Source organism: Cohnella pontilimi, assembly GCF_005049045.1.
GTDB lineage: Bacteria > Bacillota > Bacilli > Paenibacillales > Paenibacillaceae > Cohnella > Cohnella pontilimi.
In genome coordinates this window covers 690,406-748,076 of the sequence record NZ_SUPK01000001.1, presented here as the reverse complement: position 1 = coordinate 748,076, position 57,671 = coordinate 690,406, and the positions used below count along the sequence as shown (strand labels likewise).

Annotated in this window: 59 protein-coding genes (2 of these 59 only partly in view); 49 read left to right on the top strand and 10 right to left on the bottom strand. The window is 55.0% G+C overall.

Features of this window, described 5'->3' with window-relative positions:
• The 9 genes from E5161_RS03755 to E5161_RS03715 form a co-directional block, all read left to right on the top strand.
• Positions 1–6, top strand: the 3' end of a protein-coding gene (locus E5161_RS03755; RefSeq protein ID WP_136776313.1) for a class I SAM-dependent methyltransferase. 597 nt of this gene lie to the left of the window's left edge; the window shows 6 of its 603 coding nt (coding positions 598–603); the start codon falls outside the window, past its left edge; its stop codon occupies positions 4–6.
• 107 nt (positions 7–113) lie between these two features.
• Entirely contained in the window at positions 114–815 is a 702-nt protein-coding gene (locus E5161_RS03750) for an aspartate/glutamate racemase family protein (RefSeq protein ID WP_136776312.1), read from the top strand.
• 135 nt (positions 816–950) lie between these two features.
• The gene (locus tag E5161_RS03745; RefSeq protein WP_136776311.1) at positions 951–1,904 is read left to right on the top strand and encodes an RluA family pseudouridine synthase; all 954 of its coding nucleotides are present in this window, start codon (positions 951–953) and stop codon (positions 1,902–1,904) included.
• 148 nt (positions 1,905–2,052) lie between these two features.
• Positions 2,053–3,489 carry a sensor histidine kinase gene (locus E5161_RS03740; protein ID WP_136776310.1) on the top strand — a complete coding sequence of 479 codons (1,437 nt, stop codon included), beginning with the start codon at positions 2,053–2,055 and terminating at the stop codon, positions 3,487–3,489.
• Positions 3,455–4,147, top strand: coding sequence for a response regulator transcription factor (locus E5161_RS03735; RefSeq protein WP_246042082.1), 693 nt, complete (start codon positions 3,455–3,457; stop codon positions 4,145–4,147). Before E5161_RS03740 ends, E5161_RS03735 begins: the two co-directional genes overlap by 35 nt.
• 92 nt (positions 4,148–4,239) lie before the next feature.
• Positions 4,240–4,968 (top strand): YwaF family protein, encoded by a 729-nt coding sequence (locus tag E5161_RS03730; protein ID WP_136776308.1) that lies wholly within the window; start codon positions 4,240–4,242, stop codon positions 4,966–4,968.
• Entirely contained in the window at positions 4,965–6,584 is a 1,620-nt protein-coding gene (locus E5161_RS03725) for a DUF2339 domain-containing protein (RefSeq protein ID WP_136776307.1), read from the top strand. The genes E5161_RS03730 and E5161_RS03725 overlap by 4 nt, the downstream gene beginning before the upstream one ends.
• 198 nt (positions 6,585–6,782) lie before the next feature.
• On the top strand, positions 6,783–7,415 hold the full coding sequence (locus tag E5161_RS03720; protein ID WP_136776306.1) for a TetR/AcrR family transcriptional regulator: 633 nt from the start codon (positions 6,783–6,785) through the stop codon (positions 7,413–7,415).
• 58 nt (positions 7,416–7,473) lie between these two features.
• A complete protein-coding gene (locus tag E5161_RS03715; RefSeq protein ID WP_136776305.1) occupies positions 7,474–7,980 on the top strand; it encodes a DUF2306 domain-containing protein in 507 nt (168 codons plus the stop codon).
• 588 nt (positions 7,981–8,568) lie between these two features.
• On the opposite strand, the gene wrbA is transcribed toward E5161_RS03715, so the two are convergent.
• On the bottom strand, positions 8,569–9,183 hold the full coding sequence (gene wrbA / locus E5161_RS03710) for an NAD(P)H:quinone oxidoreductase type IV (RefSeq protein WP_136776304.1): 615 nt from the start codon (positions 9,181–9,183) through the stop codon (positions 8,569–8,571).
• 163 nt (positions 9,184–9,346) lie between these two features.
• Here wrbA and glpX point away from each other — a divergent pair, with 163 nt between their 5' ends.
• The 4 genes from glpX to E5161_RS03690 all read left to right on the top strand — a co-directional run bounded on the left by glpX (position 9,347) and on the right by E5161_RS03690 (position 12,573).
• The gene (glpX, locus tag E5161_RS03705; RefSeq protein ID WP_136776303.1) at positions 9,347–10,327 is read left to right on the top strand and encodes a class II fructose-bisphosphatase; all 981 of its coding nucleotides are present in this window, start codon (positions 9,347–9,349) and stop codon (positions 10,325–10,327) included.
• 66 nt (positions 10,328–10,393) lie between these two features.
• The gene (fsa, locus tag E5161_RS03700; protein ID WP_136776302.1) at positions 10,394–11,041 is read left to right on the top strand and encodes a fructose-6-phosphate aldolase; all 648 of its coding nucleotides are present in this window, start codon (positions 10,394–10,396) and stop codon (positions 11,039–11,041) included.
• A complete protein-coding gene (locus E5161_RS03695) occupies positions 11,017–11,742 on the top strand; it encodes a helix-turn-helix transcriptional regulator (protein WP_342773808.1) in 726 nt (241 codons plus the stop codon). The genes fsa and E5161_RS03695 overlap by 25 nt, the downstream gene beginning before the upstream one ends.
• Positions 11,743–11,760: 18 nt before the next feature.
• On the top strand, positions 11,761–12,573 hold the full coding sequence (locus E5161_RS03690; RefSeq protein WP_136776300.1) for a pyruvate, water dikinase regulatory protein: 813 nt from the start codon (positions 11,761–11,763) through the stop codon (positions 12,571–12,573).
• 65 nt (positions 12,574–12,638) lie between these two features.
• Here the strand turns inward: E5161_RS03690 and E5161_RS03685 are convergent, their stop codons facing one another.
• Complete coding sequence (locus E5161_RS03685) at positions 12,639–12,968, bottom strand: hypothetical protein (RefSeq protein ID WP_246042081.1); 330 nt, start codon at positions 12,966–12,968, stop codon at positions 12,639–12,641.
• A gap of 406 nt (positions 12,969–13,374) precedes the next feature.
• Between E5161_RS03685 and glgB the strand changes: the two genes are divergently transcribed.
• From glgB to E5161_RS03660, 5 genes are read left to right on the top strand one after another with little or no spacing between them, the layout of a single operon-like run.
• The gene (gene glgB / locus E5161_RS03680) at positions 13,375–15,312 is read left to right on the top strand and encodes a 1,4-alpha-glucan branching protein GlgB (RefSeq protein ID WP_136776299.1); all 1,938 of its coding nucleotides are present in this window, start codon (positions 13,375–13,377) and stop codon (positions 15,310–15,312) included.
• Positions 15,313–15,330: 18 nt separating this feature from the next.
• The gene (locus E5161_RS03675; protein ID WP_136776298.1) at positions 15,331–16,497 is read left to right on the top strand and encodes a glucose-1-phosphate adenylyltransferase; all 1,167 of its coding nucleotides are present in this window, start codon (positions 15,331–15,333) and stop codon (positions 16,495–16,497) included.
• A complete protein-coding gene (gene glgD / locus E5161_RS03670) occupies positions 16,494–17,609 on the top strand; it encodes a glucose-1-phosphate adenylyltransferase subunit GlgD (RefSeq protein ID WP_211246674.1) in 1,116 nt (371 codons plus the stop codon). The genes E5161_RS03675 and glgD overlap by 4 nt, the downstream gene beginning before the upstream one ends.
• Positions 17,610–17,634: 25 nt before the next feature.
• Positions 17,635–19,062, top strand: a complete 1,428-nt coding sequence (gene glgA / locus E5161_RS03665) for a glycogen synthase GlgA (RefSeq protein WP_136776297.1) — start codon at positions 17,635–17,637, stop codon at positions 19,060–19,062.
• A 19-nt stretch (positions 19,063–19,081) separates the two neighbouring features.
• Positions 19,082–21,085 carry a glycoside hydrolase family 15 protein gene (locus tag E5161_RS03660; protein ID WP_136776296.1) on the top strand — a complete coding sequence of 668 codons (2,004 nt, stop codon included), beginning with the start codon at positions 19,082–19,084 and terminating at the stop codon, positions 21,083–21,085.
• Between the two features lie 295 nt (positions 21,086–21,380).
• Here E5161_RS03660 and E5161_RS03655 read toward each other — a convergent pair whose 3' ends face one another.
• A complete protein-coding gene (locus E5161_RS03655; protein ID WP_136776295.1) occupies positions 21,381–22,058 on the bottom strand; it encodes a DNA-binding response regulator in 678 nt (225 codons plus the stop codon).
• Positions 22,059–22,170: 112 nt separating this feature from the next.
• On the opposite strand from E5161_RS03655, the gene E5161_RS03650 reads away from it, so the two are divergent.
• Complete coding sequence (locus tag E5161_RS03650; RefSeq protein WP_136776294.1) at positions 22,171–23,145, top strand: hypothetical protein; 975 nt, start codon at positions 22,171–22,173, stop codon at positions 23,143–23,145.
• Positions 23,146–23,199: 54 nt separating this feature from the next.
• On the opposite strand, the gene melA is transcribed toward E5161_RS03650, so the two are convergent.
• A complete protein-coding gene (melA, locus tag E5161_RS03645; protein WP_136776293.1) occupies positions 23,200–24,501 on the bottom strand; it encodes an alpha-glucosidase/alpha-galactosidase in 1,302 nt (433 codons plus the stop codon).
• A gap of 136 nt (positions 24,502–24,637) precedes the next feature.
• Here melA and E5161_RS03640 point away from each other — a divergent pair, with 136 nt between their 5' ends.
• From E5161_RS03640 to yidD, 6 genes are all read left to right on the top strand, one after another.
• On the top strand, positions 24,638–25,477 hold the full coding sequence (locus E5161_RS03640; protein WP_136776292.1) for an AraC family transcriptional regulator: 840 nt from the start codon (positions 24,638–24,640) through the stop codon (positions 25,475–25,477).
• 75 nt (positions 25,478–25,552) lie between these two features.
• Positions 25,553–26,194 (top strand): zinc ribbon domain-containing protein, encoded by a 642-nt coding sequence (locus E5161_RS03635; protein ID WP_169306565.1) that lies wholly within the window; start codon positions 25,553–25,555, stop codon positions 26,192–26,194.
• 108 nt (positions 26,195–26,302) lie between these two features.
• Positions 26,303–26,818 carry a hypothetical protein gene (locus E5161_RS03630; protein WP_136776290.1) on the top strand — a complete coding sequence of 172 codons (516 nt, stop codon included), beginning with the start codon at positions 26,303–26,305 and terminating at the stop codon, positions 26,816–26,818.
• Positions 26,819–26,866: 48 nt separating this feature from the next.
• The gene (locus tag E5161_RS03625; protein WP_136776289.1) at positions 26,867–27,067 is read left to right on the top strand and encodes a hypothetical protein; all 201 of its coding nucleotides are present in this window, start codon (positions 26,867–26,869) and stop codon (positions 27,065–27,067) included.
• Between the two features lie 132 nt (positions 27,068–27,199).
• Positions 27,200–27,652 carry a Fur family transcriptional regulator gene (locus E5161_RS03620; protein WP_136776288.1) on the top strand — a complete coding sequence of 151 codons (453 nt, stop codon included), beginning with the start codon at positions 27,200–27,202 and terminating at the stop codon, positions 27,650–27,652.
• Positions 27,649–27,900 carry a membrane protein insertion efficiency factor YidD gene (yidD, locus tag E5161_RS03615; RefSeq protein WP_136776287.1) on the top strand — a complete coding sequence of 84 codons (252 nt, stop codon included), beginning with the start codon at positions 27,649–27,651 and terminating at the stop codon, positions 27,898–27,900. Before E5161_RS03620 ends, yidD begins: the two co-directional genes overlap by 4 nt.
• 82 nt (positions 27,901–27,982) lie before the next feature.
• On the opposite strand, the gene E5161_RS03610 is transcribed toward yidD, so the two are convergent.
• A complete protein-coding gene (locus E5161_RS03610) occupies positions 27,983–28,264 on the bottom strand; it encodes a hypothetical protein (RefSeq protein WP_136776286.1) in 282 nt (93 codons plus the stop codon).
• Between E5161_RS03610 and metG the strand changes: the two genes are divergently transcribed.
• From metG to E5161_RS03580, 6 genes are all read left to right on the top strand, one after another.
• Complete coding sequence (gene metG / locus E5161_RS03605; protein WP_136776285.1) at positions 28,263–30,245, top strand: methionine--tRNA ligase; 1,983 nt, start codon at positions 28,263–28,265, stop codon at positions 30,243–30,245. The two genes, E5161_RS03610 and metG, sit on opposite strands and share 2 nt — an antisense overlap.
• A 356-nt stretch (positions 30,246–30,601) precedes the next feature.
• Positions 30,602–36,511 carry an alpha-amylase family glycosyl hydrolase gene (locus E5161_RS03600; RefSeq protein WP_136776284.1) on the top strand — a complete coding sequence of 1,970 codons (5,910 nt, stop codon included), beginning with the start codon at positions 30,602–30,604 and terminating at the stop codon, positions 36,509–36,511.
• Positions 36,512–36,681: 170 nt separating this feature from the next.
• Positions 36,682–37,653, top strand: a complete 972-nt coding sequence (locus E5161_RS03595; RefSeq protein ID WP_136776283.1) for a metal ABC transporter substrate-binding protein — start codon at positions 36,682–36,684, stop codon at positions 37,651–37,653.
• Positions 37,654–37,679: 26 nt separating this feature from the next.
• Positions 37,680–38,447 (top strand): metal ABC transporter ATP-binding protein, encoded by a 768-nt coding sequence (locus E5161_RS03590; protein WP_136776282.1) that lies wholly within the window; start codon positions 37,680–37,682, stop codon positions 38,445–38,447.
• Between the two features lie 6 nt (positions 38,448–38,453).
• A complete protein-coding gene (locus E5161_RS03585; protein WP_136776281.1) occupies positions 38,454–39,260 on the top strand; it encodes a metal ABC transporter permease in 807 nt (268 codons plus the stop codon).
• Between the two features lie 24 nt (positions 39,261–39,284).
• Positions 39,285–39,995, top strand: coding sequence for a cytochrome c biogenesis CcdA family protein (locus tag E5161_RS03580; protein ID WP_136776280.1), 711 nt, complete (start codon positions 39,285–39,287; stop codon positions 39,993–39,995).
• On the opposite strand, the gene splB is transcribed toward E5161_RS03580, so the two are convergent.
• Positions 39,992–41,047, bottom strand: coding sequence for a spore photoproduct lyase (gene splB / locus E5161_RS03575; protein WP_136776279.1), 1,056 nt, complete (start codon positions 41,045–41,047; stop codon positions 39,992–39,994). The genes E5161_RS03580 and splB overlap by 4 nt on opposite strands.
• 148 nt (positions 41,048–41,195) lie before the next feature.
• Between splB and mntR the strand changes: the two genes are divergently transcribed.
• Positions 41,196–41,618 (top strand): transcriptional regulator MntR, encoded by a 423-nt coding sequence (gene mntR, locus E5161_RS03570; RefSeq protein WP_136776278.1) that lies wholly within the window; start codon positions 41,196–41,198, stop codon positions 41,616–41,618.
• 118 nt (positions 41,619–41,736) lie between these two features.
• A complete protein-coding gene (locus tag E5161_RS03565; RefSeq protein ID WP_246042080.1) occupies positions 41,737–42,723 on the top strand; it encodes a patatin-like phospholipase family protein in 987 nt (328 codons plus the stop codon).
• A gap of 52 nt (positions 42,724–42,775) precedes the next feature.
• Here E5161_RS03565 and E5161_RS03560 read toward each other — a convergent pair whose 3' ends face one another.
• The gene (locus E5161_RS03560) at positions 42,776–43,066 is read right to left on the bottom strand and encodes a G protein-coupled receptor family protein (protein ID WP_136776277.1); all 291 of its coding nucleotides are present in this window, start codon (positions 43,064–43,066) and stop codon (positions 42,776–42,778) included.
• A gap of 81 nt (positions 43,067–43,147) precedes the next feature.
• Positions 43,148–44,083 (bottom strand): DUF1385 domain-containing protein, encoded by a 936-nt coding sequence (locus E5161_RS03555; RefSeq protein WP_136776276.1) that lies wholly within the window; start codon positions 44,081–44,083, stop codon positions 43,148–43,150.
• Positions 44,084–44,364: 281 nt separating this feature from the next.
• On the opposite strand from E5161_RS03555, the gene aroQ reads away from it, so the two are divergent.
• The 5 genes from aroQ (at position 44,365) to E5161_RS03530 (ending at position 48,378) form a co-directional block, all read left to right on the top strand.
• A complete protein-coding gene (gene aroQ / locus E5161_RS03550; RefSeq protein ID WP_136776275.1) occupies positions 44,365–44,802 on the top strand; it encodes a type II 3-dehydroquinate dehydratase in 438 nt (145 codons plus the stop codon).
• Between the two features lie 18 nt (positions 44,803–44,820).
• On the top strand, positions 44,821–45,897 hold the full coding sequence (locus tag E5161_RS03545; RefSeq protein WP_136776274.1) for a M24 family metallopeptidase: 1,077 nt from the start codon (positions 44,821–44,823) through the stop codon (positions 45,895–45,897).
• Between the two features lie 31 nt (positions 45,898–45,928).
• Entirely contained in the window at positions 45,929–46,486 is a 558-nt protein-coding gene (gene efp / locus E5161_RS03540) for an elongation factor P (RefSeq protein ID WP_136776273.1), read from the top strand.
• A gap of 206 nt (positions 46,487–46,692) precedes the next feature.
• Positions 46,693–47,946, top strand: a complete 1,254-nt coding sequence (locus E5161_RS03535) for an aspartate kinase (protein ID WP_136776272.1) — start codon at positions 46,693–46,695, stop codon at positions 47,944–47,946.
• A 243-nt stretch (positions 47,947–48,189) separates the two neighbouring features.
• Positions 48,190–48,378 carry a hypothetical protein gene (locus E5161_RS03530; RefSeq protein ID WP_136776271.1) on the top strand — a complete coding sequence of 63 codons (189 nt, stop codon included), beginning with the start codon at positions 48,190–48,192 and terminating at the stop codon, positions 48,376–48,378.
• Positions 48,379–48,389: 11 nt separating this feature from the next.
• On the opposite strand, the gene E5161_RS03525 is transcribed toward E5161_RS03530, so the two are convergent.
• Both E5161_RS03525 and comA read right to left on the bottom strand, forming a co-directional pair.
• Entirely contained in the window at positions 48,390–48,848 is a 459-nt protein-coding gene (locus E5161_RS03525) for a DUF441 domain-containing protein (protein WP_136776270.1), read from the bottom strand.
• A gap of 140 nt (positions 48,849–48,988) precedes the next feature.
• Positions 48,989–49,810: a phosphosulfolactate synthase gene (gene comA / locus E5161_RS03520; protein WP_136776269.1), complete on the bottom strand. Its 822-nt coding sequence runs from the start codon at positions 49,808–49,810 to the stop codon at positions 48,989–48,991.
• Positions 49,811–49,986: 176 nt separating this feature from the next.
• Here comA and E5161_RS03515 point away from each other — a divergent pair, with 176 nt between their 5' ends.
• The 11 genes from E5161_RS03515 to accC form a co-directional block, all read left to right on the top strand.
• Positions 49,987–50,250, top strand: coding sequence for a YqhV family protein (locus tag E5161_RS03515; protein ID WP_136776268.1), 264 nt, complete (start codon positions 49,987–49,989; stop codon positions 50,248–50,250).
• 99 nt (positions 50,251–50,349) lie between these two features.
• Positions 50,350–51,375 (top strand): stage III sporulation protein AA, encoded by a 1,026-nt coding sequence (gene spoIIIAA / locus E5161_RS03510; protein WP_136776267.1) that lies wholly within the window; start codon positions 50,350–50,352, stop codon positions 51,373–51,375.
• Entirely contained in the window at positions 51,372–51,890 is a 519-nt protein-coding gene (gene spoIIIAB / locus E5161_RS03505; protein WP_136776266.1) for a stage III sporulation protein SpoIIIAB, read from the top strand. Before spoIIIAA ends, spoIIIAB begins: the two co-directional genes overlap by 4 nt.
• 87 nt (positions 51,891–51,977) lie before the next feature.
• Positions 51,978–52,181, top strand: coding sequence for a stage III sporulation protein AC (gene spoIIIAC, locus E5161_RS03500; protein ID WP_136776265.1), 204 nt, complete (start codon positions 51,978–51,980; stop codon positions 52,179–52,181).
• 10 nt (positions 52,182–52,191) lie between these two features.
• Positions 52,192–52,581 (top strand): stage III sporulation protein AD, encoded by a 390-nt coding sequence (gene spoIIIAD / locus E5161_RS03495; protein ID WP_136776264.1) that lies wholly within the window; start codon positions 52,192–52,194, stop codon positions 52,579–52,581.
• Between the two features lie 28 nt (positions 52,582–52,609).
• Entirely contained in the window at positions 52,610–53,839 is a 1,230-nt protein-coding gene (gene spoIIIAE, locus E5161_RS03490) for a stage III sporulation protein AE (RefSeq protein ID WP_136776263.1), read from the top strand.
• A 24-nt stretch (positions 53,840–53,863) separates the two neighbouring features.
• Positions 53,864–54,580: a stage III sporulation protein AF gene (locus E5161_RS03485; protein ID WP_136776262.1), complete on the top strand. Its 717-nt coding sequence runs from the start codon at positions 53,864–53,866 to the stop codon at positions 54,578–54,580.
• 5 nt (positions 54,581–54,585) lie between these two features.
• A complete protein-coding gene (gene spoIIIAG, locus E5161_RS03480) occupies positions 54,586–55,233 on the top strand; it encodes a stage III sporulation protein AG (RefSeq protein WP_136776261.1) in 648 nt (215 codons plus the stop codon).
• Positions 55,234–55,260: 27 nt separating this feature from the next.
• A complete protein-coding gene (locus E5161_RS03475) occupies positions 55,261–56,007 on the top strand; it encodes a SpoIIIAH-like family protein (RefSeq protein WP_136776260.1) in 747 nt (248 codons plus the stop codon).
• A gap of 148 nt (positions 56,008–56,155) precedes the next feature.
• The gene (gene accB / locus E5161_RS03470; RefSeq protein ID WP_136776259.1) at positions 56,156–56,641 is read left to right on the top strand and encodes an acetyl-CoA carboxylase biotin carboxyl carrier protein; all 486 of its coding nucleotides are present in this window, start codon (positions 56,156–56,158) and stop codon (positions 56,639–56,641) included.
• Between the two features lie 112 nt (positions 56,642–56,753).
• On the top strand, positions 56,754–57,671 hold the 5' portion of the coding sequence (gene accC / locus E5161_RS03465; protein ID WP_136776258.1) for an acetyl-CoA carboxylase biotin carboxylase subunit. 450 nt of this gene lie beyond the right edge of the window; 918 of the gene's 1,368 nt are visible here — the first part of the coding sequence; its start codon is at positions 56,754–56,756; its stop codon lies off the right edge, out of view.

The following is a 57,671-nucleotide window of genomic DNA, read 5'->3' as shown; positions in this document are numbered from 1 at the left end:
AAATAATAGTAAAAAATACAATAATGGAAATCCAAGCCGGAAGATATCACGTATTTGAAGTTGGAATTTGCATATGAACGGATGAAACAAACGGGGATGGGTGTGAGTGGATTGTGAAAACAATAGGACTTATAGGCGGCATGAGCTGGGAATCATCCGTACTCTATTACCGGATCATCAATGTGAGGGTAAAAGAAAGGAAAGGTGGACACCACTCAGCAAAAAGTCTGCTGTATTCCGTAGATTTTCAAGAAATCAAAGATCTCCAGCATCAAGGGAATTGGACAGAGTCTACAAAGATCATGATTGAAGCAGCACAAAAACTTGAAGCAGGCGGAGCGGATGTCATCATCATATGCACGAATACGATGCACAAGATGGCGTTGGAAGTGATGAACGCGGTATCGATTCCTTTACTCCATATTGCAGATGCAACAGCAAATAAAATTATTAGCGATAAAATAAAGAAGGTGGCTTTGTTAGGGACTGCTTTTACGATGGAGCAAGATTTTTACAAGGGTAGACTTATTAATCAGTTTGGACTTGAGGTTATTGTTCCGGATGAAGCAGATAGAGGGGTCATTCACGAAATCATTTATCACGAGCTTTGTCTTGGCATTATAAATGAACATTCAAAGAAAAGATATCTAGACATAATTGACAGTCTTATCCGTAAGGGAGCGGAGGCTGTTATTCTTGGATGTACAGAAATCACAATGCTCATCTCACAAGAAGACTGTAATATTCCGATTTATGATACAACACGACTTCATGCTGAGGCTGCTGTTGATTTTGCGTTAGGTGACGAGGAGTAAAAATAAAAACTCGCCGTTACAGACAGCGCGGAGAACCGATGAAACGTCTTAACCGCACGCCTTGACTTTTGCGCCCGGAACGTTACGCTTTGAAGTAGCGAAATAGAAGTTACAGGACAACGGGAGCGAAGTCGGATGATTACACGCAAGGTCACCCCGTCGGAAAGCGGCAAACGGCTGCATCGATACCTCCGCACATTAATGCCGAATATTCCTCTCGGCCAAATTTACAAAATGATCGACCAAGGCCGGGTGCGCGTCAACGGCAAACGCAAAAACCAAAATTACGAGCTGAGCGCAGGGGACGAGCTCGTACTCCATATTGAAGAGACGGCCTACGAAGAAGCCAGCGCCGGTCAGAAGAAGCCGAAGTTCGTCGGCGTCAGCGCGGACATCGACGTCGTATTCGAGGATGATGAGCTGCTGGTGGTGAACAAGCCGGCCGGTATGCTCACGCACCCCGATCAAGCGCAACAGAAAGATACCCTGATCGGCCGCGTTCACGCTTATTTGTACCGCAAAGGCCAGCTCGACAGCGCGTTGTTCCAGCCGGCGACGGCGAATCGGCTTGACCGTAACACCAGCGGACTTGTCCTCGTCGGCAAAACCGCGGGCATGCTGCATCAGTTGAACCAATGGATTCAAAAACGGGAGCTGGAAAAGTTCTATGTTACGTTGGTGGAAGGACGTCTCAGCGGCGAAGGCTTGATCGAAGGATCGCTGATCCGGGATGAGAAAAGCAACCGCACCTTGGTCGTGAAAGAACGAAAGACGACCGACCCAACAGAAGAACGTCCCGGCGAGAAAGAAGCGAAAACCCGATACCGCGTGCTCCAGACCGGGCGCGCCCATTCGCTGGTCGAGGTCGAGCTGATCAGCGGCCGCACCCATCAAATCCGCACCCATTTTCAGAGCATCGGTCACCCGCTGCTCGGCGATATCAAATACGGAGGCCGCCCGTTCGCCGGAATCAATCATCAACTGCTTCACGCCTGGCGGATCACACTGCCCGACGGCCGCGAGTTCCGTGCGCCGATGCCGTCCGCAATGAGAATAATGCTGGACAAACTCGGGTTACAACTGAACTGAAGTCACCTTCCAGCGATGCGCGACACCTTAATAAGCCCGATTCTTCCAAAGCTGGAGGGACCGGGCTTTATTAGAGGGGAATCGGCTTTTTTGTCGAATAGAAAGGGAATGTAACCGTACTACAATCCCCTTGGAGGAAGCGCGCCGCATGATCTTCGTTCTCATTGCGTTATGGACGGTGGCGGGATTTTTGCTGGCGTCCGATCCCCGCTCGGCCGCATCCCGCCGGCTCGCGGCGGTTTCTTTTTTCGGAGGCGCCGGAGCGCTGGCCGCGGTCATCGACGAGCAAATCATTCCGGGGCTCCTATCCGCCTATCCAAATCGACACGAAACCGCAGAAAAAGTGCTGTATGCCATCCAAGCGGTCTCGTCCGTCTCTTCTTATTACGGCGTGCCTTATACTTTCGCACTTTTCGCGGCCGCATACCGGCCTGTTCGGCTACCTAACCGACTGAACCGGTGGCTTCCGTTCATTTTGTTTGTTCCGATCGCCGCCTGTTTGCTGTTTACGCCTTGGTATACGGAGATGTATCCGATCTCGTTCCGTATCGTCGTGTGGTGGGCAGTTCCTTATTTGCTGGCAAGCAGCCTGCTGATCGTGACGAAGAAATCGGCTTATCGCCGATTCGAGCGCACGCATGCGATCGTCTGTCTCGCGGTATTGCCGCCCGTGTTGTTTTTCATGGTGATGAATTATGTGCTGCCCAGTTTGGGCCAACTCCGCATGTGGGTGTACAACACCGCTTTCGTCGGCGTAGGCTTCGGCGTTTTCCTGATCGGCCTGTTCACTTACGGCTTCATGGGCGTCCGGCTTGCGGTCGACAGGAGGAGAATGGATTCCACGCTGCGGGCGGTCACCTCAGGTACGGCGATTCTGAACCATGCGATCAAGAACGATATCGGAAAAATGAGGCTGTTCGGCGAAAAAATCAAAACGTTTGCGAAATCTACCGACCAACTGGAGCTCGAGCAAGATATCCAAACGATGCTTTCATCGGCCGCTCATATTCAAGAAATGATTTCCCGCGTCCATCAGCGAACGGAAGATTTGGCGCTTCGGCCGGAGACCGCCGATTTGGGGGGCGTGATTCAGGAGACGCTGCGCTCGTTCGGCCCCCGTCTCGGCGATGTCCAACTCCGCACGTTCGTGCCGGAGGACTGGCGCTGCAGGATTGACGCGGTGCAGCTGGGAGAAGCGATTCACAATATTGTATCCAACGCGCTGGAAGCGATGGGAGAGAAAGGCGAGCTCATCGTCCGCTTATCGGAGAACAAGCGGGAATTCCGTATCGAAATCGAAGACAACGGACCCGGGATGGACAAGAAGCAAATCGCCGGCGCGCTTGAGCCCTTTTACAGCACGAAAGCCGGTACCGGAACCAATTTCGGGCTCGGTCTGCCCTACGCTTATCATGTCATGCGGAAGCATAGAGGGACGCTTATGATCCGAAGCGCCAAAGGGGTCGGAACGACCGTGTGTCTCGTTTTGCCGAAGCGCGCTGTTCTTGCGGATCGAAAGCAACGGACCACAGCGAGAGGAGGGGATGCAGATGTCGGAAATACGGGTGTGGATCGTGGAGGATGATCCGGATTGGCAGCGGGGTTTGACCTCCTACTTGAACAGTCAGCCGGATATCACCGTTACGTTAACGGCCGACAACGCGACCCGCTTACGGGAAGCGCTGCAAGCGTCGGAAGCCGGCCCCGATGTCGTATTGATGGACATCATGCTGCACGGTGAACCCGCGGGCATCGGGCTCGCGGAAGAAACCGCCGCGTCGACGGGCGCCCGGGTGATCATGCTGACCTCGATGGAGGAAAAGGAATTCATTTTCCGTTCCTTCCAAGCCGGAGCGATCGACTATCAGATCAAGTCCGATTTTGAGGCTTTGCCCGGAGCCATCCGTTCGGCTTATGCTAGGCGGTCGGCGATCAGCCCGGAAGCTGCGGAACAGATGCGCCAAGAGTTTCAAAGGCTGAAGCGGCTGGAGCGGGAATTCGAGGTGCGCAAAATGAGGGATCTGGTGACGCCGTCGGAGTTGCAGCTGCTGGAGTTGGTGGACGAAGGATATTCGCAGTCGCAGATTGCGGAGCGGCTGTTCATCTCCATCCGAACCGTCAAGAACCATATCAATCACGTGTTGAAAAAGCTGAACCTCCCCGGCTCCAAAGAGGCGGCACGGAAGGCGAGAGAGATGGGGCTCATCGGCGATAAACACGAAGACACGAATGGTACCATGTGAAGATGGTACTATTTTTTTTATGCCGTTTTTCTACAATGAAGCTGTGATAACCGGAATCACAAATCGACTTCAGCACGGAAGGGGAGAGTCGGATGGCGTTCGTACCGTTTACCGCCGCCCATTGGGCAGGCATCGTTTTTGCGATCGCGGCGGCCGCGCTCATCATCGGCTTCCGGAACCTAATTCGCGTCGAAGCGAGAGACCGGAAGCTGAGACTTTCATTGGCGGCCATCCTGATCGGAACCGAGTTGTCGCTCTACACGTGGTACGGAGTTACGGATAATTGGGGGCTTCATGCGCTTCCTTTCCAGCTGTGCACGATCACCTTATGGGTTTCCGCCATCACACTGATCACGCGCTGCCGCAAGCTTTACGACATCGCATTCTTTCTCGGCATTTTGGGAGCGACGCAAGCGTTGTTAACACCAAACCTGGACGAGACGTTTCCGAACTTCCGCTATTTTCACTTTTTCATCGCACATGCGGCGATTGTGGGAGCAGGCGTCTACATGGCGGTGATCGATGGCTATCGGCCCAACCTGCGCTCGGTGTGGCGTGCCTGGGGATGGCTGAATGGGTTTGCGCTTGCAGCCGGCATCGCGAATAAGGCGACGGGTGAGAACTTCATGTTTGTCGCCCGCAAGCCGGATACCGCCTCGCTGCTCGATTTGCTGCCTCCGTGGCCTTGGTATTTGCTTGAGCTCGAAATCATCGCATTGGCTCTCTGTATGCTGCTGCTCGGTATCGCAAGGTTTTCGGGACGGGTATTTGGAAAACGCAACACACAAATTGAGGTTTACGGGGAGGATGTCGTGAAATGAACGCGACGTTTCGGAAACATTGGACTTCATTGCTGGGTGTGCTGCTGATTTTGACGGCTTTCGTCACCTTGTTCAAATATTCGATCGATCAGGGCTGGATTACGGATCCGATGAAAATCGGGCTGGGACTGCTGTGCGGTGCGGGTTTGTGCGTTGGTGGTCTGGCGCTGGCGCTGCATAAGCGTCAGACGGTAACGGGTGAAATTATCATCGGGCTGGGAACCAGCCTGCTCTACGCCACGTTCTCGTTTGCGGGCATTTATTACGAACTCTGGAGCTCCGGATCCGTCTTCATCGGCATGATCGGCATCACGGCCTCGCTGACCGCGTATGCGTACCGTTTCGACTCGCGCCTGCTCATGAACATTTCCTTTGCGGGCGGACTGTTGTCCCCGCTGTTGATGCAGCCGGCCACGGACCAAGTTTTCGCGCTGTTTCTATATTTGCTGGTGCTGAACGCCGCATTTTTCTTCCTCAGCATCGCCAAAGGCTGGTCGGAGCTCAGAATCGCGCCTTTCTTCGGTTCCTGGCTGCTATATGTCGTTTATTTCTTCCACTTCGACCCGCCAACGGAAGGTTTGTGGAGCCTGCCGCTGCGATATGCGCTCGCCGCTTTCGTGTTTTATATTGCCGGTTTTATGATCTCTTCCTGGAAAAACAACCGCTGCTTCGATGGATGGAATCTATATCTAAGTCTCGCGAACGGCATGCTGTTCGGTTTTTGGGCGATGCTCATCCTGGATGGAGATCTGCACTACGGGTACGTTTTAGCGTTCTTGGGTGTCATCTATGGCATTGTGGGCGTGCTGACTTATCGCTTCACGGGTAAAATCGGATTGGCTTCCGCCGTCCCAATGCTCGCTGGATTGATGCTGCTTCTGATCGCAGCGACGCATTTGGGCAGCGGAATGGAAACGAAGCCGATCGTCAGCGTGTTCCTGTGGGGCGGAATCGCCGTCCTTCTCGCTTGGGGCGCGCGTCGATATCCAGGCGGTTTATTGCTGAATGTTGGCGCAGTAGGGATTTGGCTGATCGTGGGGATTTACTGGTACATCGTGACATGGGATACGCCGCGCGGGGAATGGTTCGGCACGTACATCCCGTTCCTCAACTCCGGCGCAGCCGCGTGGATGCTGCTTTCCGCGCTCGGATTTTACTTCTCGCTGAACCGTGTCGTCCCGTTCGGAAACGACAAGACGCAAGAGCTGCTGTCGCAAATATTCGCGCTGTTCGCCCACTTAATTGTAGGTGGCTTGCTCACTCTTCAAATCGAAAATGCATTTGAGGAATACGCACCGGACTCGGCAGAGATGTCCTTGAGCCTGACGCTTTCGGTCGTGTGGGGAGTCTATGCGCTGCTGCTCTTCCTCTGGGGAGCTTACCGCCGGCAAATGACGTTCCGCTGGTTCGGATCTGCAGTTCTGTTGTTCGTCGCCTTTAAAGCGATCTTCCTGGACTTGAGCGGGGAACAAGTGCTGTATAAAGTGCTGGTGCTGCTCATTCTCGGAGGAATGTCCTTCCTGGCGACTTGGATTAACGGGAAGTGGCGGACGGAGAATCAACCGGCTGCTGAAAGTGAAAACCTTAGGAATGACGTTTTTGATCGTCATTCCTAAGTGAGGAGTCCATATGCCGGAATGATCTTTGCGTTATTAAGCGATCAGGTACGATACCACATGGATGATGAAGGCTGCCGTTCAATTGAACGGCAGCCTGTTGCCGTAATTATGACTTGATTCCATAATCTGCTTGCAGGGATCGGCAATTTCATTTACACTTTAATTGAACTGTGTTCACTTAAAGGAGACTTCATAATGGACCGTCCCAGAACCGACAAGAGAACCATCATTCGGCGGCGCCAGAAAGAACAAAAAGAAGAACTCCGTGCCCACATCCTCCGGACAGCAGGCCAATTATTCGTTGAGCTCGGTTACAGCAACTTCTCAATGCGTAAACTGGCGGAGCGAATCGGTTATTCACCAGCGACGCTGTATGTGTATTTTCGCGATAAGGATGACCTGCTCTTTCTTGTTGTTGACGATGCATTCATGCGGTTCACGGAGAGGCTGGAGGCGGCGGCGTCCGGTGGTACCGATATGTGGGAGCGGCTGGGACGTTTAGGTGAAGCCTACGTCACTTTTGGTCTGGAGCATCCCGCTTATTATCAACTCATGTTCATGTGGCGTATTGATTATTTAATGGAGCCGCAAGGTATCCAGAAGATTCCTCGCGTGCAAGCGTTCGACGTCTTGTTACGCACAGTTCGCGATGCGATGGAGCAGGGAGTGTTACGGGCGGAGAGCCCGGAGACGGCTAGTGACTTGCTTTGGGCTGCGATGCATGGTATCGTCTCGCTCTCGATTCAGATGCCCATGTTCAATCAACAGCGAACCGAGAAACTTATGCGTCATGCGATGGAGATGTTATATAAAGCCTTGCATAGCTAGGCTTTTTCTTTTGAATATAATTGAACGCTGTTCAAATAAAAGGAGGGTGATTAATATTATGACTTTGTTCAGCATGTTGTTGGTGTTCCATATCATTGCCGGTGCCATTTGTTTGATCTGCGGGACGATATCCGTTTTCGCTCGAAAGAAGAAGGGAGTACATACTCTGGCGGGCGAAGTGTATCATGGCAGCTATGTGGCGGTGGCGGTGACAGCTTTGGCAATGTCAGTGATGAAGTGGTCCGAGCTTGCGTTTCTCTTTTTTATCGCTCTTTTCTCGTATGCATTCGCTTTATATGGGTACTTGGCGAGAAAGCGGCAAAAGCAGCATTGGCTGAAGCATCATATCAACGGAATGCTGGGCTCCTACATCGGAGTAATCACCGCAGTGCTGGTGGTGAATGGTGAAGCAGTGTCCAAATGGATCGGTATACCTTCCTGGCTTCTTTGGTTCCTGCCGACCATCATAGGCTCGCCGCTAATTCGCATGACGATAGCTCGACATGGATTAGGCGCATCTAAACGTGAAAACCGGCAATCCACACCGAACGGACGTAAACCTTGAGCACAGCTTCCAAAATGATGCCGGATCGTTCGTCCCAACCAGCGTAAACATGATAGTTCAACGACACCAGGCTGCCTATGATCGGCAGCCTGGTGCAGCAAACGGGCAGTTCCTTAACGAATATTTTCAAATGCGGAGTTATTCGTGTCTTGGAAGAAAACCTCATCGGAGTTAGAACACGTGTAATCAGAACTGTTACTTTGAGCATTAAGCGGCCTGAACCGTCCAGTATAACGAAGCCACTGTTATCATAAAACTCGCATATGAGCCTGTCATTTGTCACATTAACGTTACCCACCCGCGATGGCCATACAGAAGTGACTTTCCCGTTTGCATCGACTTTGTGAAGACCAATCTCCGTTTTATAGTTCATTCATTTGAGAAGATATTTGTAGTCAAAGGAATACAATTTAAGACAATAAATCTGAACCGAAATAGAATAATGGTTGATCAAGTAGAGGAAATAAAATAAGACAAGCCGATGGTGGAAGAATCGTACACAGGAATTCTAGAATTTCCAAGTGACAATGACCCGTGCGCAACCCTATAGCACGCGAAAGCCCCTGGTCACCAGGGGCTTTCGTCTGTCTATGCGTTCATGCCCCGTTTCACCCAATCGGCGATCATCACGACACGCTTGGCTTGATGAACCACCGCGCCCCGGGGATCCCCTTGAATTTTGCCGTCTTGATCGACGCTTACGCTGGTTCCGTATGGGTTCCCGCCGGCCGCATAGAGAACGGGGTCGGTGTAACCCGGCGCCGCCACGATCGCACCCCAATGATACATCGACGTGTAGAGGGACAATATTGTCGCTTCTTGCCCTCCGTGCGCGTTTTGGGCGGAAGTCATGGCGCTGACCACTTTATTGACGGTTTTGCCGTGGAACCAAATGCCGCCTGACGTGTCGAGAAATTGTTTCATTTGTGACGCCACATTGCCGAAGCGGGTCGGCGTGCTGAAAATAATCGCATCCGATCGCACGATATCGTCCGTCGTAACAACGGGGATGTCGCGGGTCGCCTCTACGTGCGCTTTCCAAGCCGGATTGGCGTCGATGACCGACTGCGGCGCCAGCTCCGGCACCTTGTAAATGGTCACTTCCGCGCCGGCTTCTTTGCCGCCTTCCGCCGCCCATTGGGCTAACTGATAGTTGGTGCCGGTCGAACTGTAATACACGATCGCCAAATTCACATTCGCCATGGAGAGAACCTCGTTCCTTTCCGGTACGTTCTGGGATTCCATAGTCAGCATGAACATTTGAACCGAAAACTATGCGCGAAGTTCGGAGGATATATATTGTGTCATAAATATAAATGTGTTATACCATATACAATGACTTCCAAAACGGAAGAGGGTTTGGGTGATGGAGAGGGAGCTAGCGCTTGATATTGTTCGTGTCACCGAGATGGCGGCGTTGGCGGCGGCGCCTTGGATGGGACGGGGCGACAAATTCGCCGCGGCCGCGTCCGCCGTACGCGTGATGCATGCCATGTTCGATTCTGTGCCGATCCGCGGGGCGGTCATCATCGGGGAAGGGGAACAGGACGAAACGCACAGGTTATATGTGGGCGAACAGGTTGGCGATACGGACGGACCTGAGGTGGACGTCGCGGTGGATGCGCTGGAAGGCACGGATATCGTGGCCAAAGGGCTGAACAATGCGATGTCCGTTGCGGTCTTGTCGGCCAAGGGAGGGCTGATGCGCGTTCCCGACATGTATATGGAGAAGCTGGCCGTGGGGCCGGGGCTGGTCGGCAAGCTGAAGCTGACGGATCCGATCGAGCTCACGGTGCAGAAGGCGGCGGAGGAATTGCACAAGCCGGTATCGGAATTGACGGTGATGATTCTGGACCGCCGGCGCCATGAAGAATTAATCCGCAGTCTTCGCAAAGTCGGCGTGCGCCTGAAGTTTCTTCCCGACGGGGACGTGGCGGGCGCAATGGCCCCGGCATTTGCAGAATCGGGAATCGATCTGTATGTCGGATCCGGCGGAGCTTCAGAGGGTGTATTGGCGGCTGCCGCACTGCGATGCTTGGGCGGGGAACTGCAGGGGCGATTGATGCCCGCCGATGCAGGTGAATATAGCCGATGCATCGCCATGGGAATCGAGGATCCATACAAGCTGCTCAAGACGGAAGATATGGTGGGCAAGGGTGAAGTCATTTTCGCGGCCACGGGGGTTACGCCGGGCGAATTTCTCGGAGGCGTGCGATATTTGCCGGAGCAGCGGGCCGAGACGCAATCGCTTGTGATGCGCGCCGGCACGAAGACGATTCGCTTTATCCGAACTGTTCATGACCTGACCGTTCATCACTTATCGACACAGCCGGCCGCCGGACCGTGATTAAAAAACAGACATTCCGGTTATTCTTATCCCGACCCAAATCATGCTGCGGAAGGATGTTGCTACGTGAAATTTTTTCTGGATACTGGTAATATCGAAGAAATCAAACGCATCGTCAAACTAGGCCTCGTGGACGGCGTAACGACCAACCCTTCGCTGATCGCCAAGGAAGGCCGCGTGTTTAAAGAAGTGATTCAAGAAATCACTTCGATTGTAAGCGGGCCCGTCAGCGCCGAAGTCATCAGTCTCGAAGTCGACGGCATGCTGAAAGAAGCGCACGAAATTGCCGAATGGGCGCCCAATGTCGTGATCAAGTTGCCGATGACCGAAGCCGGCTTGGAAGCGACTCACCGGCTGGCCCAAGAAGGCATCAAAACGAACGTTACGCTCATCTTCAGCGTTGCGCAAGGCTTGATGGCCGCCAAAGCCGGCGCTACGTACATCAGTCCTTTCGTTGGCCGGCTTGACGATATCGGAGTGGACGGCATGCAACTGATCCGCGATCTTCGCGAAATCCTTGACCTGTACGGCTTGCGATCGGAAATTATCGCGGCCAGTATTCGGGGAATCGGGCATGTGGAGCAAGCGGCCTTGGCCGGCGCCCATATCGCGACGATCCCCGGCTCGCTGCTTCCGTCCTTATGGAAACATCCGCTGACGGACGTCGGAATCGAGCGGTTCCTGAAAGATTGGGAGAAGGTTCCGAAAATGTAACGCCAACAAGCCGCTTCATCACGAAGCGGCTTTTGTACGGGTTGAAGGGGGAATTCCGTATCGAACTCACGCGCAGACAATCGGAGATTATCGATTTGGTGAAGCGGCATGCGCCGGTTACGGGAGAACAAATCGCCGAACATCTCGGGCTCAGCCGTCCCACGATCCGATCGGATTTATCGGTGCTGATCATGCTTGGCCATCTTGACGCGAAGCCGAAGGTGGGGTATTTTCTCGGCAAGGAGCAATCCTCCGTCGGCCGGCTGAAAGACAAGCTCACGAATCTGAAAGTGCAGGATTTGATGAGCCGGCCGTTCGTCATTTCGGAGCAAGCGACAGTGAACGACGCGGTCATCTCCTTGTTTACGGAAAACACGGGCATGCTTTCGGTAACCGACGCGCAAGGCTGCTTGTCCGGCATGGTGTCCGCCAAAGATTTGCTCAAGGTCGCACTGGGGAATCCGGCTGCCGCCTCCATTCCGATCAGCATGGTGATGACAAGACTTCCTCGAATTATAACGGTGCTTCCTGAGGATACCCTGTGGAAGGCCGCCAGCAAAATGCTGGAGAATCAGATCGGCGGGCTGCCGGTCGTGCGCCCGCTTGAATCGCCGGAAATGAAGGGCAAGCTTGAAGTGATCGGCCGGATCACCAAAACGAATATCATGCAGTTTCTGGTGGAATTGTCGTCGGATACGTAGGTTTCGGGGGGAGTGCAGATGTCGGACCACGATACAAAAACCATTTTCGTTTGTTCTGATGCGGTGGGAGAAACGGCGGAAGCCGTCGCCCGGGCGACCGCAAGACAATTTGCGATGGAGCAGGTTCGCATTAAGCGTTTCGGCCATATCAAGACGGAAGAAGAAGTCCAGGCGATTGTCCGGGAGGCTGCCGCGGAACGCGGGTTTATCGCATATACCCTGGTGCAGCCGGAGCTCCGCGATACGATGCGGGAGGAAACGATCCGAGCCGGCGTACGCGCCGTCGACGTCATGGGACCGATGATGCAGGCCTTTATCGATACGTTCAATGATTCCCCGAAATATACGCCCGGCTTGCTGCACGAGATGGATGAAGTTTATTTTCGGAAAATTGAAGCCGTTGAGTTCGCGGTAAAATATGATGACGGCAAAGACGCGAGGGGATTTCTGCAGGCGCAGGTGGTATTGGTGGGCGTGTCCCGGACGTCGAAGACGCCGCTCAGCATCTACTTGGCGCATAAAGGAATCAAAGCGGCCAATTATCCGCTGACGATCGAAGTGAAGCCGCCGGAAGAGCTTTTTGCGGTTGCCCCGAAAACAATGGTGGTCGGTTTGACGATGCAGCCCGAGCGGATGCTACGGATCCGGTCCGAGAGACTGCGCGCACTCGGCCTTCCGAGTCAAGCGCATTACGCCTCGATGGAGCGGATTGAACGGGAGCTGGCATTCGCCGGCGAAATCATGGAACGGCTCCAATGCCCGGTCATCGACGTGACGGAAAAGTCGATCGAGGAAACCGCCGGCCTCATTTTGGAGATGCTTACGGTTTGAACATGCTGAAACAGGTTTGAACATGCTGAAGCCTTGGCGGATCGCCAAGGCTTTTTGGGTGTGTCTTAATGGGGGGCAGAAGCCAACAAATTGAGAATCATTTGCTGCTGGCGTTTGGAGCAGGGGATGCGCTTGGTCGAATCGCCGAAACATAGGGCGTCCTCTTCCATATGCGTGATCTTCCCGGCATTGACGTAACAATTCGCTTCCAGACGAAAGAAGGCCGTGTCCGAAGTGAGCCGTTTTCTTTCCTCGGGTGACAGCCTTCTTTTGATGTTGTAGTTTTTGCCGTGAAAGCTGACCAGGTCGTGGCTCCCCACTTTAAAGTACAAGGTGTCGGTTCGCGGATCGAAATCTTCATACACATTTCTATCCTGCAGCGCTACATTCATCATTCCAAAATCCCCTTTCGGAAAAGATGTCTTTTGGTAGCGCTTTCATTATATCACCATTTTTAAGTAAAACAAGAGCCGTTCCCCAGTTTCATCATGTTTTTTACTAGTATTGCCACCGAGCCCACCTCCGCAATCATCCGATTGCCGCTGCATAGGAATGGAGACACACAACGATTCTCACTTAGATGTCGGATAATCTGACATCAATCGCCACAATCATCCCCAAATCCCGAATGTTGTCGATACAAAATGTATTGTTTTATGCTAATCTGGGTAATCATTTTAGAAAACAACGTGTAATTACTCATTAATGTTCGTTATAATGAGGATGTGAGATTCATGTGCGTTATATATTCTAACATGAGATTCACGGAGACATAAGCCGTTGACAGGAGGTGATTTACGCATGCAGGCCGCACCTTACACGCTTTCGCCGGAGGATTTGTACTTGTTCAATACCGGCCAACTATTCCGGGCTTATCGTACCCTTGGCGCGCATGCGACAGAATGGAGCGATAAAAACGGCGTTCGTTTCGCAGTGTGGGCGCCTAACGCCCTCGCCGTGTCCGTCGTGGGTGATTTTAACAACTGGGACGGCAAGGAGCACCGTATGGAGATGGCCGGTACGACCGGCGTCTGGGTGTTGTTTGTGCCTCAAATTGGGGAAGGCGAAAGGTACAAGTACGAAGTGATCGATGCGCATGGCCGGCGGAAGCTGAAATCGGACCCTTTTGCTTTTCGAAGCGAATTGCGGCCGAACACAGCGTCGATCGTGGCCGATTTAGACCTGTACGAATGGCAGGATCAGGCGTGGATGGAACAGAAGCGGCGCAATCCGCCGTACCAAAGACCCATGCTGATCTATGAAGTACATCTCGGTTCCTGGAAAATGGATGCTCCCGAGCAATTCCGTACTTACGTTGAGCTGGCGGAAGAGCTGGTCGATTACGTGGCAGATATGGGATACACGCACATCGAGCTTCTGCCCTTAGGCGAACATCCGCTGGATCGTTCTTGGGGCTATCAGACGACCGGCTTTTATTCCGCGACAAGCCGTTACGGCCCGCCGGAGGGACTGCAAAAGCTCGTCGACCGCTGTCACCGGGAGGGGATCGGCGTGCTTTTGGACTGGGTGCCTGGTCATTTTTGCAGAGACGACCACGGGCTTCGCCTCTTTGACGGCACGGCTTTGTACGAACCGTCGGACGATCGCCTGGCCGATAAGCAGCTCTGGGGGACGCTCGCGTTCGATTTCGGCAAGCCGGAAGTGGTCAGCTTCCTGATTTCTAACGCACTCTTTTGGATGGATGTGTACCACATCGACGGGCTTCGTGTGGATGCGGTCGCCAGCATGATCGATTTGCATTTCGACAAACCCGAAGACCGGAAGACGAACAACCGTTACGGAACGTCGGAACATCTCGAAGCGCTTGATTTTATCCGGACGCTGAACGAGATCGTCTTTCGTCATTATCCCGACAACCTCATGATTGCAGAAGATTCCTCCGCTTACCCCGCGGTGACGATGCCCGTCTATCTAGGGGGTCTCGGATTCAACTACAAGTGGAATATGGGCTGGATGAACGACGTGCTGAAGTATATGGAAACCGATCCTGACCACCGTTCGTCCCGCCATTCGCTCATGACCTTTTCGCTTTGGTACGCCTATTCCGAAAATTACGTTCTGCCGCTGTCCCACGACGAGGTGGTTCACGGCAAACGTTCGCTGCTGCACAAAATGCCCGGAAGTTATCCGGAGAAGTTCGCCAATCTCCGGCTTTTATACGGATATTGGATGTCGCATCCCGGCAAAAAGCTGCTGTTCATGGGCAGCGAGTTCGGCCAGTTTGACGAATGGAAAGATTTCACCGGCCTCGACTGGATGCTGCTCACGTACCCGCTTCATGACAGCATGCACCGGTTTGTGAGGCGCCTCAACCGGCTGTACGCGGAGCTGCCTCAGCTGTGGGAATGCGATCATCACGCGGACGCTTTCACGTGGATCGACGTCAATAACGCGCAGCAATCCGTTCTTTCGTTTTACCGCCTCGCGCGTTCCACGGATACGCCGGTGGTCATCATTTGCAACTTCTCGCGTCACGCATATCCCGCGTATCGCTTCGGCGTGCCTCTGCCTGGCCGGTACCGGCTTCTCCTGAATACCGACGAGGCCGACTACGGAGGCAACGGCCTTCCTGTTCCCGAGGTGACCGAAGCGGATGAGCCTCCGATGCACGGCAAGCCTTGCAGCATCGAAATCCCTTTACCTGCACTAACCTGCCAGATTTGGATTCCGGAAGAAGTTCCCGCACAGTCGTTGTCGTCACTTGCCACGCCTATATAGGGGAAGGAGTGTTCATCCATGCGCCGCAACGAATGCATCGCCATGCTGCTTGCCGGGGGAGAAGGCCGCCGGCTCGGCGTCTTGACCAAGGATTTGGCCAAACCGGCTGTTCATTTCGGAGGAAAATACCGCATCATCGACTTTACGCTCAGCAATTGCATCCATTCCGGCATCGAGACGGTGGGGGTGCTGACCCAGTACCAGCCGCTCGTGCTGAATCAGTATCTCGGCATCGGGAGCCCGTGGGGACTCGATCGCCGGGAAGGCGGCATGCACGTGCTTCCGCCCTATGTCCGCTCCAAAGGAGGCACTTGGTATAAAGGAACCGCGAATGCCATCTATCAGAACATCGGATTTATCGAACGCTACGACCCCGAGCACGTCCTCATCATTTCCGGCGATCACATTTACAAAATGAATTACGACCTGCTGCTGGAGGCGCACAAAGAGAAGCGGGCGGACGCCACGATTGCCGTCATCACCGTACCGTGGGCGGACGCCAGCCGTTTCGGGATCTTGAGCGTGGACGAGGACAGCCGGGTCGTCGAATTCGCGGAAAAACCGAAAAAGCCGAACAGCAATCTCGCTTCCATGGGCGTATACATGTTCTCTTGGCCGGTTCTCAGGGAAGCGTTAATCCGCGATGAGGCGGACAAAAGCTCCTCCAACGACTTCGGAAAAGATATCATCCCCACCCTGCTGAAAGAACAAGCCCGGCTCTTCTCCTACCGTTTCAACGGATATTGGAAGGATGTCGGGACGATCGAAAGCTTGTGGCAAGCCAACATGGATTTGCTGGACGACGAACCGGCACTGCATTTGGACGATCGTTCCTGGCGCATTTTCTCCGTGAATCCGAACCGGCCGGCCCAATATGTAGCTCCGCACGCTAAAATTAGCAGCTCGATCGTGAACGAAGGATGCCTTGTGGACGGAGAAGTGAACCGCTCGGTGCTGTTCCAAGGGGTCATGGCGGCAGAAGGCAGCATCATCGAGGATTCCGTCATCATGCCGGGGGCCGCGATCGGCCGCGGAGCCCGCGTCATCCGCGCCATTGTCGGCGAGGGAGCGGTAGTGGGAGACGGGTGCGTGGTCGGCAGCATTGATTCGGAAGAGATCGCGGTCGTAGGCAGCGGGGAAACCATTTCGCTCAAAGCTGAAATGCAGGAGGTGGAGCAAGTATGAAGCTGCCGATGCTTGGCGTCATCAATCTGATTCACGAAGCGGACGAAATGGGTCAGCTAACGGCGAATCGATGTCTTGCGACGGTTCCTTTTGGAGGACGTTACCGTCTGATCGATTTTACGCTGTCCTCGATGGTCAATTCCGGCATCCCCAAAGTGGCTGTTTTTGCACATACGAAATTCCGTTCACTCATGGACCATGTAGGCACCGGAACGTACTGGGATTTGCACCGGAGAGGCAACGGCCTGTTCGTGCTTCCCCCTTCGATGGAAGACCAGACGGACTTCGGAAAAGGAGACTTGTACCACTTCTACAGACACCGAGATTACTTCACCCGCAGCAGTCCCCAGGAGTATGTCGTCATTTCCCGCAGCCATATGGTGTGCAACGTCGATTTTGCGAAAGTGCTGGACGATCATCTGGAGAGAGGGGCGGATATCACGGTCGTCTGCAAAAAGTCCGACGAACCATCGCCGGGCCTTGCACGTAAAGTGCTGGTGAACGGAGCAGGACGCATCACGGAAATGCAGGATCATTACGGACGGCTGAACAGCGACATCATCTCGATGGAAATGTACGTGCTGTCCAAAGAGCTGCTGCTTGACCTGGTGGAGACGTCGCTCGCCCGCGGACAGGACCATTTTGTGCGGCATGCAGTGGGGTCGATGCTCGGCCACTTAAAGGTGAACGCCTATTTGCACGAAGGCACGCTCGGCGTGGTCAACAACATTGCCGCCTATTATCGCCACAGTATGCAACTGCTCCAGCCGGATATTTGGCGCGATCTGTTTTTCAACCCGGGACCGATTTACACCAAAATCAAAGACGAACCGCCGACCCGATATAACAGCAGTGCCGACGTCACGCATTCCCTCATCGCCAACGGCTGCGACATCGAAGGGGCTGTGCATAACAGCATTTTGTTCCGCGGCGTGAAAGTGAGGAAAGGCGCCATCGTGCGCAACAGCATCATCATGCAAAACGGAGTCGTGGGGGAGAACGGCTCATTGGAAAATTGCATCCTCGACAAAGAGGTGGAAATACGCCCGCTGCAGCATTTGCGCGGAGCAGAAAACTTACCGTTCCTGGCGATCAAACGAAAGGTCATCTGAGACGGCGGAAGGATGGATAGGAGACATGAGAGTACTGTTCGCGGCATCGGAAGCGGTGCCGCTTGTGAAAACCGGGGGGCTTGCCGACGTGGTCGGCGCCCTTCCGAAAGCTCTTGCCAAACGCGGAGTGGACGTCACCGTCATGCTGCCCAAATACGGGGAAATTTCGAAGGACGTTACGGATCGTGCGGTATATTTGGGGTACACCTTCGTGCAAATGGGCTGGCGCCGGCAGTATTGCGGGGTTCTGGAGATCATCGAAGACGGAATCCGCTATCTGCTTCTGGATAACGAGTATTATTTCAACCGCGGATACTTGTACGGGTACGGGGATGAAGCGGAGCGGTTCACCTTCTTCAGCTTTGCGGTTCTGGATTCGCTGCAGGTGCTGAGCGAGATGCCGGATATTATCCATTGCCACGACTGGCAAACCGGGCTCATTCCGATGCTCCTTCGGACCCGGTACGCGAACCGCCCCGGTTATCGAGATATCCGTACGGTATTTACCGTACATAATCTGAAGTACCAAGGAGTGTTTCCCCGGGAGCTGCTCCAGGATTTGCTGTCGGCGGGAGACGATCTATTCACCGAGGACAAGCTGGAATTTTACGGTGCGGCCAGTTGTATGAAGGCCGGTCTTCGTTATGCGGACAAGCTTACCACCGTGAGCCCCACGTATGCGCGGGAAATCCAGACCGAGACGTACGGGGAAAAGCTGGACGGCTTGCTGCGCGAGCGGGCGGCGGATTTGTACGGCATCGTCAACGGGATCGACACCGATGAGTTCGACCCGATGAAGGACCCGCACGTGCCGGTTCCTTATCGCGATTCTCGAGCGAAGAAAAGGCAGAACAAAATCGCCCTGCAGCAGGAGCTTGGGCTTCAAGCGGACGGTTCGGTCCCCGTCATCGGCATCGTATCCCGTCTTGTGGATCAAAAAGGGTTGGACCTGGTCATCGAGGCGCTTCCCGAGCTTATGGAGGAAAATATTCAGATCGTCATTCTTGGAGCGGGCGAGCCTGCGCTGGAAGCCACGCTTCAGGAAGCGGTACAGCGTTACCCGGGACGCCTGGCGGTTTGGTTCGGCTTTAACGAAGGGCTGGCGCGGCGGATTTATGCCGGCTCGGATATTTATTTAATGCCGTCGAAATTCGAACCTTGCGGACTCAGCCAATTGATCGCCCTGAGATACCGGACGGTGCCGATCGTGCGAGAAACGGGAGGATTATGCGACACGGTCGAGTCGTTTAACGAATATACAGGTACAGGGAACGGTTTCAGCTTTGGTCCCGCTTCCGCCCACGATTTGCTGTTCACCGTTCGGAGAGCGCTGTTCTTTTATCGGGATGAGAACGCTTGGGCGAAAATTTTGGCGAATGGAGCCAAACGCAATTACGGGTGGGACAATTCCGCCCGCGAATATGAGCGGTTGTACCGTGAGTTGGCCGGATAAGCAGAGAGGAGTGAGGCTCATGGCTCGACATCTCGTGACCGGAAACGGAAAAATGCTCATCAACCTCGATAACTACGGCTACATTCGCGACCTTTATTTTCCTTACGTAGGACAGCTAAACCATGTCGGCGGTCAGTTATGCCGGCTCGGCGTATGGTGCAATGGAGAATTCGCCTGGCTCGACGACAAAAGCTGGTCGATCGACTTGGGTTACATTGAAGATTCCCTGGTCACGAACGTAACGGCGACAAACGAAAAGCTGGGCATTGAGCTTCAAATCAACGACGGCATTCACCAACGGGAATGTATTTTTCTGAAAAGGGTCGTCGTGCGGAATTTGGGCGATGCTCCTAAGGAAGTGCGCGTATTTTTCCATCACGATCTCATGATCGACGGCAGCGACGTCGGTGATACGGCGGCCTTCTATCCGGGGAACCGCACGGTGTTCCACTATAAACGTTCGTCCTATTTCATGTTTAACGGCAGATCCGAATGGGGCGGGATCTTCCAATTCTCTACCGGCATCAAGCGGTTCCAGTACGCCGAAGGCACTTGGCGGGACGCCGAGGACGGCGAATTGGCCGGCAACGCGATCGCGCAAGGCTCGGTGGACAGTACGGTAAGCTTCCGCACGCTGGTTGGCGCGGATTCGGAGAGTACGATTTACTACTGGATGTCGGTTGGTTCCGGATTGGAAGAGGTTAAAAGGCTGGACCAATATGTACTGGAAAGCGATCCGGAGAAGCTGCTGAGCCGCATCGTCATCTATTGGAATCATTGGCTCGAGCGTGTGGAAGGCAAACTCGCGGATCTGCCGCCGGCCGTGGTTCGCCAGTTCAAACACAGCCTGCTCATCGTGCGGACGCACATTGACGAGCAGGGAGCGATTTTGGCCGCGAACGATACCGATATTTTGCAGTACAATCGCGATCATTACAGCTATATGTGGCCCCGGGACGGCGCTTTGATTGCGGAAGCGATGTCGCTGGCGGGATATCATGGAACGATCACGCCGTTTTTCCATTTCTGCGAACAGGCGTTATCTCCGGACGGCTACTTGTATCACAAGTACAATCCGGACGGGACGGTCGGCTCCAGCTGGCATCCTTACGTGGTGAACGGCGTCCCTCGCCTGCCGATCCAGGAAGACGAGACCGCACTCGTGTTGTACGCGTTGTGGAAGGACTACGTCCGTCACGGAGAGATTGAACTGCCGCAATCGCTTTATGGCAAGCTGGTGCGGAAGACGTCCGAGTTCCTGTGCGATTACTTGGAAGAGTCGCTGGACCTGCCGAAGCCCAGCTACGATTTGTGGGAGGAAAGGTACGGCATCTGGACGTATACGGCCGCTTCGGTGTATGCCGGGTTGATGGCGGGATCCGGATTCGCGGAGCTGTTCGGGGATTATGACCGGAGCGACAAATATCGTGAAACGGCGGAGCGAGTCAAACGGGGGATATTGAAGCATCTGTGGGACGAAGAGGCCGGCCGTTTCGCCCGCGGGCTCGTTTGGACGGACGGCCAATGGGTGAAGGATATGACGATTGAGAGCAGCCTCTCCTTTTTGTCCGAATTCGGCGTGCTTCCGGCGGACGACAGCCGTGTGTCCGGTACGATGCAGGCGATATCGGAAGGCTTGTCGGTGAGAACAGAAATAGGCGGGATCGCAAGGTATACGTCGGACTACTATTTCCGGGTGTCGGAAGACGTGTATACCGTGCCGGGTAACCCGTGGATCATCTGCACACTGTGGCTGGCGAAATATCGGATCGAAACCGCTCGCAGCTTGGCGGAACTGGAAGAGCCCCGGCGCACGCTGGAAAAAGTAGCCGGGTTTGCCTTACCCGGCGGCAATTTTCCGGAGCAGATGAATCCGATGGACGGCTCGCCGCTATCCGTCGCCCCGCTCACCTGGTCGCACGCTACCTATGTGCAGACGGTCTCCGTCTACGTGCGCAAACACGAGCAGCTCTCTGCCTCGGCCAGCTCCGTCGGGCAGGTGAACAGCGGGAAAATGGCTTGAGGGTGGCGAATGTAACGGCAAATCCTGCCGTTAAATCGATTCTATTGACCTCGGACGTTGATTTAGCGGCAAATAATGCCGCTAAATCGTCGTTACTGAATCTTCGAGCGAAAATAGCGGCAAAAACTACCGTTAAATCGAGTCTGTAGGCCTCGAGCGTGGGTATAACGGCAAATATTGCCGCTAAATCGACTGTGTTGGCCTCGAACGAAAATTTAGCGGTAAATCCTGCCGCTAAACCATGAATCAAGGATTGTGAGCACTCTCGGCTTCTTGGCCGATTTAGATACTCCTATTAGCGGAACTGTGTTCCGCTAGTTTTATTGCCCGCAAGTCGGTAACGGTGAATCCTGGCTGTACCTGAGGCAGATTCAAGGTAACCTTCATCTACCATCTCGTGAAGAAGCTGACGTGCCGATCGATCACCAACGCCAAGACATGCGCACGCATCGGCTATTCCAAAATCGTTGTTGCCTACACGCACAGCAAGCCGGAGAATCTCCCGCTTTCGAAGCGGTAATTTTGATGTATCTTCTGCGTTCTCGCCATACCAGGCACCGAGCATCTCAGCGATCGTTTTTCGGCAATATGTTAGGTCGTCCTTCAAATCGTCGGTGGAGAAACGAAGGATATTCCAATTTCGCAAAACGATAGCGTTTTGTCTCCGTCTGTCTTTTCGGAATTCCCAGCGGTCCATATCTCGTGCGTGGGTAGCGAATCCGTCGACTTCAATCGCTGTAGGTTGCGGAATGCGAAGGTACGCGAAGTCCAAATAATAATAGCTGCCGTCTTTGTCCACGAACTCATATTCGGGATGCAGATCATCGAAATTACCTACAACCGGCCACCAAACCTGCTCCAAAAACAGCTTTTCCCCGTACCCGTGACCTTCTTTTAATCTCCGACGACTTTCACCTGTTCTCCGAGACATATGCGATTCTAGCCATTTGCTGTACTGTTCCTCGAATCCCATACTCATAGCCTCCAGAATAAATAATGAACCGCCCATAGGCTAGCTTCAGCGATTTCCACAAAAATTGCAACTTTTTCCTCGTTCATACGGTATTGTTAGAGATAGCAGAACGTTGGAATCGAGGGATGCGGATTTGGATACGATCGCGAAGTGGAATGCCGAGCTTCAACAATGCCGTCTGGATTTGGAACTCAAGCGGAAATGGGAGTCACGGCAGAGTAAACTGTCCACGGACATTAAGCGGCAGAGGCGGTTGGCTGAGGAATGCTTACAGATTCTTCAGAAGGAAGAGCAAGACGTCGAGCACTTGAACAATTCTTCTTTCTCGCAATTTTGGCTGCGCTTATTTGATCAATTGGATGACAGGCTTCGGGAAGAGGAACGGGAAGCGGCCGAAGCGAAACTGAAATACGATGCAGCGCAAGCCGCCCTTCGCGGAATGGAAGAGGAATTAGCCGACGTCACTCGGAAACTCGCCGAGATCGGAGATGCGGAGTCACGTTTACAACAATTGATGGGTCAAAAAGAATCCTGGATACGTGATCACGATGCTGCAGCAAAAGAGGAACTGGAACGCTTGTCGGAGCAACTGGCTTCCAACAAGGCACGCCAGACGGAAGTACAGGAGGCTTATCGCGCCGGACAAACCGCACAGCAGTGTTTGTCGCGGGCCGATGAACGGCTGAACTCCGCGAAAAACTGGGGTACTTACGACATGCTAGGCGGAGGCATGATCGCCACGATGGTGAAACACGGTCGAATCGACGAGGCGCAAGATCATATCCATGAAGCGCAACACTATTTGCGGAGGTTCGCCGAAGAATTGAAGGACTTGAACTGGGAAGCGCACACCAGCGGTCCTGAAGTCGGCGGATTTTTAAAATTCTCGGATTATTTCTTCGATGGTTTTATTGCCGACTGGATGGTGCAGGGGAAAATTCGTGACTCCATCGATTCGGTTGGAACGACTTCGAATCAAGTCGACGCGATTCTGCGAAAACTGGACGCCGAACGCCGCAAACTGGAGCAAGACTCCGTACACTACCGCAACCAATACGATGAACTGATCCAAAGGTACGGTTCATAACCTAAAAAAGCTGCTCCCGAGGTTCCAGAGAACCAAGGGAGCAGCTTTCGCGTTTCAATGAAACTTCGGAAGCCAGTCGCCGTGCGCCTCGATGAGGTCGTCGCAGAGGGACACGATGTCGTCGATCGACAGCTCGGCTGCAGTATGCGGGTCGAGCATGGCCGCGTGGTAAATGTGCTCCCTTTTCTGCGTGATGGCCGCCTCGATCGTGAGCAGCTGCGTGTTGATGTTCGTTCGGTTGAGCGCCGCACATTGCGGAGGCAGATTCCCCACATAAGTAGGCGCAATGCCCGAACGGTCGACCAGGCAAGGCACCTCCACGCAAGCTTCGCGTGGCAGGTTGGCAATGACTCCGCCGGTGTTCATGACGTTGCCGCCGATTTTGATCGGCACGTTCGTTTCCATTGCTTCGAAAATGTACGACGCGTACTCATGCGAACGCTGGTGGGTGAGATCGGCGTCGTTCACCAATTTGTCTCTCATCGTTTTCCAGTTTTCGATTTGGTTGATGCACCGCCGAGGATATTCGTCGAGCGGGATATTGAAGCGTTCGATCAAGTCCGGGTAGTTGCGCTTAATAAAGTACGGATGATATTCCGCGTTGTGTTCCGACGACTCCGTAATGTAATAGCCGAAACGCAGCATCATTTCCAGCCGTACCATATCATGATGCTTCTCTTTTTGCTTCTCGGCTGCGCGCCGTTTAATTTCGGGGTACAGATCCACGCCGTCGCGGGAAACCTCAAGCAGCCACGCCATGTGGTTAATGCCGGCGATTTTGGACTTCACGCCGCTCATGTCCATGCCGAGCAGCCGGAATAGATCGGGAACGCAAACTTGGACGCTATGGCACAAACCGACGGTTTGCACGCCGCCGTATGTATTCATAACGTTAGTGAGCACGGCCATCGGATTCGTATAGTTCAAGAACCAGGCGTCCGGGCAAACTTCCCGAATGTCGCGGGCGAAATCCAACATGACCGGAATTGTGCGCAGGTTACGGAAAATACCGCCGATACCAACCGTGTCGGCGATCGTCTGGCGGAGCCCGTATTTCTTCGGCACTTCGAAATCCGTAATGGTGCAAGGGTCGTAGCCGCCCACCTGGATGGCATTCACGACAAATTTGGCGCCTCTCAAAGCTTCTTTCCGGTCGGTATACGCTTGAATGCGGCAATTGCTTGCAGACGTTTTGCGAATATTGTTCAACATGCGCTCGGAATCCTGAAGGCGCTCACGGTCGATGTCGTATAAAGCGATTTCGTAGCCTTGCAACGCGGGTGTCAGCAGAACGTCACCCAGTACATTTTTGGCAAATACGGTACTGCCCGCTCCTAAAAAAGTAATTTTCGACATGCGGCTTCTCCCTCCGAAATATACGTTGTATGAAGGCCTTATGCGATTTAGAATAGAGGAAAACGCATTCTTCCCGCCATGGACAGAAACATTCTTCATATGGATTTTTGTAGTTTGTTGAAAGGAGGCCCTCCCTTTGAGAAAACCGATGAGCACCACTTCCGTGCATCCGAATCCGCGGGAAGGGGAGGGACTGACAGTGCTGTTTGCCGGTCATTCCCAGACGGAGCCCGGTCACCGGATGGGACCCCAAGTGTTGAATTATTATTTGGTGCATACCGTGCTGGAGGGAACCGGACGCTTTCGGTGCCGGGATCAAACGTACGATTTGCGTGCGGGAGACAGCTTTTTCATTTTTCCGGGGGAATTGCATACTTATCAAGCAGATGAGGACGATCCTTGGAGATACCGGTGGATTGCTTTCCGAGGCGCACATGCCGAACGATGGCTCCAGACGGCCGGTATTTCCCCGGCAAAGCCGGTGGTGGTCGAGGGAGAGGAAGTGCCGGCCAAGGCGGCGCAGGCGATCGAGAAGAGGTTTCGGAGCGGAGACTGGACATCCGGTTGGGAATCGGAAGGCTGGCTGCGGCTCGCCTTCGCGTCGTGGGGGCGTACGAACCGTCCGTCCGGGCCTCCCGTTCACCACAGTGCAGGCGCTTCGGCGTCACAGGTCGACCGTGCGGCCCGCTGGCTGGAAGCGCAGCTGACGCAGTCGGTTTCCATTGCGGAGATGGCGAAGGAACTCGGGTATCACCGCACGCACTTGTCCAAGCTTTTTCGCAAAGATATGGGCATGTCCCCTGTACGCTATCTGCAAAAAATTCGGATGGAACGCGCCAAGCTGCTGCTCCGGGAGCCGCTTACGGTGGAGCAGGTGGCGGCATCGGTCGGGTATGCGGATCCGCTTTATTTTTCGAAGGCGTTCAAAAGATGGGTGGGCCGTACTCCCACGGATTTCCGCAAAACGATCGAATAGATGAGAATATTTTAAAGAATGATGATTCGGCAAGCGAGCAGTGAGATAATAAATGGAATAAGGGGGAGAATGGTCATGGATCTGTTTCGAAAAATCTCGGAAACCGTCAGCAAAGGCGTGTCGACGGCCACCGAGAAAGCTCAACAAACCGTGGAAATTACGCGGCTGAATTCTCAAATTTCTTCGAAACGCAAAGAAATCGAAAAACTATATGGAGATATAGGGGCGGCGGTTTTTAACGGTTATTTGAACAAAGACCTGTCGCTCGCGGAGCCGAAAGTGATTCCGGCGTGCGAGCAGATTGCCGCCATTCGTCATGAAATCGATACTTTGGAAGACAGAATCATGATGATCCGCAATGAAAAAGAATGTGTCTGCGGCAAAAAGGTGCCGTTCGATACCCGGTTTTGCCCTTCATGCGGCCACCGGTTCCCAGAGCCGTCGGCTCAAGCCGAACGGAACGCCGCGAATCCAGAACCGGATCAGACGGCGGATGCGGACACGACGGACATAACCGGGAATATGCAGGAACCGGAACCCGCTGCCGCGTCCGATTGGTCGGATGTCGGGCGTGCGCTGCCGGTTTATCGGATGGAGGAGGAACCGTTCCCGGGAGAACGAGCACAGGATATCGCCGATGCTTGTCCTGCCTGCGGAACGACGGTGGAAGCCGGCGCCCGCTACTGTCCGTCCTGCGGAACACCGGTATCGTCGTAAATTTGGGATAAAGCTGTCGAGCGCCGCTCGGCAGCTTTTTTTGTGAAGAACACCGTTCCGCCCCATGTACATATGCTGAAAGAGAGGTACCCGGAACGGAGGGATCGTATGTCTTCTTACTTCGGCGGCGGGCCGGATCAGGGGGGGAAACCCCAAGACGGCGAGTGGCTGGACCGGCTGGACCGGTTCATGCAGCGTTTGCTGAAACCGGATAAACCCGAAGATTCCGCACGCGGCGCCAAAGTCAAAGCGAGCGGAGATTATTCGGAATGGCTCGCCCAACTGGTGAAGGATTTGCTGAAACCGATCGAGATATCGGGTGACACCGGTGTCGAAGACAGCACCGACTCTTTGGTGCGAACATTGACCGCAAAGGAACCCAAAAAGCTGACCGTGACGATGCAGCTACCTTACGACACTAACCTGCGCACTCTTCAAGTTTTCGCTACTTCTGAGTTGCTCAGGGTGATGGGCCTGCCGGATAACCGTACACATACCGTTCGTTTTCCGTGCCGCGTATACCCCAGGTCGGGCCGCGCGAGGCTGGAGGACGGCCGGTTGGTCATCAAATTTCGCCGCCGCCCGCTCGATCAGAATGAAGTGGAATTGTTCATCCGCCTATAAATCCGGTATAATGCAGGTGCGAGAATTGCGGATGAAGGGGTAATTACGGTGGACTTGGTCGATGTCTCGAATGTGTCGCCGCAGCTGTTCATCGCGGGCGCTGTATTTATTTTGTTGATCGGCTCGTTTTTGAGCATGGGCGTCCTTCGATTGTTTCAACAGCACAAACGGCAAGGGATTGTGTATCTTGCGCTTTCGGCGCTGTCTTTGATCGGATTGCTTGTCAGCGTGAACACGTGGCTGGCTTGAGCCGAAATGCGAAAGCGGACCATTTCTCCGGGAACGGAGGGATGGTTTTCTTTTATTTCAGCGGCTGCGTTTGACGGGAACTCCTTTTATAAGGCATAGTGGAAGCAGGAAAAGATCAGGAGAGGATGGCGTATGGGAGACACCGAACGAATCGTTCAGCAAATGTCGGAAAAAGGTTTGCGCATTACGGATCAGCGCCGGACGCTCGTCAAGCTGTTCGCGGACGCATCCGGTTATTTGCTGCCCAAAGACGTATACGACCATATGCAGCGCACCTATCCGGGATTGAGCTTTGACACCGTGTACCGCAACCTTCGGGTACTGCTCGATTTGGGAATCATCGAACAAATCGTGTTCGAAGAAGGCGTCAAGTTTAAGCTTCACTGCGACGAATCTCATCACCACCACCATATGATCTGTCTGCATTGCGAGAAAACTTTGCCCATCCGCTCCTGCCCGATGCCGGAGATGGACGTGCCCGGCGGTTTTCAAATCGTGAAGCACCGGTTTGAAGTATACGGCTATTGCAGCGATTGCCGTGATGCCGCGGAACATGCCGCTGCGGAGGAGAACGGAAGGCCATGATCGTCCGCCGTACGCTGCAGGCTCCGATCCGGTTTTACCGAAAGTTCATTTCTCCGCTGAAACCTCCGACCTGCCGGTTCGCCCCGACCTGCTCGGCTTACGCGCTCGAAGCGATCGAGGTGCACGGCCCGGTTAAAGGTTCTTATTTAGCAGTGAAGCGCATTTGCAAATGTCATCCGTTCCACCCCGGCGGGTACGACCCCGTTCCGCCGCCGCGGAAAAAGCCTGTGAAGGAAGACCCGGCTTGACATGGCGGTTCCCGCTCAGGTATATTGTGGGCAAGAAGTTCCATATTTTGTTCCCATGAAGGGATAAGTACGAAACGACCGCCTATTGCAGAGAGCCGGGCAAGCTGCGAACCGGTATAGGAAGCGTTCGGAAAATGGTCCCGGAGGATCCGCCTTCGAGCGGCAGCGCGCAGTCGCCGTCCGTAAGGGGACGGCGCGGCAGTCCGGCGTTAACGGATTCGGTCGAATCGACCGGCAAAGCTCCCGGCTTGCGAAAACGGGAGAAATTTGGGTGGTACCGCGTGAGCGACAGCTCTCGTCCCAGACGGACGAGGGCTTTTTTGTTTTTATCGACTTGAAAAAAAGAAAGGTTGGGTTCGCTCATGAGTGAAGGGAACAAGACATTTTATTTGACGACGCCGATTTATTATCCGAGCGACAAGCTGCATATCGGACATGCGTATACTACGGTCGCGGGGGACGCGATGACCCGCTATAAAAGGCTGCGCGGTTACACGGTGCGTTACTTGACGGGGACCGACGAACACGGACAAAAAATCGAACGTTCTGCAGCGAAAGCCGATAAAACCCCGCAGCAGTTCGTCGATGACATCGTCGCCGGAATCAAGGATCTGTGGCGTAAGCTGGACATCTCCTACGACGACTTTATCCGCACCACGGAACCGCGCCACAAGTCCTCCGTTCAGAAAATTTTTGCGCAGCTGCTCGAGCAGGGGGACATCTACAAAGGAACTTACGAAGGATGGTACTGTACGCCGGACGAGGCATTCTTCCTCGAACGCCAGCTCGTGGACGGCAAATGCCCGGATTGCGGACGCCCGGTGGAGTGGGTGCAGGAGGAAAGCTACTTTTTCCGGATGAGCAAATATGCGGACCGGCTGCTTGCGTACTATGAGGAAAATCCGGATTTCATCCAGCCGGAATCCCGCCGCAACGAGATGATCAACAACTTCATCAAACCGGGGCTCGAAGATTTGGCAGTCTCCCGCACGACGTTCGATTGGGGCATTCCGGTTCCCGGAGATCCGAAGCATGTCATCTATGTGTGGATCGACGCTTTGTCCAACTATATAACGGCGCTCGGGTACAATTCTGAGGACACGTCCTTGTACGAGAAGTTTTGGCCGGCGGACGTTCATCTGGTGGGCAAAGAAATCGTTCGTTTCCATACGATCTATTGGCCGATCATGCTGATGGCGCTGGGGCTGCCGCTCCCGAAAAAGGTGTTCGCGCACGGCTGGCTGCTGATGAAAGACGGCAAAATGTCCAAATCGAAAGGCAACGTCGTCGATCCGGTGACGCTCATCGACCGTTACGGGCTGGACGCGCTGCGGTACTATCTCATGAGAGAAGTTCCGTTCGGAGCGGACGGTACGTTTACGCCGGAAGGCTTCGTGGAGCGGATTAATTACGATCTGGCGAACGATCTGGGCAATTTGCTGAACCGCACTGTCGCGATGATCGACAAGTATTTCGGCGGAGAAGTGCCGGCGTTCGAGAAAGGCTTGACTCCGTTTGACGCGGAGCTGGAGGGCTTGGCTCTGCAGACCGTCGAGAAAGTGGAAGCGGCGATGGAGAACATGGAATTTTCCGTCGCGTTGTCCGCGATCTGGGCGCTCGTCGGCCGTACGAACAAGTACATCGACGAGACGCAGCCGTGGGCATTGGCCAAAGACGAAGTGAACCGTCCGGCTCTGGCTTCCGTGATGGGGCATTTGGCAGAGGCGCTGCGGTTCGTGTCGATTCTGATCCAGCCGTTCCTCACCAGCACGCCGCGGCGGATGTGGGAGCAGCTCGGATTGAGTGAGGGAGCTGCGACTTCATGGGACAGCTTGAAGACGTTCGGCACTTTGCCGGCCGGCACGAGAGTGGCGAAAGGCGACCCGCTGTTCCCGCGCCTCGAGATGGCGGATGAAATCGCCTGGATCGTGGAAGCGATGCGGGGAGGGGCGGCAGCACCTGCGGCTGCTGCAGATCCGGCTCCGGCCGAAGCTGCACCCGCGGCAGCGCCGGAATTGAAGCCCGAAATCGGCATCGACGATTTCGCCAAAGTGGAGCTGCGTGTCGCGCAAGTGACCGCTTGCGAAGCGATCCCGAAAGCGGACAAGCTGCTCAAGCTGCAGCTCGACCTCGGTTTCGAGACGCGGCAGGTCGTGTCCGGTATCGCGATGTATTACAAACCGGAGGAGCTGATCGGCCGCAAAGTGATTTGCGTGACCAATCTGAAGCCGGTGAAGCTGCGCGGCGAAATGTCCCAAGGCATGATTCTGGCCGCCTCGCAAGGCGACCAGCTGACGATCGCCACCGTGCCGGACAGCATGCCCAACGGCGCGATCGTGAAGTGACCTTTTGAAGGAGTGAACCATGGAAAAACCGCCGATCGGCGGTTTTTTTGCGTTTTCTGGAGTGAATAGCGGTAGGCGTTTATAAGGATGTGGCACAGCCGTATTGGTTTCGGTGAAGGGAGGTTGGAGGGGCATTGATGCCGGTTTTCGACACGATTTGGGACTTCGTGCACGAGGATCTGCAACTTTATTCGCATTTTGCCAATCGGCATTGACCTTCCTCAATTTAGCAGATTACTATAGGTTCTAGAACGAATCGAAAGCGGTTTCATATATATTTTTTACCGCATAATGCAAACGTTTGCACAAAAGGAGGATGCGATCACTTGTCCGACAACGATAAGGGAGGGGAAAAGATGTTCACTCGTTTAAGGAACAGAAAAAGGTTGTCCATGATGTTGAGCCTCGTTATGACGCTTCAATTCCTGCTCGCCGGTTTTGGTGCGATAGCGGCGGCGGCTGCGCCTGACGGTACGACGGTCGGCGACGACCATCGGATTACCTTTGCCATACCTTCGAGCAGCATCCAAGTGAGAGTAACCGGGGACTTTTTGGGCGGAGCCGCAAATTGGGGAGAAGGGATCTCCATAGCGGAAAACACCGTAACGGAAGGGAATCAAACCTATGTGCAAGTGAATAACCTGGAGGTCAATAAAACTTACGAGTATAAATTCCGGGTAAACGGCAACTGGATGGACGGTTCGAATTTGACGGCGATAGCCGATGCGAACGGAAAATTGCTGATTCCGGCGGCGTCCATTGCTTATCTGGCGGCAGGCACCTTCGATAACAATTGGGCCAATCAGCATCCATTAGTCGACAATAACGGGATTTATACTTATACGACCGGTGTACTGGCCGACGGAGTGTACGAGTATAAGTTGATTGCCCGGTTCAAGTTATCGGACATCGATGCCCGGGACGTTTATTTCACGGATCCGACGAATCAGCAGACCGCGAACGGCAACAGTGCGATCACGGTCGGCACGGCCAATCCGTCAACAATCCAACCGGACACATTCACGGATCAGCCGGGCGCCAAATCCAAATGGGTGCTGGCCGGGACGTTCCAGCAAGCGCTTGGGGATTCCGGCAACTGGAACCCGGGCGGAACAGCCACACAAATGAAGCATCCGGTCGGCGATTTTTACGCCTATTCAGCCGTGTTGCCCGCCGGGCATCATGAATTCAAATTCACCAAAAACGGAAGCTGGGACACGCAAATCGGAGACAACGGCAACAATATCGTGTTCGATCTCGCGGATACGACCAAAGTGAATTTCTATTTGAACGAGGAAACGATGCAGGTGCGCACCAACATCGCGGGCATGGGGGGAGTGCCCCAGTATACCGCTGTACTCGCAGACGATGTATGGCCGCGCCTCGTCGGCACCCTGCAGACACAATTCGGCGAACCGGCATGGAGTCCGGCGGATGCCAAGCAAATGTTCGTCGACTATTACTTTAACAACACCTCCTATCGCTTGCAGCGCACGATTGGTGAAGGTACGCATGAAGCCAAAGTCGTGTTGGGCAATTCCTGGTCGAATGAAAATTTCGGAGATAGCGGAAACAATCTTAAGTTTACGCTGACGGAAGCCGCCGCCGTAACGTTCTCCTTCGACAACTCGGCCGCTTCCAAACGTTTGCGTGCCGACTACTCCATCGCCGATGGAGGTTACGACGGCAACATCCAGGCAGCGGACATCCAATTTGACAGCCGCTCCGCCACTTTCAAAAAGCCGTTCGGAGCGATCAAGCAAGGGATGGAAGATCTCACCCTGCGAATTGCCGTCAAGCGGGGCGACGTGCAGATGGCCAAAGTCGACCTGATCAGCGGCAATGGCTCCGTGATCGGCTTCGAAATGCATAAAGCAACGACGGTCGGCGACCAAGATTACTACGAGGTTGTCATCCCCCGCACTGCTTTTCATGAGATCGGCGTTTGGGGATACAAATTTATTTTGATAGACGGGCCCAAAAAGCTCGAATACGGCGACGACAACAGCAGCGGAGGAAGCGGCGCGGCCGTGGATGAGGGAGCTGTGCCATTTAACCTCACGGTATATGCTCCGGATTACAAGACGCCGGATTGGATGAAGAACGCGGTCGTCTATCAAATTTTCCCGGACCGGTTCTTCGACGGCGACCCCAGCAACAACCGCGCCAAGCTGAAAGACGGTTACCGGGGAGTTCGTACCGAGAGCGGGCCGAATGCGGGACAACCTTCGAATCAGCCTTTGCAGTACTTTGACGGCGGAGTGCCGAACGATCCGGCTCCCGCCCAAGTATGGGGCCAGTGGAGCGACGTGCCGGAAAATCCGAACCGGATCACACCGGAAAATAAGCCATATTACCCGGACGCGAAATCCGATGGAATCTGGACCAACGAATTTTACGGCGGGGATATCGAAGGCATCCGGCAAAAGCTGGATTACCTGCAATCGCTGGGCATCACAGCGATTTACTTGAACCCGGTCGCATGGGCAGCGTCCAACCACAAATACGATGCGACCGACTACAAGCATCTCGACCCGGTGTTCGGCAAGCCTGTTTACAACACACCGGGTGACCCGGCTTCCGGCTTGAATTATGACGCCACGAGAAAAGCTTCCGACGCCATCTTTATGACCTTCGCCAAAGAAGCCGCCGTGCGGGGCATCCATGTTCTGAACGACGGCGTGTTCAATCACGTGGGCGACGACTCCATCTATTTCGACCGGTATGAGAAATACCCGGAAATCGGAGCCTACGAGTTCTGGGCGAAAGTGTGGAAGAAAACCGAATCGGGCATGTCGGAGAGCGAAGCCAAACAGGCTGTAATTGACGATTTTACGGCGAAAATCAATCCCGCTGACGGACAGCCGTACAAGTACCCGGAGGACTTCGGTTTTACGACCTGGTTTACGGTGGGACCTGACAAAGTAACTGATGATAAAGGAAACACCCGTTACCGCTATGAGGGTTGGTGGGGGTACGATTCCTTGCCGGCGATGGATGCAAAGTCGCCTCAGCCCGGGGATTCGCAAGCCATCAGCGGGGAGCATGAATGGAACAACGTAAGCTATCGGGACAATGTCATCGGGCACAGCCTCACAGGCAAATCGGCGTCTGAAGTCGCCGCGGCGATGCAAGACAGCGTCTCGCAGCGCTGGCTCTGGATGGGAGGCGACGGTTGGCGGCTTGATGTGGCGCCGGACGTGTCCTCTGAAACCTGGAAAAAGTTCCGCGAGGCGGTCAAGTCGGCCAAAGGACTAACGGACGGAAACGGCGGCACGATCGATGATCCTGTCATATTAGGAGAAGAATGGGGCGTCGCGACGCGTTATTTGCTAGGCGACCAGTTCGACTCCGTCATGAACTACAGGTTCCGCGGAGCGCTGCAGGACTTTATAATCGGCGCGGGCAAAGACAGCGTGAACCCGGACTTGGCGAAAAACTTCGATACCGCTTTGGAGCAAATCCGCGAGGATTATCCCAAGGAAGCTTGGCAGGCGATGCTGAACCTCGTGGACTCGCACGACACAATCCGCTCCATAACGAAACTGGATCAGCCGACTTGGGAAGAAGAGAACTTGAAAATCGCACCCGAAGCTTCCGATAAAGCGTTAAAGCAACAAGCGTTGATTGCGGTGTTCCAAATGGGCTATCCCGGGGCTCCGACCGTCTATTACGGTGACGAAGTCGGATTGACCGGCACGAAAGATCCGGATTCCCGAAGAACGTTCCCTTGGGAGCGCGTCACCTCATCAGGGAGCGGCTTTACAGGCGCAGGACGGTATGCGGAACTGTTTGATACCTATAAAACCGCAGCTCAAGTTCGCAATGCCAACGAAGTGTTCCGGACGGGTGACCTTCACCTGGCGTATGCGCAAGGCAGTGTGATTGCTTATGCGCGCAAATCCGCGTCGAAATCCGCACTAGTGGCCGTCAACGCCGGCAGTTCCGCCGCTTCCGTTGAAGCGGATGTCTCCGGCTTCCTGCCGAACGGAGTTACGTTCACCGACCAACTCGGCAGCGGACTCAAGGGAACGGTATCCGGCGGCAAAATTTCGCTCACGCTGCCGGCGATGTCGGCGGTGATGATGCTGTCCGACGGTACACTGTCCGTCGTGCTAACGCCGTCCGGCCTGCAGGCGTCCGGAGGCAACAGTTCCGTCTCGTTAACTTGGGACGCAGTGCCGGGTGCGGACAGCTATGTCGTCTACCGCGCTCCGATCGAAGGCGGCCAAGTCCAGCAAATCGGCACGGCTTCCACTCCGGCGTATATTGACACGAATATTGTGAATGGAACCAAGTACTACTACGCCGTGTCGGCAGTAAAAGGTACCGGCGAAAGCCTATTGACCGGCATGGTTGACGCGACGCCGTCGTTCCCGATCGGTTCCGTTTCCTCGCCGTCCTCTATGGCCGACATGACGATCGGAGTCGGCATTACGACGGCGGAGATTACGAGCGATGTGGCGGTTCCCGGATTAACGGACGACCCGGCGCTGGCAGGCAAAGCCGCGACCAACCTAACGGTACAGCTTGTCTATTACAAAGACGGCGATGCCGCAAACCAAACGGTCATCTCCATGAAATACAAGGCGGATCATGGTCCTGCCAAAACGTACCGCGCAGTCTTCGAACCTTCGGAGTCAGGCGTCTACCATTATTTCGTACAGGCGTCCACGAACAACGGAGACACGGTTACGAAGTCGGGGGAATCTTCCTTTACGGCAAATGCAGATGCCGCGGACACCGAGGCTCCGGCAACGCCGGTGCTGCAAGAGATCACCGTGGAGTCCGGCAGGGCGGTGCTGTCCTGGACCGGGGAAGCGGCCGATGTCAAAGGGTTCGAAATTTATCGCGCTTCCGGGAACGAAGTGTTCCGCAAAATCGCCACGGTTCGAAACGCGCTGACGTACACGGACTTTACCGTCACGAACGGCACGACGTACCGATACAAAGTGGCGGTCTTCGACGCCTCTTACAACCGAAGCTTTTCCGGCGAACAATCCGTCACCCCGCAGCTCGTGATGGTGGATGTTACGCTCCGCCTGCATATTCCGGACTACACGCCGGTCACGGATAACATTTATATCGCCGGCGATTTCAACGGCTGGAATTCGAGCGGCAGCAAATTGACCGTTCCGAGCGGCGCGACGGACAACACCATCATGGAATACTCCTTTAAAATGATGGCGGGACGCTCGATCCAGTACAAATTTACCCGGGGCACTTGGTCCACCGAGGCGTTCACCAGCCACAAGCGAGTGCCGAACGATACGGAAGATTACGGCAACTGGGCATACAGCTCCACCGACACCAACATGCGCCTAACCATTGCCAATCAAGGCGGCAACAAAATGCTGGTGGAGGACTACGTGCTGCGTTGGGTTGATATGCCGATGATCGTGACGATGCCGAGAATCTCGTACGGCGACGATATCTCTTACGAGACGAATGAGACTTCATTCACGCTGAAAGCCTCGGTTCCTTACGGCGTTGCCTTCACGATGAACGGTACCCCGCTGCCCGATGGCGCCATGGACGATCGCGGTAACGTTTATCTCCAAAATATCCCGCTCAATCCTGGCTCCAACGAATTTGTGCTGCATATCGAGCCTACGCAGGAGACGATTGATCAGCCATGGTACACGGACGACGGCAGGGCTGGTCAAGCGACCAAGACGATTCGTCTGACCATTAACCGCACTTTATCCGGAAACGCGAATTTGAAGGGAATCGCGCTATCGGGAGGAGCGGTGTTGAATGAGCCATTCACGCCTGAGCAGACCGGTTATACGGCGGACGTTCCGTATACCGTTTCCAGCCTGACGGTTACACCTGCCGCTGCGGATTCTCGTGCAGCCGTCACGGTGAATGGATCGTCGCCGCAGATACCGGTTAAATTGAATGTCGGAGACAACCGGGTGACCATCTTGGTAACAGCCGAGAACGGGACAACCCAATCGTATGCGGTCACGGTCAAGAGAACCTCGCTGCCGGTTTCGGACTTCCGGACTTCCGAAATCAAAGGGAATACCGTCACATTCAAATGGACGGCTGCTAGAGGAGCATCCAAAATCGTTGTTCAACAATCGACTGACGGTACCCATTGGACTGCCGCTGAGACCGGAGCGATCGCCAACTCCGCAACCAACGCTTCGGTTAAGGGGATCAAACCGCATGTCACCTACCAATTCCGGCTGCTCGTCGCCGGAGGGGACAATGCCGGATATTCGAATGCCGTCACCGTGAACAAACTCGATAAAAAGTAAGCAAGGATAGCCGCTAGCCTGTTGGAAGAGGATAGTCGTTGGGCGCAGCAAAAGGGGAGAGACTGTCTTTCCGTAAATTTTACGGATAAGGCAGTTTCTTTTATTGACAGCGTACTTTGGCACCGCTATAATCCATAATCATAATGATTACGATTAAGAGAGGAACTGGAATGAAAATCAATCCGACTTCGAAAAAAATCCACCCGCTGCGAAGCCTCATCCTGCTTGCGGCATTGGCGATCCCTCTCGTGCTCTCCGCATGCGGGAACAACAACGACTTGAAACCCGTTGAAGGCAAAGTCAACGTCGTGACCACCTTGTATCCGTTGTACTACTTTGCATCCGAAATCGGCGGAGAAGACGCCCGCGTGGTCAATCTTGTTCCGACGGGCGTCGAACCCCACGACTGGACGCCGAAAAGCCGGGATATTCAAATTGCTTCCGAAGCTCAAATGCTGCTCTTCAACGGAGCGGGACTGGAAGGCTGGAAAGACGGCTTCTTGAAAGGTCTGAATGCCAATAAGTCCAGATTAGTCGTAGAAGCCAGCCAAGGCATCGAGTTGATCCGTTCTGAAGGCGACGGACACGGAGCGGACGAACACGCCGACGAACATGGATTGAATGTGGATCCTCATACCTGGGTAAGCCCGAAATCGGCGCTGAAAATGGCGGAGAACATTCGCGACGCTTATGTTCAGGCGGACCCGGCTCATCAGGCGGCTTTCGAAAGCCGGTACAACACACTCAGGGATAAACTGCAGGCGCTCGACCAGAAGTTCACGGCGGAACTGGCCCCGTATAAAGGCCGCGGCATCGTCGTCTCCCATCAGGCGTTCGGTTACTTGTGCCGGGACTACGGTCTGAACCAAACCGCGCTGATGGGCCTGTCGCCGGACGCGGAACCTCGTTCGCAAGACATCGTGAATATCATCCAATTCGTGAAGGAGCACCAAATCAAGGCGATTTTCTTCGAAGAACTGGTATCCAACAAATTGACCGAGACGGTGGCGAAAGAAACGAATGCGGAGATGCTCGTGCTGAACCCGGTAGAGGGTCTCACACCGGAGCAGGAAAAAGCGGGGGATGATTATTTCTCGCTCATGGCGAAAAATTTGCAAAACCTGAAGAAGGCATTACAATAAAGGAAACGACGAGAGGGGGAGACGGCATGTGCGCATGGGCGGCTCCGCAGCCCGGTTGTCACCGGGATATCGTAACTTTGAACGACGTTTCGTTCTCCTTCGACGGCAAACCTGTACTGAGTCATCTTTCCTTCCGTATCCAAGAGCGGGATTTCATCGGCTTGATTGGACCTAACGGCGCCGGTAAATCCACGCTGCTCAGGCTGATCGTCGGTCTCCTTACGCCTGACAGCGGCCGGATCGAGCTGTTTGGCGCACCGGCGGATCAATTCAAGGAGCGCGAGCTGATCGGATACGTACCGCAGAAAAACAATTTTAATCCGCTGTTCCCGGCAACAGTCCGGGAAGTGGTGATGTCCGGCCTGTTCGGGCGTCGCAAGCTGTTCCGGCGGGTGACGCGCCAGGATGCGGACCGCTGCATGGACGCTCTCCGTACGATGCAGATTGAAGACTTGGCGGACAAACGAATCGGCGAGCTTTCGGGCGGACAGCAGCAGCGGGTGTTTCTCGCCCGGGCGCTGATCAGCAACCCCCAGCTGCTCATTCTGGACGAGCCGATGTCCGGTATCGATGCGGAAACACAGCAAAATTTTTTTCATCTGATCCGGCACATGCACCAGAAGCATAATATTACATTTTTAATGGTGTCGCACGACATGGAGATGGTGCGTTCGTATTTGGGGGAAGAACCGAAGGAAACGAGCGGCAAGCTGTCGTTTTTCGTCCGTCATTCTCACGATCTCGAGGATTGCGCGGAGACGGATCTGCTCCACACTGTCCGGAAAGAAGGTTAACACCCGTTGGATCTGATTACCGCGGAATTTTTCCAAAGAGCGTTGATCGGCGGCGCGCTCATTGCGGTGACAGCCCCTCTCATGGGGCTGTTTCTCGTGCTGAGGCGCTTAGCCATGATCGGCGACACGTTGTCCCACGTCAGCATCGCGGGAGTCGCACTCGGGTTTTTGCTGGGCGTGTATCCGGTTCTCATGGGGCTGTTGTTCGCGATTGCGGCATCGTTCGCCATCGAGAAGCTGAGGCGCACCTACCGCACCTATGCCGAGCTGTCCCTCGCCATTATCATGTCCGGCGGTATCGCTTTGGCGTCGCTCTTTTTCACGCTGGGCATGGGCTTTAATTTGAACGTAAGCTCTTATTTATTCGGAAGCATCTACACGCTCGATACCACCGATTTGATCGTAATCGCGGCCGTTACCGTCATCGTCCTTGGCCTTGTGACCCTTCACCGCAAAGAGCTGTTTCTGCTCACCTTCGATGAAGATGCGGCGGCTGTCGGCGGGCTTCCGGTCCGTTATTTCAACATCATGATCAGCATTCTTACGGCGCTGGTGATCAGCGCGGCGATCAAGATCGTCGGGGCGCTGCTCGTTTCGGCCTTGCTCACCATCCCTGCGGCATGCAGTCTCGCGCTGTCCCGGAGCTTTCGGCAGGCCATCGTCATTGTAGTCGTGGTGGGCGAAGCTGCCGTAATCGCGGGATTGTGGATTGCGGGCGTGTGGAACCTGGCTCCGGGCGGTACGGTCGTTCTGCTGCTGATCGCCTTGCTGATCGTTGCATTGACGGCTCGAACGCGAATGATGCGCGTATAAATCTCATGACGGGAGGAATGACGGATGGCGGATGTGAACGTGGGCATCGCTCTGGCGGCAGGAGTCGCTTCATTTATTTCTCCCTGCTGCCTGCCTTTGTACCCGTCTTATCTTTCTTATATAACCGGCGTCTCGGTGTCTCAGCTTAAGACCGATACGAGCCGGGAAGTCCGCTTCAAAACGATGTCTCATACGCTATTCTTTATCCTTGGCTTTTCCATGGTTTTCTTTGCGCTTGCGTATGGGGCGAATGCCTTTGCGGAGACATTCCGCGAATATCAGGATACCATCCGGCAAATTTCCGCCATTCTGATCGTGCTGATGGGATTATTTTTACTCGGTGTGTTTCAGCCGCAGTTGTTGATGAAAGAGCGCAAAATGAACGTTTCCTGGCGGCCGGCCGGGTATGTGGGCTCTTTTATTTTCGGTGTCGGGTTTTCGGCCGGCTGGTCGCCCTGCATCGGTCCGATTTTAACTGCAATCATCGGATTGGCGGCCAGCAACCCCGGCACTTGGCTCGGGCTGACGACGGCCTATTCGCTTGGTTTCGCCATCCCGTTTTTTGTTCTGGCTTTTTTCATCGGTTCTACCCGCTGGATTTTGAAATATTCGAATCTCATGATGAAAATCGGCGGCGGGCTGATGATCGTGATGGGGTTCCTGTTGTTTACCGACCGCATGACTTACATTACGATCTGGCTGCAAGGCATTACCCCAGAGTGGCTGAAATTTTAAGTAAAGTATTCCAGCCGGGCGGATGGGAAGGCCTCGAAAATCCGCTCGGTAATAAATTCCCGTAAAGCTTCCGCCTGCTCGTCCGGGTATACATATTTGTGCTGCCCCCAGCGTCCCCACTTCTTTTTCCGCTTCTCTTCGTCCATTTCCAGCTTCGTCTTCGGGTATCTTTTCTCAATGATGGATTTCGCCGTTTTGGTGAACCGGTGCTGGATCAGTTCGAACGTCAAATCCTGCGCTGCCTCGGAAGGGAGTGTCTCGCCTAGACGCCTCAGCAGCTCGGCGTAACCGTCCTGCCAGCCGTCGTGCCAAATAATCGGCGCAATAATGAAGCCGAGCGGATAACCGGCACGCGCGATTTTGCCCGCGGCTTCGATTCGCTCCGCAAAGCGGGAAGTTCCCGGTTCGAAGTTGCGGATTACGTAATCGGCGTTCACGCTGAAGCGGATGCGCGTATTCCCGTTATGACGGAGCGGCAGCAAGGAATCGACGTGATGATATTTGGTGACGAAACGAAGACGCCCCAAGAGTTGGTCCGCCATGAAGGTGATCGCTTCGGCGAGCGAGCCGGTAATCGGCTCCAGCCCCACCGGATCGGAGGTACATGCCGCCTCGAACCTCGTAATTTCCGGCGATCGTTCCTCGATGTATCCTTTTGCCGCCTGAAAAATTTCCTCCGTATTGACGTACACGCGAACGTAAGGTTTGGCGCCCAGCGTCGTTTGCAAATAACAATAATGGCAGTGGCCCATGCAGCCGGTGGCCAGAGGCAGCGCGTATTCCGCGGAAGGCTTGGACGTATCGAACTTGAGCGTTTTTCGGATGCCCACGACCAGCGTTCGTTTTGCGATTTTATATTGTTCCAGTTCCGTTTCTCCGGGCAAGTTCGTGATGCGGTTATGGGAAGTCGTCATTTGATAAGGAAGTCCGCGGTCCTTGATGTAACGCAGAATTTGCTGACCCTTCGGATAGTCGAGTGCCGCAGGCTCGAAGTAGACGAGCTCCGGCAGGAATACAGGCGTTTCGCGTGGAGTTTTGACCCGTGTGGTCATGGAGCGGGAAGACCTCCTTTTCGGGTATTTTGCGCATTTATCGGACCGGCCATCGGTTCCTCGCACTTCCAGTTTCAGACTTGCTCACTTGTATGGCACAGTGTATGATACTTAGAGGCAAGCGACCGGAAGGAAGGGGGGGCTCGGCGTGCCGACCCCGAGTATGGAAGATTATTTGGAGCGTATTTACCGGCTGATCGACGAGAAAGGCTATGCCCGGGTTTCCGACATCGCCGAAGGGCTCGAAGTGCATCCCTCATCGGTCACCAAAATGATCCAGAAGCTGGACAAGGATAACTACCTCATTTACGAGAAATACCGCGGGCTTGTCTTGACCCATAAAGGGAAGCGGATGGGCAAACGCCTGGTCGACCGCCACCATTTGCTGGAATCGTTTTTGAAGACGATCGGCGTGCAGGAAGAAAACATTTACCGCGATGTGGAAGGGATCGAGCATCATCTCAGTTGGGATTCCATCACCTGCATCGAGACGCTCGTCGAGTACTTCAACCGGGATGCGTCCCGCAGCGAAGAGCTTCGCCGCATCCGGGCCGAATTGGATAATGAATGATCGCAAGCTTCCTCTGTCCCGCTGAGGAAGCTTTTTCATTTCGTCAGCAAAAATGATCTTAGACCCTTGAGTGCACGCATATGATGGAGCGAGAGTTGCGGAGCGGAGGGGATGGCTCGTGCAAAAAACGCTGGTAAACGCGGTGTTCGAAGGCGGCGGCGTGAAGGGGATCTCGCTGGCGGGCGCGGTTCGCGCAGCCGAGCTGGCAGGCGTATCGTTTCACCGTGTGGCCGGCACTTCCTCGGGCAGCATCGTCGCCGCCCTGATCGCTACCGGCTATACGGCCAACGAAATGAAGATGGTCATCGAATCGACGCCTTTCCGGACCTTCATGCAGCGGTCGCCAGTCTTTAACGCCAAATTCATCGGCCCGGCCGTTCGCCTGCTGATTCGCAAAGGGCTGTATGCAGGGGATGCTTTGGAGCGATGGATTCAAGGGCTGCTCGCCGCCAAAGGCGTGCGGGTATTCGGCGATCTCCCGCCGGATAAGGTCCGGATTATCGCATCTGATATCACGAACGGCAAATTGCTCGTTTTGCCGAACGATCTCGCATCCTACGGGATCGACCCGTCTCGTTTTCCTGTGGCGAGGGCGATCCGGATGAGCACCAGCATTCCGTATTTTTTCGATCCGGTTATGCTGCGTCATCCGTGGAAGTTGAGGAAAAAGCGTACCGGGGGAGAACCGGCCAAAATCAAATCTTCCTATATTGTCGACGGGGGGCTGCTCAGCAACTTTCCCCTTTGGCTGTTTGAAAAAGAAGTGGTGATGGGCAGCCCGATTCCCGTCATCGGCTTTCAAATGGTCGGCCGCACCGAGCATAAGCCGAACCGGATCGTTGGCCCGATCACGATGTTCCAGGCGATGTTCGAGACGATGCTCGGAGCGCACGACGAGCGTTATATCGAGGAACACAACCGGCTGCGGACCATTAAAATTCCTACGCTTGGCGTTGGCACAACCGAATTCGATCTCAGCCCGGAAAAAAGCGAAAAGTTGTACGAGGCCGGACTTGAGGCGGGCAAAAAGTTTTTCCGTTCATGGGACCGGCGCTCCGGAAAGCTTCGGACGGAAATCAAACCGAAAATCGTGCCGGAAACATAAACGACCGCCTCCTGCCGTGAAGGCAAGGGGCGGTCGCTCTACTGCGGAGGCTTCAATGATAACGCGGAGGTTCATCGTCCCGGTTTTTGCGGCCGTCAATGACGCGGAACGGAGAAGACGTGCGTTTGGTCTTCAGCTTCTCCGGTTTGCGGGGAGGCGCCGAGTGCCGGGATACACGCGGGTTGTAACGTCTCTTCGACATGATGAAGTACAGGACGAACAACACCGCGATAATGACGATCGGAATCGCGAACGAATAGACGAGCGTCTCGAATTGAATCGCGAAACCTAAAACGGCGAGCGGCAAAATCACATAAAACATCGGGTGGAAACGGCTCTGCATAGCGATTCCTCCTTAGTGAGCCCGGACCGTCATTGCGGTCCAGGATTTGACTCACGATAAACGAGTGAGTCGAACCAGGAATCAGATCGGTTGAACCTGCCGGTCCAGTTCTCTCATCCGGTTGAACGACGCGATCGATACGGCGACCTGATCGTCGGTCGGCTCTTTCGTCGTGAGAAGCTGCAGCCACAGTCCGGGATATCCGAGCGAGCGGAGTACCGGAATATCGCGCAGGGCGTTCGTGCCGCGAAGCACTTCATACGAAACGCCGAGCACAAGCGGAAGAAGAGCGACGCGCTGGATCAAGCGTTCTGTCAGACTGTCCCATGTGAAAAACGAATAGATAATAACCCCGACGATAACGGTGAAGATGATAAAGCTGCTGCCGCAGCGGTAGTGAAGACGACTGAACTTTTGCACGTTCTCCACGGTAAGCTCGACTCCGGCTTCGAAGGCGCTGATCACTTTATGTTCGGCGCCGTGATACTGGAACAGCCTTTTGATAAGCGGCGTCTGAGAAATGAACCACAGGTAGAAGAGAAGCAAAATGATTTTAATGACGCCTTCCAGCAGGTTGTGCAATATTTTATTCTCGAATACGTGTCCGAAGAGCACGCTTTCCAAAAAAGTAGGCACCAGCGTGAAGATCAACTTGCCGACGACGAAAGACAATGCGCCCACCACGGCAACGCCGAGAATCATGGAGAGGTTCCATTTCTCTTTCTTTTTCTGCGCCGCGGCTTCTTCGGCACCCGTCTCGTCTTCTGCGTAAGCTTCGGCCGAGTAGGTGAGGTGCTGCGAGCCTTTGGCTGCGGATTCGATAATCCCGACGACCCCGCGGACAAAGGGAATTTTTTTCAGGGTCGCCAACAAGGAAGAGGAAGCTTTCCTCGGAACTTCATAATACGTGATTTCTTGATTTTTGCGCCGCACCGCGGTTACGTTTACGTGTTTTCCCGCAAACATGACACCTTCGATTACGGCCTGTCCTCCATAGACGGAGGTTTGCTGCGACATTCTGTAATCACCCGCTTTTTTTGATCAGTACCTTTATTTTACTAGAATGACGGGGAGAATGCCACAAGAAAGCTTTCATTTTCGAGAGGAACCGGATGCCGGGAACGACGGGAGAGTATAGGGTGCGAAGGAGGGAAAATCTAAAAGGATGGCGGCTCTTTCCGAGGATATCCGAATATCGGAGGAAAGCCGTTTTCCTGCATGCATCCGCTGTGTTACAATGACTGGGTAACTTTACCGGTGCGGGATATGGCACATGGCCAGAAGGGGGCGATCGCGGGATGCCAAGCATTCTTGTCATCAACGGTCCGAATTTGAACATGCTGGGCATTCGGGAGCCGGGTGTTTACGGTACGGTGACACTGTCGGAAATTGAAGCCAGGCTCAAAGCGCAAGGCGAACGTCTCGGAGCGGAGCTGCACTTTTATCAATCCAACCACGAAGGCGCGCTGCTGGATGAGATTCACGCCGCATACGGCCGCCACGACGGCATATTGATCAACCCCGGTGCACTCACGCATTACAGCTATGCGCTAAGGGACGGGTTGGCATCGGTCGGCCTGCCGATCGTGGAAGTCCATCTATCCAACATACATAAGCGGGAGCCGTTCCGGCACGTATCCGTCACCGCCGCCTCGGCGGTCGGGCAAATCGCCGGTTTCGGAGCGTTCAGCTACGAACTCGGTTTAACGGCCCTTTTGGCGCAAATCAACGCTTAAGGCGAGGAGGAGAAACAGATGGCGAATGCAAGAATCGCGCGTTTGCGCATCAAGATCGAGGAAGCGGGAGCCCAGGCGATGCTGGTGACCAGCGGCGTGAACCGGCGGTATTTGTCGGGATTCACAGGCTCGCACGGTTTTGTGCTGGTGTCCGCGGAGCGGGCTGCACTGATCACGGATTTCCGTTATAAGGAGCAAGCGCCGCTGCAGGCCAAAGGGTTCGAGATTGTGGAACATGGGCCGGATATTAACGAGAGCGTGGCCGAACTTTTGAAAACTTGGGGTATTTCCCGGCTGCTTTTTGAAGACCGGCACGTGACGTTCGCGGAGCATGCGGGCTTGGTTCGAACGCTGGCCCCTGCCGAGCTGCTGCCGGCCGGCGGGATCATCGAAGAGCTGCGTATGATCAAGGATGAAGACGAGCTGGCCATCATTCGCGAGGCTGCGAATGTGGCGGACCGGACGTTCGAGCATATTTTGGGTTTCATTAAGCCCGGACTTACGGAATTGGAGATTGCGCTGGAGATGGAGACTTACATGCGCAAGCTCGGCGCTTCCGGCCCCTCGTTCGCGACGATCGTGGCATCAGGCGAAAGATCCGCGCTCCCGCACGGTGTGGCGAGCGAACGGGTCGTTGGACGGGACGAATTCGTGAAGCTTGATTTCGGCGCCCATTATAAAGGATATTGTTCCGATTTGACGAGAACGGTCGTCGTGGGCAAGCCGAGCGACAAGCACCGGGAGATCTATTCCATCGTCAAGGAAGCCCAGCAGTATGCGCTGGACCATCTCGTTCCCGGAATGACGGGGCGGGAGGGCGACGCCTTGACGAGAGATATCATCACAAGGTATGGTTATGGTGAATATTTCGGTCATGGGACAGGCCACGGTTTCGGCATGGAAATCCATGAGGCGCCTAGACTGTCTAGAACCGGCGGGGATATCGTCTTAACCCCCGGTATGACCGTAACGGTCGAACCCGGCATTTACCTCCCCGGCTTCGGGGGCGTGCGGATCGAAGACGACGTTGTTTTTACGGACACAGGCATTCAAATTCTTACCCGCTCCCCTAAAGAACTGATCCTACTGGATTAAGGAGCGACGTTTCCACAGGAGGGAACTTTCAGTGATTTCGGTTAACGAATTCAAGACAGGCTTGACGATTGAAGTAGACGGCGATATTTTCACCGTACTCGACTTCCAACACGTGAAACCCGGCAAAGGCGCGGCGTTCGTCCGCTCCAAGCTGAAAAATCTTCGCAACGGCAACGTGGTGGAGAAGACGTTCCGTGCAGGCGAGAACGTCGGCCGGGCCATGGTGGAGAACCGCCAGGTGCAGTACTTGTATAACTCCGGTACCGAGTACACGTTCATGGATAACGAAACCTACGACCAGTTCAACCTGGAACGCAAGCAGCTCGAATGGGAAATCAACTTTCTCAAAGAGAACATGAACGTGAACATCGCCAGCTACCAAGGCGAGATTATCGGCATCACGATTCCGAACAGCGTTGAGCTCGCTGTCACCGAGACCGAGCCCGGCATCAAGGGCAACACGGCAACCGGTGCGACGAAGAACGCGAAGCTTGAGACCGGCTTGAATGTTCAAGTTCCGCTGTTCATTAATGAAGGCGACGTATTGCTGATCGATACACGCGAAGGCAAATACATCTCCCGCGCATAATATTTGTAACGACAAACCCCGCCGCTTCCAGAACTCTGGAGGTCGGCGGGGTTTCCTTTTATCGGATTCCTGCGCGAACGACACTTTTGAGCGTTACAGCGGTGAAACAACACAAGATTTTATGGAATTTATACTGTTCGGGCAAAGCTACTGTGCTATAATATACAGCATTATGCGAATGTTTTTACTTGGGGAGTGAACGAACGTTGGCTTTGATCGTGATGAAATTCGGCGGCAGTTCCGTCGGTACCACGGAGCGCATGAGCCGGGTCGCTCAGCGGATCGTCGATAAAAAAGGACAGGGACACCGGGTCGTCGTCGTCGTGTCGGCGATGGGAGACACGACCGATGATTTGATCGATAAATCTCAAGAAATTCACGACAATCCCCCCGCGAGGGAGATGGACATGCTGCTCACCACAGGTGAGCAAATCTCCGTAGCTCTTCTCTCCATAGCGGTTCATAAGCTCGGACATGAGGCGAAATCTTTCACCGGCTGGCAGGCGGGCATCCGTACCGAGGCGGTGCACGGGAAAGCCCGGATCACCGACATTTCGCCCGACCGCCTATCGAAAGCATTGGACGACGGAAACATTGTCATCGTCGCCGGCTTCCAAGGCATGACCGACGACGGCGAAATCACGACGCTCGGCCGGGGCGGATCCGATACGACGGCGGTTGCGCTCGCCGCGGCGATTGAAGCCGACGTTTGCGAAATTTACACGGACGTGGACGGAGTGTATTCCACCGACCCGCGCGTAGTGAAAAACGCCCGCAAGCTCGACGCGATCACCTACGACGAAATGCTTGAGCTTGCGAATCTGGGAGCGGCGGTGCTGCATCCCCGTGCAGTGGAATATGCGAAACATTACAATGTGAATCTGGTCGTGCGTTCCAGCTTTACGCAAAACGAAGGAACGTCCGTGAGGGAGGAAGCGGCAATGGAACAAGGAATCGTGGTGCGCGGCATCGCTTATGATAAAAATGTGGCCCGCATCAGCATTTTGGGCGTGCAAGACGTCCCGGGCGTGCTGGCCCAAATTTTCGGCGCATTGGCGTCGGCCGGCATTGATGTCGACATGATCGTGCAAAGCGGCGTTACCAACGGCAAGGCCGACTTTTCGTTCACGCTGGGACTCTCGGATCGTGCGCGTGCGATGGACGTTATCGCCGGCATTCGTTCCGCCGTTCCTTATGACGAGGCCACTTACGAAGAGAATCTCGTGAAAGTATCCATCGTCGGTGCGGGCATGGTCTCGAACCCGGGTGTCGCCGCCAGGATGTTCGAAGCGATTTCGGAGTTGGGCGTCAGCATCAAAATGGTCAGCACATCGGAAATCAAAGTTTCGTGCGTCATCGCTGCGGCACCGCTGCAGGACGTCGTTCGCACGCTGCATACCACGTACGGACTGGACACTGTGGACACCGCATTTGTCGGCGGGCCGCAAGATCGCCGTTGATCCGGCAAAACGTGATGTATCAAAAAACCTCCGAATCTCCCGTCAAATTGCAGGGGGGGCGGAGGTTTTTTCCGTAGATCGGTTCTCGGCTGCATGTAAGGCAAGAAAGTTACATTACAGAGTTACGAAACGGCTGTCGGCTGCGTGTATTCAACCCAAACCGATGAGTAGGCTTCGTCATTTTGGGGACTTTAGGGTATTAATTCCTATCCATAGTGTAGCGAATTACGGGGAGGGATTCATATGAAACATTCTTCATTAGCTATTATCGGTTTGCTGTTTCTGGCGGCCGCAGTGGGCATTTGGCTGCTCGGCAAAATGATCCAGCTAGTCGTCATTCTCGGTGTAATCGGGCTAATCGCGGTTTGTATCGGCGTTATTTTGTTCAATAACGACCGCTTGAAAAAAATCGGGCATTCCGACAAAAGCTGACGAGTCACAGGTTATTTGCCCAGCAGCAGCTGCGCGATTTTCAATATAACCGCCGTCAAACCGGCGGCCATGAGCGGTCCGACCGGAATGCCGCGGAACAGCACGATGCCGGTGATCGATCCGATCACCAGGCCGATCACGAGCTGCGGATCCACTTTCAACAGCGCCAATCCTTTGGCGTTCAGGTACGTGGCAATGGCACCGCCGAACAAGGCGATCCAGCCTGTCGGGCTGGTGAACGCGTTGAGCACGTCCTTGACCTGAATTCGGCCGGACGCGAAAGGCACGAGAACGGCCAGCGTCAGAAACAACAGGCCGAATTCCAAGCCTCTCCGTTCGATCATCGGCAAGTAGCGTTGAAACTGCGCCAATTTCACGATCAGGAGCAGGCATGCGGCCGTCGTAATAATGGGTGAGCGCCCGATTAAACCGATGACGATGAGCGCGACGAGCACCAGTTCTCCGTTCATTGTGACAGGCACGCTCCCGAATGCATAATGAGGCCGGAGGCGTGACGCCGGCCTTTGATACACGATATGGAACAAGCCCCGCATTTAGAACGAAAGGCCCCGCAGAAGCTCTGCGGGGCTTTGTGCATGATTGCGGAAAGTCAGATGACATAATCGGAGAGAGACCTGCTGTTCAACTCGAACGTGTCCGAGCGCAGTCCCCTGCGCATCGTTTCCAGCGCGAGCACGTCCTGCACCGGAATGTTCCCCAGGTTCACCTCGGGGCCGACGGATTTGATAAGCGCCACTTGCTGCTCTTTGAGAGGCGCCTCCCACAATACGCGTCCGCGGTTCGGGATTACCTTCAGCATTTCGGTCAAATCCTGCTCCCGGCAAGCTCCTCGCTCGTCGAACAAACCGACGCCGACCCCGGACTCCCGGGCCTCCACCGTCACCAGATTCGCGCCTGCCGCAAAATCTTCCTGCGCCGTTTGCGCAAAATCCAGCACGTCGATCCGAGAACCGAATATTTTTTTGCCATACTCAGTAAACACCTTCAGCCCGAGCTCCGACGCCTGCCGGATCAATTCGCTCCGGCGGCTTCTGGGCAGCTCGATCGTGCCGTCGGAAACTTCGACCCCGTCGAACCCGAGAGCCAAGATGTGACGGAAAAATGCGGGCACCATATCTTTCGCCACCGCCGTCTCCAATAACGTACCGCCGGGGATGACGGTGATGTGTTTCCGTTTGGCAAGCTCGATCTTGTCGCGAATGACCGCCGCCGGATACAGGGGCGACGTCCCGAAACCGAATTTCAGAATGTCGATATAGTCACTCGCCGTGGCCATCAAATCCTCGAACGCGTGCGGCCCGAGCCCTTTGTCGATGACCATCGTGATGCCCTCGCTCCGAGGTTTGCCGAACCGTCTTCCGCTCGGATCCGTCAACGCTGCCGGCCATTTCAGGTTTACGGTCAACTCCATGATCTACTCTCCTCGTTTGTCTGCAAGGTTGAATATCAACAGCAATATATGCACTTGCCTAACCCGGGGTTCCCCTCCGCAGACGATGCTTTCCTGAAACTGACAAGTTGTCCGCATTGTTCGCATAGGATTGGTAGAAACCGCCGTTTTAACCGCGACGCAAAGGAGGGGACGGAATGGATAAAGCCGCGATGAGCATGGCGCTGCTCCGCTTGTTGTCGGGGAGTCTGGAAATTACCGCCGCGCTGGTGATGATACGTTTCAACGATGTGCAGAAGGCGCTGGTCGTGAACTCCATGCTGGCATTGGTCGGACCGATGATCCTGATTTCGACGACGGCAATCGGGCTTGTCGGTATTTCGGACAAACTTTCACCGGTGAAGTTTCTATGGATCACGGTCGGGGTCGGCTGTCTCTTAATCGGGATTCTTCGAAAATGATAGAACCGTCATGACAGGCCGCGAAGGCATAAACGGAGCGTCCAAGCATACATATGAAAAAGCAAAGGACAACTTCTGCGAGAAAGGGGGGATTGCCTGTTGTCGCCAGCTTTGCCGGATTTGTTCGTACAGCCTCTGCGAGGTATTTTGGAGCGGCTTCCCTCTCATGCCGCGGACACGCTGGAAGAAATCCGCATCCGGGAAAATCGGCCGCTCGAAATCGGATACGCCGGCCGGCACGGCTTTGTGGATCAAGACGGAGCGTTGACCGCCGATTACCGGAAAGCTTACATGCCCGGAAGGGAGGAATGCCGGGCTTTGCTGGAACGGGTGACCAACCATTCCTTATACGCCGTGGAAGAAGAGTTGAGAAGAGGTTACGTCACCGTCGCGGGCGGCCACCGGATCGGATTGGCCGGCCGGGCGGTGCTTGAGCGCGGAGCGGTGGCTCACCTGAAAGACATCGCCGGGTTTAACGTCAGGATCGCCCGTGCCCGTTCGGGCTGCGCCGCGGCGGTTTTGCCGGGCATTCTCGATTTGAAAGCGGGAACCGTGAAGCACACATTGATCGTTTCGCCGCCCCAGCAAGGGAAAACGACGCTGCTCCGGGATCTCGTGCGGAGCATCAGCTCGGGCGACTGGAATCACCCGGCGGCAATCCGATGGGGCGGCCGCAAAGTCGGCGTCGTCGATGAACGTTCGGAAATCGCGGCATGCGAAGCCGGCGTACCGACGTTCGATCTCGGACCGCGCTGCGATGTGCTCGATGCCTGTCCGAAGGCGGAAGGCATCATGATGATGGTGCGCTCGCTGTCTCCTGAGGTGGTGGCGGTGGACGAGATTGGACGGCCCGAGGACGCGGATGCGCTGAACGAGGCGCTGCACGCCGGCGTTCGGGTGCTGGCGACCGCGCATGCCACGAGTCTCGCGGATGTATTCGCGAGACCGGTTCTCGCCCGCTTGGCGGAAGACTGCGTATTCGGCGCTTACGTGATTGTCTCGCGCTCCGGCGGGCAGGTGCGCTATCGCATCGTGGCGGCGGAAGACGCGGTGCGGGAAGTAAAAGCGCGTTCGATGCCCGCGATTCGTTCGCCGGCGGCGCAGTTGGAGGCGCAAGGGCCATGATGAAGCTGGCGGGAGCTTTGCTGGTGCTGTTCGCAGGCACGATGATCGGCTACTTGCAGGCGGCCCGGTTCGCTGCGCGGCCCCGGCAAATCCGGCAGCTGACGCATGCGCTTCAGCGGCTGGAGACCGAGATTCAGTACGGGCAGACGCCTTTGCCGGAAGCGATCGGCCGCCTTGCGGCGATCGTGCAGCCGCCGGTGTCCGCGCTGTTCGCGGAGATCTCCGAGACATTGTCCCGAGCGGACGGAACCACGGTTCGCGAGTGCTGGGACCGTACACTGCGAAGCGGCTGGAGCGCAACCTCCATGAAGAAGCCGGAAATGGAAGCGATGCTGCGTCTGGGGGCAACGCTGGGAGGCAGCGGCCGCGAGGATCAGATCAAGCATATCCGGCTGGCTATGCATCAGCTCCAGGCGGAGGAGGTCTCCGCGAGGGACGAGCAGCACCGGTACGAGAAAATGAGCCGGAGCCTCGGAGTGCTGGGCGCCGCCTTGGTTGTGATCATTATGCTATGAAGCTGCGGGTTAGGGGCTCCCTTAAAAGGAACGGAATCAGCTGCGGATGCCAACGTCACTTTTGGGGGCTATAGGGGGTCGTGAGCCATGAACATCGACGTCAGCACCATTTTCCAAATCGCCGGTATCGGAATTATTGTGGCCATGATCCATACCGTGTTGAAGCAAATGGGCAAGGAGGACATGGCGCACTGGATCACCGTCATCGGTTTCGTGATCGTCCTGTTCATGGTCGTGCGGCTGCTCAACGATTTGTTTCGGGAAATCAAAACGATTTTTCTGTTCCAGTAGGTGAACAACGGTGGACATTCTTCAGATCGTCGGTATCGCTTTTCTTACAACCGTGCTAATCCTCGTTATCCGGGAACAGAAGCCGATCTTCGCTTTTCTGCTCGCGGCGTTTACCGGCATCGGAATTTTCCTCGCGCTGATTGGAAAAATCGGCGACGTCGTGTCTGTGCTGGAGGAGCTGGCCTCCCGTTCCGGCATCCCGACCGTGTACCTGAAGACGATGCTTAAAATTATCGGAATCGCCTATATCGCCGAATTCGGCGCGCAAATTGTGCGCGACGCCGGCTTGGAAAGCATCGCGTCCAAAATCGAATTCGCCGGGAAAATGCTCATTCTCGTCATGGCGGTTCCGATTATCGGAGTCATTGTGGAGACCGTGCTGAATTTGCTGCCGACATGAAGGGTGAAGGCCGGGTAGGGGGGAGATCATGCGCCGGGCTCGCAGCATTGTCCTCCTCCTTCTGCTTGCTCTTCCGTTCTTTGCCGCCGCGCACGTTGACGCTGCCGCTCCGGTCTCGGCACCTGGCACGACGGAAGCCGGATCTTCCGATGAACCGGGCAGCGTCACGAAGGAGCTCGCCCGAAAGCAGTCGGAGCAAGTGCAGATGCGGGAGATCGATAAATATTGGAACGATCTGAAGGGGCAGTACGGCGGTTATTTCCCGGAGGGCAAACTGCCGGAGCTCCGCGAGCTGATGTTCCCTTCGGGAAAAGAGTGGAGCTTCTGGACCGCGCTGGGCGGACTTCTTCGGTTTTTCCTGCACGAGGTGCTCTACAGCGGCAAGCTGCTCGTCACCATCGTCCTCCTCACCATTTTCACGATGATTCTGGAAACGATGCAGACGGCTTTCGAAAGGAACGCGGTAAGCAAAGTGGCATACGCGATCGCTTACATGGTGCTGATCATCCTGGCGGTGAACAGCTTCCGCAACGCCACTTCCTATGCGGAGGAAGCGATCGGGAATATGGTGCAGTTCATGCTCGCCATGATCCCCCTGCTGCTCACGCTGCTGGCCGGCACGGGAAGCTTCTCGACCGTCGCGATGCTTCACCCGCTTATCGTGTTCATGATTCACGCGGTGAGTACGTTCATCCATCTGTTCGTTTTTCCGCTGCTTTTTTTCTCCGCGATTTTACATCTCGTCAGTTCGATTACGGACCGCTACAAGGTCACCCAGCTGGCCAACCTGCTGAGGAATGTGGCGTTAGGCGGCATGGGACTTATCCTGACGGTTTTTCTGGGCGTTATATCGGTGGAAGGCGCCACGGGGGCGATCACGGACGGAGTCGGCCTGCAGACCGCGAAGTTCGTCACCGGCAATTTCGTGCCGGTTGTCGGTCATATGATTTCCGACGCCGCGGACACGGTGCTCTCAGCCAGTCTGCTCGTCAAAAATGCGGTCGGGCTGGTCGGCGTCATCATGCTGCTGTTCATGTGCGCTTTCCCGGCCTTGAAGGTCATCACCCTCGCGATGATCTATAACGTCTCCGGCGCGGTGCTTCAACCGCTCGGAGATTCGCCGATCGTCCAGTGCCTGCAGACAATCGGCAAGACGCTGATCTATGTGTTCGCCGCTTTGGCCGCGGTAGGAATGATGTTTTTTCTCGCGGTAACGATCATTCTCGTGGCGGGAAACGCGGCCTTGATGATCCGGTGAAAGGCGCGGGCGGAGGAGGAAATCATGAGCTTGATAGACGGCTTGTCCGGCTGGCTGAAGCAAATCGTCGCCGTCGTGTTGCTCGCCTCGCTCGTGGATTTGCTTCTGCCAAATCGGACGATGCAGCGCTATGTGCGGCTGGTCGCAGGTTTGTTCGTTCTGGTGACGGTGGCCACCCCTTTGCTGAAATGGATGCAAAGCGATTTCGGCGGCAAGCTGGCATCCGAATTGGGCACGATCTCCAAACCGGCCTTTGCCGCAGGCGATCAGCTTTCCCGGATCCGGCAGGAAGGACGCCGGCTTCAAGAACGGCACAACGGGGATACCGCAAGCTTGGTGGCTGTCCGATTGGCCGAGGAGATGAAGGCGGATATTCAGCGAAGCGAGAAGCGCCCGGTAAGCAGCGTCGATGTCAACGTTGAAACCGAGCCTGACGGCAGGCTGGCGGTTCGCGGGGTTACGGTGACGCTCGAGCCGGCGCAGAACGAGGAAGGCCAGTCGGACGGCGGCCGGGATAACGTCAAGCCTGTAGCCAAGGTCGAGTCCGTGGTTCCGGTGACGGTTGAGGTCCCGCCTGTAGGCGGAAGCGCCGCCGCAACCCAAGGAGAGGCGGGGGGAGACCGATCGGTGGATCCGCCGACACGGCTCAGAATCGCCGCCTTCATCGCGGCAAGGTATGGGATACCGGCGGATCAAGTGGTGGTCAAGCAAGAAGAACCGAGTGGATTTCAAAAGGGGTGAGCGCCGTGGCCAACTGGCTGGAGAAGCTCGAGTCGTTTATCGGGGGAGGACCCGGCGGGGGGCGGAGGATCAAGGCTTTCCGCTGGCTCGTCCTGCTTGGGCTCATCGGCGCCGCCCTTTTGCTCGCCGCTTCTCTCCTGAATATGAAAACCGTCGACCCTCGGCAAAATCCCGACCTAACGCCGCCGGGCGATCAAGATGCGCCGCCGGAGAAGCAGACGTTCCTCGGCGGCAACGACAAAAGCGATCCGTTCTCGGACATCGAATCGCAGCTGGAAAGCCGGCTGAAAGAGCTTTTGGAAACGATGGTGGGGGTCGGCACGGTGGACGTGATGGTGTCCGTGGATTCGACGGAAGAAACGGTCGTTCAGGAAAATGAGCAGCGAACCCAGGAAATCACCTCGGAATCGGACAAAAACGGCACATCCCGCCATATTACCCGGGTTACCCAGAACGGCCAGGTTCAGGTCTTCGAAGTATCCGGAAATCAAACGCCGTTCGTTTTGAAAAAGCTGAAGCCCCGTGTCCGCGGGGTGATCATCGTGGCCAAGGGCGCCGAGAACGCGACGGTGCACCGGCTCGTTCAAGAAGCGGTCTCCCGGGGTCTGGACGTTCCGATGCACCGGATCTCGGTCGTTCCGAGAAAAAGTTGAAATCGAAAACTTGGGGAGGAATGAAACGTGAACAATCGGCGTCAAACGATTTGGTTGGTCTCCATGCTCAGTCTTATGGTCATTCTGTCGGCGTATTACCTTTTTACGGAACCTGTCAATCCCGCGCAAAACGCCAACAACGGCAGTCTGCAGTCGAACGATCAGACCGATGCGGCTAAAGCGAACGGCAGCGGCGATCAAGGGATAAAAACCAGCGAAGTAAACCAGAACGCAGACAGTGGGACGGACTCTGCGACTGGAGTTGACGATCAGAAAGACGCCGCGGCATCGGATAACGGCAACAAAGATACGGCGGCAGCGGACAACGGCAAAAAGGACGGCAAATCGAGCGAGGCTTCCGGCGATGGAACGGTTTCGCCGTCCGACGAGGAAGTACTGAGCCAAATGGCTAATTTGACGGGTGCAAGGTATTTCGACGATCTCCGTCGCAAGGCCCAAGAGAACTATGACCGTGCATACGAAGAACAGAACAAGATCGTCGCCGACACGAAGCGGTACAGCCCGGAAGACGCCGCCACGGCGGTTGAGAAAATGCACGCGCTGGAAGAGACCGACCAGCGGATCGAGGACTTAGAAACGAAGCTGATGCAAGACTTCGAGAACGCGGTTGTCGTACAGGAGGATACGAATTTCAAAATCCTCGTCCAAACGGCCAGCTTCGATAAGAAGAAGGCGGTGAAAGTCATCGATCAGGCAGTCAAAGAATTGTTGGTGAAGCCCGACCGGTTATCGGTGGAATATATTAAGCCGTAACGCCTGCAGACATCCGGAACCTCCTTTTCCGCCGAGTGCGGACCGGGAGGTTCTTTCCATTTGGGCGGGTTGTGGTATAATAGTTCCGTTGTAGGTATGAACGAGCTGTGGCTGAGCCGCATCTCCTATCGATCAAGGAGTGACCGTCATGTTCAAGCTGAGCGAGATCAAAGAACTGATTAAATTGGTGGACCAGACTTCCATCCATGAACTCGAAATCGAAAATGAAGGCGTAAAGCTCGCGATTCGTAAACCAGGACGCACGGAAGTGGTGAACGTCCAAACCCCTCAAATCGCCCATACATATGTGCCTTCCGCCGCACCTGCGGTCCCGGCTGTACAGACAGCCGCGCCGCAGCCCGAAGCGAAGCCGGCGGCCGCCGACACTTCGCATCTTCACCGTATTACTTCCCCGATGGTCGGGACCTTTTACCGGGCTCCTTCTCCGGAAGCTCCGTCTTTCGTCAACGTGGGAGACCGCGTCAACGAGAAAACCGTCGTATGTATTTTGGAAGCGATGAAGCTTATGAATCCCCTGGAAGCCGAAGTCAAAGGCGAAATCGTCGAAATTCTTGTGGAGAACGGCCAACTGGTCGAATTCGGTCAGCCGCTGTTCCTCGTAAAGCCGGAATAAAGCCGATCAAAGCCGAGCCGCGTATGGCGCGGTTTTCGGTCCCAGCGATGACAGCCGAACGTCACGTTTGACGTGATTTTTCGGCTGCATGGTTTATAAGGAGGATTTTTCCTTGAAATTCCAAAAAGTATTGATTGCCAACCGAGGCGAAATCGCCGTTCGTATTATTCGGGCTTGCCGGGAACTCGGCATTTCGACTGTTGCCGTCTATTCTGAAGCCGACCGGGAATCCCTGCACGTCCGCCTCGCGGATGAGGCCTACTGCATTGGACCGACCGCTTCGAAGGACAGCTATTTAAATCTGACGAATATTATGAGTGTCGCTACCTTAACGGAATGCGACGCCATTCATCCCGGATACGGATTTTTGTCCGAAAATGCCGATTTCGCGGAAATATGCGAAACCTGCAACATCACCTTCATCGGTCCGTCCGCGAGCGCCATCAGCCGGATGGGCGACAAGTCGGTCGCCAAACAGACGATGAAAGACGCCGACGTGCCGGTCATTCCCGGATCCGACGGACTTGTCGAAGATATCGAGGAAGCGGTCCGCGTAGCCCGCGAAATCGGTTATCCCGTCATCATTAAGGCGACGGCGGGCGGCGGCGGCCGAGGCATCCGGCTTGCCGACGATGAAGAAATGCTCGTGCGCGAGATTACGACTGCCCAGCAGGAAGCCCAGAAGGCGTTCGGCAACCCGGGTGTTTATTTGGAGAAGTATTTGACGGGCATGAAGCACGTGGAAATACAGATCATCGCCGACAAACACGGGAACGTGTGCCATCTCGGCGAACGCGACTGCTCCGTGCAGCGGCGCCGGCAGAAGCTGGTGGAAGAAGCGCCTTGCCCGGTCATGACGCCTGAGCTCCGGGAGCGAATGGGGCAGGCTGCGGTCCGTGCGGCGCATGCCGTGAATTATTCGGGTGCCGGCACGATCGAATTTTTGCTCGGTCCCGACGGACAGTTTTATTTCATGGAAATGAATACGCGTATCCAGGTCGAACACCCGGTAACCGAGATGATTACCGGA

Bases quoted from the DNA above. Each gene is read 5' to 3' on its own strand.
- E5161_RS03745 (WP_136776311.1), top strand. From the start codon at position 951: ATGATTACACGCAAGGTCACCCCGTCGGAAAGCGGCAAACGGCTGCAT.
- E5161_RS03740 (WP_136776310.1), top strand. From the start codon at position 2,053: ATGATCTTCGTTCTCATTGCGTTATGGACGGTGGCGGGATTTTTGCTG.
- E5161_RS03735 (WP_246042082.1), top strand. From the start codon at position 3,455: ATGTCGGAAATACGGGTGTGGATCGTGGAGGATGATCCGGATTGGCAG.
- E5161_RS03730 (WP_136776308.1), top strand. From the start codon at position 4,240: ATGGCGTTCGTACCGTTTACCGCCGCCCATTGGGCAGGCATCGTTTTT.
- E5161_RS03725 (WP_136776307.1), top strand. From the start codon at position 4,965: ATGAACGCGACGTTTCGGAAACATTGGACTTCATTGCTGGGTGTGCTG.
- E5161_RS03720 (WP_136776306.1), top strand. From the start codon at position 6,783: ATGGACCGTCCCAGAACCGACAAGAGAACCATCATTCGGCGGCGCCAG.
- E5161_RS03715 (WP_136776305.1), top strand. From the start codon at position 7,474: ATGACTTTGTTCAGCATGTTGTTGGTGTTCCATATCATTGCCGGTGCC.
- wrbA (WP_136776304.1), bottom strand. From the start codon at position 9,183: ATGGCGAATGTGAATTTGGCGATCGTGTATTACAGTTCGACCGGCACC.
- glpX (WP_136776303.1), top strand. From the start codon at position 9,347: ATGGAGAGGGAGCTAGCGCTTGATATTGTTCGTGTCACCGAGATGGCG.
- E5161_RS03690 (WP_136776300.1), top strand. From the start codon at position 11,761: ATGTCGGACCACGATACAAAAACCATTTTCGTTTGTTCTGATGCGGTG.
- E5161_RS03685 (WP_246042081.1), bottom strand. From the start codon at position 12,968: ATGATGAATGTAGCGCTGCAGGATAGAAATGTGTATGAAGATTTCGAT.
- glgB (WP_136776299.1), top strand. From the start codon at position 13,375: ATGCAGGCCGCACCTTACACGCTTTCGCCGGAGGATTTGTACTTGTTC.
- E5161_RS03675 (WP_136776298.1), top strand. From the start codon at position 15,331: ATGCGCCGCAACGAATGCATCGCCATGCTGCTTGCCGGGGGAGAAGGC.
- glgD (WP_211246674.1), top strand. From the start codon at position 16,494: ATGAAGCTGCCGATGCTTGGCGTCATCAATCTGATTCACGAAGCGGAC.
- glgA (WP_136776297.1), top strand. From the start codon at position 17,635: ATGAGAGTACTGTTCGCGGCATCGGAAGCGGTGCCGCTTGTGAAAACC.
- E5161_RS03660 (WP_136776296.1), top strand. From the start codon at position 19,082: ATGGCTCGACATCTCGTGACCGGAAACGGAAAAATGCTCATCAACCTC.
- E5161_RS03655 (WP_136776295.1), bottom strand. From the start codon at position 22,058: ATGGGATTCGAGGAACAGTACAGCAAATGGCTAGAATCGCATATGTCT.
- melA (WP_136776293.1), bottom strand. From the start codon at position 24,501: ATGTCGAAAATTACTTTTTTAGGAGCGGGCAGTACCGTATTTGCCAAA.
- E5161_RS03635 (WP_169306565.1), top strand. From the start codon at position 25,553: ATGGATCTGTTTCGAAAAATCTCGGAAACCGTCAGCAAAGGCGTGTCG.
- E5161_RS03630 (WP_136776290.1), top strand. From the start codon at position 26,303: ATGTCTTCTTACTTCGGCGGCGGGCCGGATCAGGGGGGGAAACCCCAA.
- E5161_RS03620 (WP_136776288.1), top strand. From the start codon at position 27,200: ATGGGAGACACCGAACGAATCGTTCAGCAAATGTCGGAAAAAGGTTTG.
- yidD (WP_136776287.1), top strand. From the start codon at position 27,649: ATGATCGTCCGCCGTACGCTGCAGGCTCCGATCCGGTTTTACCGAAAG.
- metG (WP_136776285.1), top strand. From the start codon at position 28,263: ATGAGTGAAGGGAACAAGACATTTTATTTGACGACGCCGATTTATTAT.
- E5161_RS03610 (WP_136776286.1), bottom strand. From the start codon at position 28,264: ATGAGCGAACCCAACCTTTCTTTTTTTCAAGTCGATAAAAACAAAAAA.
- E5161_RS03600 (WP_136776284.1), top strand. From the start codon at position 30,602: ATGTTCACTCGTTTAAGGAACAGAAAAAGGTTGTCCATGATGTTGAGC.
- E5161_RS03595 (WP_136776283.1), top strand. From the start codon at position 36,682: ATGAAAATCAATCCGACTTCGAAAAAAATCCACCCGCTGCGAAGCCTC.
- E5161_RS03590 (WP_136776282.1), top strand. From the start codon at position 37,680: ATGTGCGCATGGGCGGCTCCGCAGCCCGGTTGTCACCGGGATATCGTA.
- E5161_RS03580 (WP_136776280.1), top strand. From the start codon at position 39,285: ATGGCGGATGTGAACGTGGGCATCGCTCTGGCGGCAGGAGTCGCTTCA.
- splB (WP_136776279.1), bottom strand. From the start codon at position 41,047: ATGACCACACGGGTCAAAACTCCACGCGAAACGCCTGTATTCCTGCCG.
- E5161_RS03560 (WP_136776277.1), bottom strand. From the start codon at position 43,066: ATGCAGAGCCGTTTCCACCCGATGTTTTATGTGATTTTGCCGCTCGCC.
- E5161_RS03555 (WP_136776276.1), bottom strand. From the start codon at position 44,083: ATGTCGCAGCAAACCTCCGTCTATGGAGGACAGGCCGTAATCGAAGGT.
- aroQ (WP_136776275.1), top strand. From the start codon at position 44,365: ATGCCAAGCATTCTTGTCATCAACGGTCCGAATTTGAACATGCTGGGC.
- E5161_RS03545 (WP_136776274.1), top strand. From the start codon at position 44,821: ATGGCGAATGCAAGAATCGCGCGTTTGCGCATCAAGATCGAGGAAGCG.
- E5161_RS03530 (WP_136776271.1), top strand. From the start codon at position 48,190: ATGAAACATTCTTCATTAGCTATTATCGGTTTGCTGTTTCTGGCGGCC.
- E5161_RS03525 (WP_136776270.1), bottom strand. From the start codon at position 48,848: ATGAACGGAGAACTGGTGCTCGTCGCGCTCATCGTCATCGGTTTAATC.
- comA (WP_136776269.1), bottom strand. From the start codon at position 49,810: ATGGAGTTGACCGTAAACCTGAAATGGCCGGCAGCGTTGACGGATCCG.
- E5161_RS03515 (WP_136776268.1), top strand. From the start codon at position 49,987: ATGGATAAAGCCGCGATGAGCATGGCGCTGCTCCGCTTGTTGTCGGGG.
- spoIIIAB (WP_136776266.1), top strand. From the start codon at position 51,372: ATGATGAAGCTGGCGGGAGCTTTGCTGGTGCTGTTCGCAGGCACGATG.
- spoIIIAC (WP_136776265.1), top strand. From the start codon at position 51,978: ATGAACATCGACGTCAGCACCATTTTCCAAATCGCCGGTATCGGAATT.
- spoIIIAE (WP_136776263.1), top strand. From the start codon at position 52,610: ATGCGCCGGGCTCGCAGCATTGTCCTCCTCCTTCTGCTTGCTCTTCCG.
- E5161_RS03485 (WP_136776262.1), top strand. From the start codon at position 53,864: ATGAGCTTGATAGACGGCTTGTCCGGCTGGCTGAAGCAAATCGTCGCC.
- accB (WP_136776259.1), top strand. From the start codon at position 56,156: ATGTTCAAGCTGAGCGAGATCAAAGAACTGATTAAATTGGTGGACCAG.